General features: G+C 33.0%; 41 protein-coding genes, 1 tRNA gene and 1 pseudogene. 8 read left to right on the forward strand and 35 right to left on the reverse strand.

Annotation, left to right across the window (positions count from 1 at the left end; all coding sequences use genetic code 11):
* Positions 1–446 precede the first annotated feature (446 nt).
* From dnaG to VW161_RS04045, 3 genes are all read left to right on the forward strand, one after another.
* Entirely contained in the window at positions 447–1,814 is a 1,368-nt protein-coding gene (dnaG, locus tag VW161_RS04035; RefSeq protein ID WP_304085706.1) for a DNA primase DnaG, read from the forward strand.
* A 305-nt stretch (positions 1,815–2,119) separates the two neighbouring features.
* Positions 2,120–3,118, forward strand: a complete 999-nt coding sequence (gene xerA, locus VW161_RS04040; protein ID WP_304105000.1) for a site-specific tyrosine recombinase/integron integrase — start codon at positions 2,120–2,122, stop codon at positions 3,116–3,118.
* Positions 3,119–3,129: 11 nt separating this feature from the next.
* Entirely contained in the window at positions 3,130–4,365 is a 1,236-nt protein-coding gene (locus tag VW161_RS04045) for an ATP-grasp domain-containing protein (RefSeq protein WP_325192735.1), read from the forward strand.
* 33 nt (positions 4,366–4,398) lie between these two features.
* Here VW161_RS04045 and VW161_RS04050 read toward each other — a convergent pair whose 3' ends face one another.
* From VW161_RS04050 to VW161_RS04150, 20 genes and pseudogenes are all read right to left on the reverse strand, one after another.
* Entirely contained in the window at positions 4,399–4,548 is a 150-nt protein-coding gene (locus VW161_RS04050) for a hypothetical protein (protein WP_304085700.1), read from the reverse strand.
* Between the two features lie 158 nt (positions 4,549–4,706).
* Positions 4,707–4,778 (reverse strand) — tRNA-Gln (locus VW161_RS04055).
* Positions 4,779–5,050: 272 nt separating this feature from the next.
* Positions 5,051–5,740: a V-type ATP synthase subunit D gene (locus VW161_RS04060; RefSeq protein WP_304085698.1), complete on the reverse strand. Its 690-nt coding sequence runs from the start codon at positions 5,738–5,740 to the stop codon at positions 5,051–5,053.
* 93 nt (positions 5,741–5,833) lie between these two features.
* Entirely contained in the window at positions 5,834–7,219 is a 1,386-nt protein-coding gene (locus VW161_RS04065; RefSeq protein WP_295606577.1) for an ATP synthase subunit B, read from the reverse strand.
* A 2-nt stretch (positions 7,220–7,221) separates the two neighbouring features.
* Positions 7,222–8,976, reverse strand: coding sequence for an ATP synthase subunit A (locus VW161_RS04070; protein WP_298534360.1), 1,755 nt, complete (start codon positions 8,974–8,976; stop codon positions 7,222–7,224).
* A complete protein-coding gene (locus VW161_RS04075) occupies positions 8,973–9,290 on the reverse strand; it encodes a V-type ATP synthase subunit F (RefSeq protein ID WP_292786807.1) in 318 nt (105 codons plus the stop codon). The genes VW161_RS04070 and VW161_RS04075 overlap by 4 nt, the downstream gene beginning before the upstream one ends.
* Complete coding sequence (locus VW161_RS04080; protein ID WP_304104994.1) at positions 9,287–10,441, reverse strand: V-type ATP synthase subunit C; 1,155 nt, start codon at positions 10,439–10,441, stop codon at positions 9,287–9,289. The genes VW161_RS04075 and VW161_RS04080 overlap by 4 nt, the downstream gene beginning before the upstream one ends.
* A 12-nt stretch (positions 10,442–10,453) precedes the next feature.
* Positions 10,454–11,134 carry a V-type proton ATPase subunit E gene (locus VW161_RS04085; protein WP_325192736.1) on the reverse strand — a complete coding sequence of 227 codons (681 nt, stop codon included), beginning with the start codon at positions 11,132–11,134 and terminating at the stop codon, positions 10,454–10,456.
* Positions 11,135–11,147: 13 nt separating this feature from the next.
* Positions 11,148–11,633 carry a V-type ATP synthase subunit K gene (locus VW161_RS04090; protein ID WP_292778590.1) on the reverse strand — a complete coding sequence of 162 codons (486 nt, stop codon included), beginning with the start codon at positions 11,631–11,633 and terminating at the stop codon, positions 11,148–11,150.
* Between the two features lie 251 nt (positions 11,634–11,884).
* Positions 11,885–13,891: a V-type ATP synthase subunit I gene (locus tag VW161_RS04095; RefSeq protein ID WP_304085688.1), complete on the reverse strand. Its 2,007-nt coding sequence runs from the start codon at positions 13,889–13,891 to the stop codon at positions 11,885–11,887.
* Positions 13,892–13,900: 9 nt separating this feature from the next.
* Positions 13,901–14,215, reverse strand: coding sequence for an ATP synthase archaeal subunit H (gene ahaH, locus VW161_RS04100; protein ID WP_292786818.1), 315 nt, complete (start codon positions 14,213–14,215; stop codon positions 13,901–13,903).
* Positions 14,216–14,648: 433 nt separating this feature from the next.
* A complete protein-coding gene (locus tag VW161_RS04105; RefSeq protein WP_304085685.1) occupies positions 14,649–14,996 on the reverse strand; it encodes a hypothetical protein in 348 nt (115 codons plus the stop codon).
* A 44-nt stretch (positions 14,997–15,040) separates the two neighbouring features.
* Positions 15,041–15,547, reverse strand: coding sequence for a nitroreductase family protein (locus tag VW161_RS04110; RefSeq protein ID WP_304134837.1), 507 nt, complete (start codon positions 15,545–15,547; stop codon positions 15,041–15,043).
* A gap of 29 nt (positions 15,548–15,576) precedes the next feature.
* Entirely contained in the window at positions 15,577–16,416 is an 840-nt protein-coding gene (locus VW161_RS04115) for a citryl-CoA lyase (RefSeq protein WP_325192737.1), read from the reverse strand.
* Between the two features lie 81 nt (positions 16,417–16,497).
* Positions 16,498–17,382: a fumarate hydratase gene (locus VW161_RS04120; protein ID WP_304092895.1), complete on the reverse strand. Its 885-nt coding sequence runs from the start codon at positions 17,380–17,382 to the stop codon at positions 16,498–16,500.
* 72 nt (positions 17,383–17,454) lie between these two features.
* Positions 17,455–18,330, reverse strand: coding sequence for a peptidase (locus VW161_RS04125; RefSeq protein ID WP_304092948.1), 876 nt, complete (start codon positions 18,328–18,330; stop codon positions 17,455–17,457).
* A 77-nt stretch (positions 18,331–18,407) separates the two neighbouring features.
* Positions 18,408–19,853 carry an MmgE/PrpD family protein gene (locus VW161_RS04130; protein ID WP_304092898.1) on the reverse strand — a complete coding sequence of 482 codons (1,446 nt, stop codon included), beginning with the start codon at positions 19,851–19,853 and terminating at the stop codon, positions 18,408–18,410.
* Positions 19,854–20,009: 156 nt separating this feature from the next.
* Positions 20,010–21,262 (reverse strand): annotated as a pseudogene (locus tag VW161_RS08915) (DUF3100 domain-containing protein).
* A 451-nt stretch (positions 21,263–21,713) separates the two neighbouring features.
* Positions 21,714–22,988, reverse strand: coding sequence for a DUF3100 domain-containing protein (locus VW161_RS04145; RefSeq protein WP_325192738.1), 1,275 nt, complete (start codon positions 22,986–22,988; stop codon positions 21,714–21,716).
* A gap of 413 nt (positions 22,989–23,401) precedes the next feature.
* Positions 23,402–24,664 carry a tRNA(Ile)(2)-agmatinylcytidine synthase gene (locus VW161_RS04150; RefSeq protein ID WP_304085669.1) on the reverse strand — a complete coding sequence of 421 codons (1,263 nt, stop codon included), beginning with the start codon at positions 24,662–24,664 and terminating at the stop codon, positions 23,402–23,404.
* Between the two features lie 220 nt (positions 24,665–24,884).
* Between VW161_RS04150 and VW161_RS04155 the strand changes: the two genes are divergently transcribed.
* Together VW161_RS04155 and VW161_RS04160 are read left to right on the forward strand one after the other, a co-directional pair.
* Positions 24,885–25,862, forward strand: coding sequence for a transcriptional regulator (locus VW161_RS04155; RefSeq protein ID WP_304092951.1), 978 nt, complete (start codon positions 24,885–24,887; stop codon positions 25,860–25,862).
* Positions 25,863–25,904: 42 nt separating this feature from the next.
* A complete protein-coding gene (locus tag VW161_RS04160) occupies positions 25,905–26,072 on the forward strand; it encodes a hypothetical protein (protein ID WP_296855421.1) in 168 nt (55 codons plus the stop codon).
* A gap of 32 nt (positions 26,073–26,104) precedes the next feature.
* Here VW161_RS04160 and VW161_RS04165 read toward each other — a convergent pair whose 3' ends face one another.
* From VW161_RS04165 to VW161_RS04190, 6 genes are all read right to left on the reverse strand, one after another.
* Positions 26,105–26,533: a nuclease gene (locus tag VW161_RS04165; RefSeq protein WP_304085666.1), complete on the reverse strand. Its 429-nt coding sequence runs from the start codon at positions 26,531–26,533 to the stop codon at positions 26,105–26,107.
* Positions 26,534–26,657: 124 nt separating this feature from the next.
* Entirely contained in the window at positions 26,658–27,488 is an 831-nt protein-coding gene (gene fdhD / locus VW161_RS04170) for a formate dehydrogenase accessory sulfurtransferase FdhD (RefSeq protein WP_304085664.1), read from the reverse strand.
* Positions 27,489–27,590: 102 nt separating this feature from the next.
* Positions 27,591–28,406, reverse strand: a complete 816-nt coding sequence (locus tag VW161_RS04175; protein ID WP_304092907.1) for a hypothetical protein — start codon at positions 28,404–28,406, stop codon at positions 27,591–27,593.
* Between the two features lie 178 nt (positions 28,407–28,584).
* A complete protein-coding gene (locus VW161_RS04180; protein WP_304102350.1) occupies positions 28,585–29,679 on the reverse strand; it encodes a radical SAM protein in 1,095 nt (364 codons plus the stop codon).
* A complete protein-coding gene (locus tag VW161_RS04185; protein WP_304085658.1) occupies positions 29,679–30,305 on the reverse strand; it encodes a TetR/AcrR family transcriptional regulator in 627 nt (208 codons plus the stop codon). Before VW161_RS04185 ends, VW161_RS04180 begins: the two co-directional genes overlap by 1 nt.
* Positions 30,306–30,497: 192 nt before the next feature.
* Positions 30,498–30,839 carry a heavy metal-binding domain-containing protein gene (locus tag VW161_RS04190; RefSeq protein WP_292786854.1) on the reverse strand — a complete coding sequence of 114 codons (342 nt, stop codon included), beginning with the start codon at positions 30,837–30,839 and terminating at the stop codon, positions 30,498–30,500.
* 367 nt (positions 30,840–31,206) lie between these two features.
* On the opposite strand from VW161_RS04190, the gene serA reads away from it, so the two are divergent.
* A complete protein-coding gene (gene serA, locus VW161_RS04195; protein WP_304085654.1) occupies positions 31,207–32,781 on the forward strand; it encodes a phosphoglycerate dehydrogenase in 1,575 nt (524 codons plus the stop codon).
* 160 nt (positions 32,782–32,941) lie between these two features.
* On the opposite strand, the gene VW161_RS04200 is transcribed toward serA, so the two are convergent.
* The 9 genes from VW161_RS04200 to VW161_RS04240 form a co-directional block, all read right to left on the reverse strand.
* Positions 32,942–33,727 carry a Mov34/MPN/PAD-1 family protein gene (locus tag VW161_RS04200; protein WP_304085651.1) on the reverse strand — a complete coding sequence of 262 codons (786 nt, stop codon included), beginning with the start codon at positions 33,725–33,727 and terminating at the stop codon, positions 32,942–32,944.
* Between the two features lie 46 nt (positions 33,728–33,773).
* Positions 33,774–34,532, reverse strand: a complete 759-nt coding sequence (locus VW161_RS04205) for a tRNA(His) guanylyltransferase Thg1 family protein (RefSeq protein ID WP_304085649.1) — start codon at positions 34,530–34,532, stop codon at positions 33,774–33,776.
* A gap of 88 nt (positions 34,533–34,620) precedes the next feature.
* A complete protein-coding gene (locus tag VW161_RS04210) occupies positions 34,621–35,382 on the reverse strand; it encodes an aspartate dehydrogenase (RefSeq protein ID WP_304085647.1) in 762 nt (253 codons plus the stop codon).
* A gap of 368 nt (positions 35,383–35,750) precedes the next feature.
* Positions 35,751–36,161, reverse strand: a complete 411-nt coding sequence (locus tag VW161_RS04215) for a PRC-barrel domain-containing protein (protein ID WP_304085646.1) — start codon at positions 36,159–36,161, stop codon at positions 35,751–35,753.
* A gap of 659 nt (positions 36,162–36,820) precedes the next feature.
* The gene (locus VW161_RS04220) at positions 36,821–37,546 is read right to left on the reverse strand and encodes a tRNA-binding protein (protein ID WP_325192739.1); all 726 of its coding nucleotides are present in this window, start codon (positions 37,544–37,546) and stop codon (positions 36,821–36,823) included.
* A 109-nt stretch (positions 37,547–37,655) separates the two neighbouring features.
* Entirely contained in the window at positions 37,656–39,071 is a 1,416-nt protein-coding gene (locus VW161_RS04225) for a lactaldehyde dehydrogenase (protein ID WP_304092921.1), read from the reverse strand.
* Positions 39,072–39,185: 114 nt separating this feature from the next.
* A complete protein-coding gene (locus tag VW161_RS04230; RefSeq protein ID WP_304085639.1) occupies positions 39,186–39,407 on the reverse strand; it encodes a class III signal peptide-containing protein in 222 nt (73 codons plus the stop codon).
* 12 nt (positions 39,408–39,419) lie between these two features.
* A complete protein-coding gene (locus VW161_RS04235; protein ID WP_304102347.1) occupies positions 39,420–40,265 on the reverse strand; it encodes a type II secretion system F family protein in 846 nt (281 codons plus the stop codon).
* A 776-nt stretch (positions 40,266–41,041) separates the two neighbouring features.
* Positions 41,042–42,085: a M24 family metallopeptidase gene (locus VW161_RS04240; RefSeq protein WP_325192740.1), complete on the reverse strand. Its 1,044-nt coding sequence runs from the start codon at positions 42,083–42,085 to the stop codon at positions 41,042–41,044.
* A 194-nt stretch (positions 42,086–42,279) separates the two neighbouring features.
* Here VW161_RS04240 and VW161_RS04245 point away from each other — a divergent pair, with 194 nt between their 5' ends.
* Positions 42,280–43,533, forward strand: coding sequence for a YcaO-related McrA-glycine thioamidation protein (locus VW161_RS04245; RefSeq protein ID WP_304085634.1), 1,254 nt, complete (start codon positions 42,280–42,282; stop codon positions 43,531–43,533).
* Positions 43,534–43,574: 41 nt separating this feature from the next.
* Positions 43,575–44,177 (forward strand): TfuA-related McrA-glycine thioamidation protein (locus VW161_RS04250; protein WP_325192741.1); only part of this gene is annotated, 603 nt, incomplete at its 3' end.

Raw genomic sequence — 44,177 nt, forward strand, 5'->3', positions numbered from 1 at the left:
AAATAGCTGATGTCTATTTAATTCAAGAATTCTATTAATATTAGTATCTGCTTTTATCAATTAATTTATAAAATTAATTAATCAATTTATTACAAATTACAGTATAATTTAAAAAATTATAATCAATTATAAATTAACAAATTATATATCAAGAATTTATTAATTAAAATTAATTATAATTAAGCTAGTAGTAAAATTGTTATTAGCTAAATCTTAATTAGGATAATTAATTTTAAATCATTACTCAAAACGAGTTTAAATAAGAAAAAATGAGGTATTATTAATTATAAATGTTTAAAACTGATTAGAAAAAACAATATTATTCATAGGATTTATGGATAAGAATCAAAGGTTTTAAATTATCATGATAGATATTGGTTATGATAACAATTCTACGAATAACTAGCCTTAAATTATCCTATTACAAAGCTCAAAGGAGGCTTATTATGGGAAAAGGTGTAGAATTAACTACAACTAAATATCTTATTCACGCTCAAATCAATGCAAACGGAATCGTAGAAAAACCTGATGTAGTAGGTGCGGTTTTCGGACAGACTGAAGGTCTTTTAAGTAACGATTTAGACTTAAGAGAACTCCAAAGAACTGGAAGAATCGGAAGGATTCAAGTTATCATTCACTCAAATGGTGGACGTGCAAAAGGTGAAATCGTAATTCCATCTAGCTTAGATAGAATTGAAACTGCCATCCTTGCAGCATCCTTAGAAACCATTAACCGCGTAGGTCCTTGTGAAGCTTCTATTGAAGTTCTTAGAGTTGAAGACGTAAGAGCTGTGAAAAGACAACAAGTTATTAATCGTGCAAAAGAAATTTATATGGGCATGATGGAAACTGTCTCTCCTGAAAGCATGAAAATGATTGAAGAAATCAGAGAATCAATGAGAGTTCATGAAATTTCTGAATTCGGAGCAGAAAGACTTCCTGCAGGTCCAAACGTACACACTTCCGATGCAATTATCGTTGTGGAAGGAAGAAATGATGTTTTAAATTTATTAAAATACGGAATTAAAAACACTGTCGCAGTTGAAGGAGTTAATATCCCTACCAGTGTAGCTGAATTAACTAAAAAAAGAACTGTAACTGCATTTGTTGATGGTGACCGTGGCGGAGAATTAATCTTAAAAGAACTCTTGCAAGTTGGAGATGTAGACTACATCACTAGAGCTCCAAGAGGCAAAGAAGTTGAAGATTTAGAAAAAGAAGAAGTTTTAATTGCTTTAAGGGACAAAGCTCCTACTGAACAAGTAATAAACAACCTTGATTTCAATTTAGACACTCAAGGCAAAGTGAGAAAAAGCAAAATCAACAGAACTAGCAAAACTAGTGACAGAAGAGCAAAAAACTTAGACAAATCCGATAAATTTCACGGAAACAAAAACGGCAGAACCGATCGTAAAGACAAATTCGACAGAAAAGACAGAACAGATAGAAAAAACGGTAGAAACGATCGCAGAGGAAAAGACAGAAATTCCAGAGGCCGTAGAGACAGACAAAACGACAGGATTCAAGATAGTAGAATAAAATTATTAAAGAACATGTTAAGAGAGTTAGAAGGAACTGGAAACAGTGAAATCTACGATGATTCTTTAAACTTATTAAAAGAAACTAATGTTGAAACCCTTTACGAAGATTTAAAACAAGACAATCCTGATGCAGACACTGTTATTTTCGATGGTGTAATCAGCCAAAGATTAGTCGATATTGCATACTCCAAAGGAATCAAAACCTTAGTTGCTTTTAAATCAAGCAGAGTAATTAAAAGACCTGACAAGCTCAGATTAGTTACTTTAAACTAAATGGATTATTCGACTATTTAATTCTAAATTCAAATAGAAATAAATTATTTTATTTCTATATTTTTTTCTTTTTTCTTTTTTTTTACAAATTTTTATAATATTAATTTCTAAAATATTAATTTTTATAATATTAATTTTTACTGATTTTATGATTCAATGAGCCAATTTTAAAAATATTTAAATAAAACCATAAATATAATTAGGTATAACGAAGTAAATATTACTGAATAAATATAAAATAGAATTTTAAAATTATCCTAAATTTAGATTAATGGGTTTGGTAAAGATCTAAAGAAGGAATTAACATGAATCTTTTTACCGAGCAATTGAACTTATCAAATGAACCAATTCAAAAGTCTCCAATAAAACTGCCTGTTATCGAGGAAAATGGAGATAAGAAGCATTTGATGGAAGTGTTTGATTTTGAAAGCATGCTCGAGGACTACTTGATTGAACTGGAAATTAGAAACTATTCTGAAAATACTGTAAAGACATACAGCTCCATCATCCATAACCTAATCAATTATATGAAAAATGAGGAAAACCTATATGATGGAAAAAGATTTTTAGCTAGTTTCAGAAAGTATATCCGTGACTTGAAAAGAGACAAGTACCTTACCCAGAATTACATTTACTTAACTACAGTCGTTTCAAAAAAATTCTTAGAATTCAATGACATCTATTTTTTAGAGGATATCAAGAATCCAAAGAGAACAAAGTCATTGCCTAAATCCTTAAATGAAAAGGAAGTGAAGGATTTGATAGAAGCTGTGGATATTGATGAAAATGACACTCCTTTAAAACAGAAATCAAAAAGAAGAGACAAGGTTATTCTCACATTGCTTTACTCTACAGGACTTCGTATTTCAGAACTTGTAAAGCTATTGAAAAGAGACATCGATTTTGATGAAAGAACCATTAGAGTAAGAGGTAAAGGGGATAAGGACAGAATTGTCCTTTTTGATGAGCATACAAAGGAACTTCTTTTGGATTATCTTGAAGTGGATAAACAGAATTCAGAATTTATCTTTGTAAATAAAAATGGAAATAGCCTTACTCCAAGATATGTTCAGATGATGATAAAGAAATATGCAGATGAAGCAGGAATCAAAAAGAAAGTTACTCCACACGTCTTAAGACACTCATTTGCAACACATCTATTAAAGAATGGTGTGGACATTAGAGTTATTCAGCAACTTCTTGGACATTCAAGCCTTTCTACAACTCAGATTTACACCAGTGTAGACATGGATACAATAAAAACAGTATATGATCAAGCAAGGGAACAGGAAAATAACATTTAGGGATGAAAAATATGGAAAATTTGCTTATTATGGGAATTGACACAAGACCAATGGTCAATTCAGCATTGAAATTGGATTACAAAACATTTTCTATAAGCTATTTTAAAACTGTAGACTTTAAAGCACCTTATGCTGAGAAACATGTTCTAGACCAGGAAAGTGCCATATCCTGTGGAAGGTTTGAAGAGAATTATTCACCTGACAAACTTCTTGAATTATCAAAAGATTTTCTTTTTCAAAATAATGATGAAGATGAAATTGATAAGATTGTACTCACCACTGGAATAAATTCAAAAAATTTTTCTGGAGAATATAAAAAATTTAGAAAAATTGTTCATGGCAATAAGAACACTGAATCTGTTGAGAATAAATTCAAGTTTTACAAGAAACTGAAAAACAAATTTAACGTTCCACTTACATTTCAACCATCTGATGTAGGGGAATTGAATGAAATTTTACAACAATACAGCAACAACCAATTTATTTTAAAACCCCTTCAAGGAAGGGGAGGGTTAGGAATTTTCTTGATAAATAATGAAAGTTGTGATGAATTAAAACAAGACAATGAAATTTATCAAAATATTTCACTTGAAAACTATATACTTCAGGAATATATTGAAGGAACTAATATATCATCATCAGTATTGTCAAGTCACAATGAGAGAAAAAATTTGATCAATTCAAGATTGATAACTGAACATGACTTGGGAAATGATTCATATGAATATTCTGGAAACATTTTGCCATTGAATGAAAATAGCTTTAGAATGTTTAACGGTAATCAAACAGAAATTAATGCAAATGAAATTAATGATGAGATGAAAAATACATCTGAAGATTTGATCAAGCAGTTCAACCTAATTGGATCAAATGGTGTTGACTACATTTTAGATAATAATGGGGAATTGAAAATCATTGAAATCAATCCAAGGTTCCAAGGAACTTATGAACTTGTTGAAAATGTGCTTGGCATAAATCTCTTGGATGCGCACATCAAGGCTTGTGAAGGAGAAATCATCGACATTCCAAATCCAAGCCAATATTCAATCAAGAGAATCATTTATGCAAGAAAACAAGTTAGCATAGGAAATTTGAATATTCCTAATGTATATGACATTCCATATGAAGGAGTTAAAATAGAAAAAGATCAACCCTTAGTCACCATCATCAGTTCAAGTAAGGATTTGAAAACTGCAACTAATAATGCAAAAATAGCTGAAGAAAAAGTCTATGAGAATATTAAGTAAATAAAAAAGCTATAAAAAAAGTAAATATTGGAATTAGATTACTCCTACCAATATTAAGATAAGCATGATAGTACCAATAACCACCAAGAAAGTGGTAATTATCATAGCACCAGTAATACCCATGAATAATCTTGCCTTATTGTCAGGATCTCTTAAAAATTGATGAATTGGGTCTCTTCTCATAATTTCACCATTTTAAAACATTATTGTACAATATAATATATCATAAAAGGACTTATTAAATTTTACTTAAAAAATTCCTTTTAAAAAAAAATAATTTATAATAAAAAAATAGCAATTAAAAATATAACAATGTTATAATAATCCTCTAAAAAAATTGATAGTCCCGAGCGGAGTCGAACCGCCGTCTCCGGGTCCAAAGCCTAGAAGGATTACCACTACCCCACGGGACTATACAACATATTATAATATGTTAAACATAATATATAAAGTTAACTGAAATTAGGATTTTTTAAGTTAAATTATTTGTAAAAATAAATTCAAAAAATTTTTAAAAATATGAAAATCGATAGAAAAACAATGCCAAAAAATAGTGAAAATGTAAAATAGTGAAAAATAGTTAAAAATTTATAAAATAAAAAAATTGAAAATAATAAAATTAAGATATAAACACAAATTCCATTTCAACAAGTGAAATATGAATTGCATTTATTCTAAATTTTAATTATTCACTTTGAGCTGCTTTTAATTGAGCTTTTGCTAAAGCTTCTGCTTCGTTTTTCTCGATAGTAGCTCTAATCATCTTCATTCTTACGAAGTTTTCCCTTTCCATCTCTTCAAGTTTCATATTAATGGACTTAATAGTAGCTTGGAATCTAGGAATCATAATGTGTTCAAGTGAGTTTACTCTACGTTTAGTAGCTTCAATCTCATCAGCTAAAAGATAAATGGTCTTTTCGATTTCTCCCAATTCAATAATGTATCTTAAAGCAGTTTCGAATTTCTTTGCTGCTTCGTCTAATTGAATGGAAGTGTCGGATAAACCGTATCCTCTGTCAACTAAAGTTCTTGATTCCATTTCCATATCAGCTATAGGTACGTTAACACCCATAATACTTCTTGAAGAAATATCTACTTTAACAGATTCTTTAACAGATAAAGCTGCTTTTTGAACAGCTAAGTCCCCCATTGTAATTTGAGCTTCAGTAAGTGCTGCATAAGCTTCAGATAAATTCTTTTCAGCGTTTTCTCTAGCACCTTTAACTCTGTCCAAGATGTCGAAGAACTCTTTAATTAAAGCATCCCTTTTTTGTTTTAACAAACTGTGACCTTTAACTGCAAGTTTTTCTCTATCTTTAAGAGCCAATAACTCCATACGAGTAGGGTTAATACCATCAAGTATTTCTTCTGCCATACTATCCTCCTAAAGATAATATTCCTAATTAAAACTTAAATTCGTGATGAATTTAATTAAAATATTAGAATTAAATCTAATAAAGAATTAGACTTATTCTGGGTAATATTTTTCAATAAATTCATCTTTTACTCTTTTAAGTTCAGTCTTAGGTAATATGGTTAATAATTTCCAACCAAGATCTAAAGTTTCAACAATACTTCTGTCTTCATCTTTAGCTTGAGTAATGAACTCATCTTCGAAAGCTTGAGCAAATGCTAAGAAACTTTGGTCCCTTTCAGTAAGAGCGTCTTCCCCTACTACTGCAACTAAGTCTCTTAAGTTACGTCCTTCTGCGTAAGCAGAATAAAGTTGGTCAGATACACCACTGTGGTCATCACGAGTCTTATCGTCACCGATACCACCACTCATCAAACGAGATAAGGATGGAAGTACATCTACAGGTGGGTAAATACCTTTCCTGTGGATATCCCTACTGAGTACTATTTGTCCTTCAGTAATATATCCGGTTAAGTCAGGAATTGGGTGGGTAATATCGTCTTGAGGCATAACTAAGATAGGCATCTGAGTAATAGAACCTTCTTTACCTGCAATACGTCCTGCACGTTCGTAAATACCAGCTAAGTCAGTGTACATGTATCCAGGGTAACCTCTACGACCAGGCACTTCATCCCTAGCTGCGGAAATTTCCCTTAATGCTTCACAGTAGTTGGATAAGTCAGTAAGAATAACCAATACGTGCATACCAAGTTCGAATGCCATGTATTCAGCAGTGGTTAATGCCATTTTAGGAGTAAGAATCCTTTCAATAGCAGGGTCGTCTGCCAAGTTCATGAATACAGTTACTTTTTCTAATGCTCCAGTTCTTTCGAAATCTCTCATAAAGAAGTTTGCTTCTTCGTGAGTAATACCCATAGCAGCGAAAATTACTGCGAAGTCATCGTCTGAACCTACTACTTTAGCTTGTCTTGCAATTTGAGCAGCTAAATCGTTGTGTGGTAAACCAGATCCTGAAAAGATAGGTAATTTTTGTCCTCTTACGAGGGTGTTCATTCCATCAATAGTGGAAATACCAGTTTGGATAAACTCTGCAGGGAATTCTCTTGATGCAGGGTTCATTGGGTTACCGTTAATATCTAATTCTTTTTCTGGGATGATTTCTGGACCACCATCAATAGGTTTACCAGTACCGTCGAAGATACGACCCATCATATCTTTTGAAACACCGATTTTAGCAGTTTCACCAGTAAATCTTACTTTAGTGTTTAAGGTGTTTAAGTCAGTAGTACCTTCGAATACTTGAACAACAGCAACATCGTCTTTTACTTCTAATACTTGTCCTCTTCTGTGTTCACCGGTAGGAGCTTCGATTTCTACGATTTCGTTATAAGCTACACCTTCAACACCTTCTACTACCATCAAAGGACCAGAAACTTCAGAAACTGTTGTATATTCTCTTGTTTTAATATCAGCATTCATTTTTATACCTCAGCACATTGTGTTACAACTTTTTCTTGAATTTCTTTTACTCTTGCTTCAAATTCATCTTCTGGGACGTATTTCATTCTAGCAATGTCCTCTTTAACAGTTAAAGCTGCAATTTCTTTTACATCTGCACCACGTTCTACAGCTGCACTAGCTGCTTCGTGGAATTTAAGAATAGTTGCTAACATACCTGCTTGTTTAGCTGGAGAACAGTAAGTGTCTACATCGTCGTATGCATTTTGTTGCAAGAAGTCTTCTCTTAACATACGGGTAGTTTCCAATACAACTTGTTCAGAATCAGGTAATGCATCAGGACCTACTAATTGTACAATTTCTTCAAGTTCTGATTCTTTTTGTAAAAGAACCATAGCTTGATCCCTGTTTGCTCTCCATTCTTCTGAAGCGTTTTCTTGCCACCAGTTGGTAATACTTTCTACATATAAGGAGTAACTTTGTAACCAGTTGATGGAAGGGAAGTGACGTTTATCTGCAAGAGATGCATCCAATGCCCAAAATACTTTACAAATACGTAAGGTGTTTTGAGTAACAGGTTCGGATAAGTCCCCACCAGGAGGTGATACTGCTCCTACTACAGTTACGGAAGATTCTTTAGGATCTTGACCAAGAGTGATTACTCTTCCAGCTCTTTCGTAGAACTGTGCAAGTCTGGATGCTAAGTATGCTGGGTAACCTTCTTCCCCAGGCATTTCTTCTAATCTTCCTGAAATCTCCCTCATAGCTTCTGCCCATCTTGAAGTTGAGTCTGCCATGAGCGCTACGTCGTAACCTTGGTCACGGAAGTATTCTGCAATAGTAATACCAGTGTATACACATGCTTCACGAGCTGCTACTGGCATGTTGGAAGTGTTTGCAATAAGAACAGTCCGATCCATAATTGGATTTCCAGTTTTTGGGTCAGTAAGGAATGGGAACTCGGTAAGTACTTCAGTCATTTCGTTTCCACGTTCTCCACATCCAATATATACCACAATATCTGCATCTGCCCATTTAGCTAATTGTTGTTGTGTAACAGTTTTACCTGAACCGAAAGGACCAGGAATAGCTGCTGCCCCTCCTTTAGCTAAACAGAAGAAAGTGTCTTGTGCTCTTTGACCAGTAATAAGTGGAATATCTGGGTCCAATTTTTCTTTGTATGGACGACCTTTACGTACAGGCCATTTTTGAAGCATTTGAACTTCTTTAATTCCTTCATCAGTCTCAATTTCAGCAATAGTTTCAAGTACTGTGTATTCTGCTTTTGCAGCAATAGACTTAATGGTACCTTCAATCATTGGTGGAACCATAATTTTTTGTAAAACAGCAGATGTTTCTTGTACTTGACCAAGTACATCTCCACCAACAACTTTGTCTCCTACTTTAGCAATAGGTTCGAAAGTCCATTTTTTCTCTTTGTCAATAGAATCTACATCAATACCTCTAGCGATGTAATCACCAGAAATACCTTTAATAACTTCTAAAGGTCTTTGAATTCCATCAAAAATGGAACCCATTACACCAGGTCCAAGTTCTACAGACAATGGACCTCCAGTACTTTCCACTTTCTCACCAGGTTTTACCCCAGCAGTTTCTTCGTAAACTTGAATGGTAGCGGTGTCACCTTCTAGCTCAATAATCTCACCGATAAGCTTAGCTTCACCTACTCTTACCACTTCATACATTTGAGTTCCTCTCATCCCATCTGCGACGATAACAGGACCTGCAATTTTAATAATATTTCCTTCATTAATCATTTAACCATCTCTACCCCGATAACTCTCTTAATAAGAGCTGCCATTTGATCGGCACCGCCTTCAGATGAACCAGATTTATCTGGTATCTCAATAACCATTGGTAACACATCAGAACCAAGACGTTTATGAATATGTTCTCTTATGTTATCAGCTATCTTTTGTGTAATTATAATAATTGAAATTTCATCGTTTAATAACTCATCAAGAGCATTTTTAGCTTCTTCATCATTATTTACAATAATACCTTTTTTAACTCCACCAAGTTTAAAACCAGTGACAGTATCGATATCTCCTATAATAGCGACATCACTCATACTAACATCTCCCTAATTTTAGATATTGGGAAGTCTTCTTCTCTTTTAGCTCTTGCAATAACTTTTAAGTTTTTAACTTCAACTTCTTTTTGGGACAAGAATCCTATTATAGGTCCAATACCTAAAGGTTTTCTCATGGAATAGGATTTTGCAGAGTCGACTAAAAACTTGTCTAAAGCTTGTTCAAAGAGAGCCACAGATCCAGTTTCATTGTATTCTGGAAGTACATCAGTAAGTACATCAGAGTATTTTGTTCCTTCTAAAGAGGAGATTACTCCTGTGACATCTTCTGCTTCCATAAGATCTTTAAGCTTCCATTCTCTTAATTGATATCCACTATCAATCATATATGGACTGATAGCATCATAATCTAATCCATCAACTTTTGCTCTCAATATTAATTTAATGTTAGCTACATCAACTTGATTTCCAACGTATGAATAGAGAATTTGTTTGTTTTCATCAGATGGTGTTTCTGAGGAAGCGAGTAACTTGTCTAAATAGTATTTATCCAATGCAGATTCCAAAGGAAGGACCATACCTGTTTTTTCATATTCAGGAAGCACTTCTTCTAAAATCGGTGCATACTCAGTTCCATCTAATCCTGCAACAACATCTGTTACAGAGTCAACATCACTTAAACGTTGTAAATCTTCATATAAAGAACCTGTAGGAACTAAAAGTTCTTCAGTAGCTTCTTGGCTTAATCCTGCTTCTTTAGCAGTGAGTAAGCTTTTAATATTAGCAATGTCAGATTTCTTTGCCATTACTTTAAATGAAGATTGAATTTCTTTAGGAGCCATTCTTGAAACTAAATCGTAAGTTTCACCAAGTTGAATATCTAATGCCTTTTCAAGTGTATAATTATCTAAGTATTCAGCATAGTCAGGAGATCCTCTGAGATAGTTGGTAATTTCTTCAACGTTGTTTGCTTCAACAAGTTCAGAAATTTGTTTGTCATCAAATAATCTTCCTTTTCTTGCTCTTACTCTCGCATTAGGATGAAGATATGGATAAACATCTAGAATTGGTCTAGTTGCAACAATTACAATAATTGCACCAATAACTACAAATGCTAAAAGAACTATTGCTAAAAATGCCTCATTAGAAAGTCCTAAGGAACTTATGATTGTAGCAATTTCATCAGCCATAATTCATCTCTCCTAATCAAATAAAGTTTTTGCAACTTCTGAACGTAATGATTTCTTAAATCTTAACATTCTAGATTCAATAGTGTTATTAACTTGAATTTCACCATTTCTTGTTCTTAATATAGCTCCACCAATAGTGTCGATAGGTTCGCCAATTTCTAAAGTAGTTTCAACATCAGTTTCAAGGGAAACTTCTGTAGCGATTGCACTAAGATCAGAAGGTTTTTCACGTTTAATTAAAGATTTGATTAAACCGACAATAGTTTCCAATTTGTCTTGGACTTTAGGAATGTCTTCTTGTTTTAATAAAACGATTAAATCTCCACCACCAATTTCTACAGCTGCTTCTTTAATCATTTCAACTAAAGCATCCACATATTCTGAATCATTGGTATTTGCCATATTTGTTAAATCTTCAGTAGCTTTACTGAAAGCTTCTTCGATTACTTCTTCTTTTGCCCCTAATTCTGCCCTACGAGCATTCATTTTAGCTTCAGAAATAATTTGTTGATATCTCATTTCAGCTTGTTTTGCAGCATCTTCTGAGATCTTAACTTTGGTAACTTCAGCTCTTTTTTCACCATCAGCTAAAATAGCATCAGCTTTTACTTGAGCTTCACTTTTATTTACATCAGCTTTTGCTTGAGCATCAGACATTATGTTAGAGACAATTTTGTCTGCTCCAGAGCTCATACAACTGACCTCCTTAACCTAATATTCCACCGAATACCATAAGTAAGATAGCAATCAAGAAACCGTAAATAGCTTGAGTTTCTGGTAATGCAGAGAAGATAATACCTCTAGCAAACATGTCAGTATCTTCAACGATAGCACCAACAGAGGAAGCTGCTGCCATACCTTGTCCCATACCGGAACCTAAACCTGCAAATCCGATAGATGCACCTACACCAATAGCTACAATACCTGCAGTAGTGGAAAGACCTTCTCCTCCACCTAATAATCCTGAGAATACAAGTAATAAAATAGCAATCAAGAATCCGTAAATAGCCTGAGTTTCTGGTAATGCAGAGAAAATAATACCTCTAGCAAACATGTCGTTATCTTCTGCTACAGCTCCAACAGATCCAGCTGCTGCCATACCTTGTCCTAAACCGGAACCTAAACCAGCAAAACCAATTGCTACACCAGCACCAATTGCTGCTAAAGCAGTACCTAAAGCAATTTCTACCATATAATATATCTCCTTAAATTAAATTGTTTAAATAAATCGTTTAAATATAATTTTCATTACATTTCAATAGAACATAAAGTTCTTGATAAAAGAACATCATTTTTATAAGAATTGTCCTAATTGACATTTCCATAAGCATAAGTTCTTGATTTTTAATTATGAATTTTCATAATTGCCTTAAATATAAAATCACATTTCCAATAATTTCATCTTTAAGCGTTGAATTATAAAACTATAAATTTAAATTTTGTCTATTTTTTGATTTTAGTAAATTGTCTTTTAGCTTTAAAAGCTTCAAATGAATGTTTTCCACCCATATAGAATTGAGAGAAGAACTCTACATAGTTAAGACGCAAAGCGTTAACACCAGCACCTAATACTTGGAAAAGGAAGTTAGCAATATGTCCACCAATAAAGATGATAATAGCTAAAACAATACCTACAACTGGAATCATGTCATTTACCATATTGGTCAAGATGTTTACAGTCATTGCAATACCACCAGTAGCTAAACAAAGAGCTAAAAGACGAGCATATGAAAGGACATCTCCCATGAATCCAAATACATCCATAAGTCCGTAAGCACCGTTACCCCAGATAAGCATACCAAGAGCAGCAACAATAAATACTGCACCTAATGCCATACCAATCATTCCAATTGCTGGGAACAAGAATCCTAAAACCAATAAAATGATACCAAGTTCAAATACAAACCATACGATTTGAGAACCAATAGCTTCTTTTTTCTCGCCGTATCTTAAATTGTCAATTGCACCTAAGATGAAACCAAGGTTGGTGTAAATAATACCAATTACAATAGCAATAACTAAGATAGTAGCCGGATATTTGAACGCATTAATGGAATCAATAACTGTAGGGAGAGCAGGGCCCCAACCTAATATTCTAGTCCATAGGTCCCCAAGTAAACCATTGGTAACCAGACCTAAAATAATAGCCCATACACCACTTGCGATGATGATTAAACCACCATCATGCATGGTTCTATTGATTTTACCCATTCCTCTGTATAAAATGAATCCTATAATTGCAACTAAAAGACCATAACCTGCATCGGTTAAACAGAAACCGAAGAAGAAAGGATATGTAAGAGCTACAAATAAAGTAGGGTCAATTTCATTGTATTTCAATGGGGAATACATTTCAACTAACAATTCATAAGGTTTTGCATACGCATTGTTTTGTTGCAATACAGGAACGTCTTCTGCATTGTCTGGAACTTCCTCAACTTCCATGATTGCATGGCCTTCAGTTGCGGTCTCAATAATAGCTTGAGCTTTTTCCACATCTTTTTCAGGTACCCATGCCTCAAAGACATAAGTCTTGTCAGTTTCAGCAAAACCAGCGAAAACCTCATTCTTATCTTTCTCATTTTCTAATTGTTCTTTTAAAGCAAGAACTTCATCATCCCATTTTTCCGCTACAACTTTCAATTCAGCTTTAGCTTGGGATCTTTCACTTTCGATAGCTTGGAGTCTGGATTCAGAAGAGGAAATAAGACTATCCGGTCTTCCTTCTAAACCTTCAGTTTCAAACTTCTCGAATTCATTTTTCCTAAGTAAGGTATAGATATCATCCTTATACTCATTAGCAACGACGACAACCATGATATAACTTTCTTTTTCTTCGTCTGGTACTAATTCATAGAAGAGATCATCTGTAATCTTACTGTATTCATCTTTGAATTTCTGAGCTGACTCAGCAGTGATCCTACCAACAATGGTAGAAGTGTACTTGGAATCGCTTAATAGACCTAAGTCCATATCTAAAGGTTTTAGCTTTTCAGCCAACTCTTTATTTGATTCAAGTTTACTCTCTTCACTGTCTAGTGCGGCTAACTTATTTTCAATACCTTTTGTTTCACCTTCGACCTGGCTTAATGTTGATTCTGCATAAGCTATCAAGCTTTCAGTATCAACATCCTCGACTTCTTTTGGAACTGGAAGGTCAGGACTGATAAATGACATTATCAGTTCCTTCATGCTTCTATCCTCAGACAAGGCATCTCCAAGCAAGTCGGAAATACCGCTTGTCTTCATGAGAAGTGAAGATAGCTTACCGGTGTGGGGTGTAACTTTTGAAGGTTTCAAAAGTTCTGCTAGCTTAGGATCTTGCTGAATACGTTCAGAAATATCATTTATTTGAACAATACCCTCGTCGTGAAGTGCACTGACCGTAGGACTAGCGTATTTGTCCAAAGTTATAACATTAAGCTTACGCATTCTCGCAGTTCTAAACATTATCTCACACTATAAAATATTTTTAACAATAATTGAAGCAGCTTCGTCTATATTTTTTCTTGCGTCATTTTTGATGCTTTCAACATCTTTTTCTGCTTGAGAAGTAATAGATTCAGCTTCTTTCTTTGCATTTTCTTCTGCATTAAAAACAGTAGATTGAGCTTCTTCGCTAGCTTCATTCTTAGCAAGTTCAATCATTTCATTAGCTTTAACAGTAGCCTCATCAATCATTGCTTTCGCATCGACTGTTGATTGTTCTACTAAGGAATCAGCATCGCTTTCAGCTTTTTTTATTTGGGTAATAGCTTCTGATATCCCTGCCATAATAAATCACCATGGTAATCTTATTTTTATTTTTGTTAATATATATATTTTATTAAAATATTGTAATATTATTATATAATAAAGAAATTATAACGACATTATAAAATTTAATTTTCTTAAAAAATTAGACTGAAATTTCAATAAATATTTTGATAAAAACTAAAAAAATCCAAAAAAATCCAATAAAAAATTAAATTGATTAGAATTAATAAAATCCCAAATAAAAGTATTAAAATGAAGATATGAAAAATAAAAAAATAGCTTTCATGAAAAAAACTTGAAATTTCATGAAAGGAAAAAAATAGTGAAATTTGAAAACAGAATAAAAACAGTTTACAGATCATTGAAAAAAATTATAAAAAGATAATAAAAAATTAATAAAAAAATAATGAAAAATAAAGAAAAAAGTTAAAAAATTAAAATAAAAATTGAATTATTTGTGGAATAATCTTAAGAAAGATTTAGGTAATTTTCCAAGATATGCTGCAATTGCAATTACAAGCAAAACAATACCAAATATAATGAAAATGAGATTATATGGCATCAAGAGGAAAGTAATACCTACCAAAACAAAAATTAACCCATCAATGAGAATAGCTGCCTTAGTCCAGCTAGGTTCAAAAACAGACATCGCAAGTGTCCATCCAACTACAATAAGCACAACACTTGAAGCAATGACATCGTAAGTTACTGGGTTTGCATCAACATAATTCCATAATCCTAAAACCATTAGGATAACTGAAAAAGCAAGTAGAATAATTGATTTTTTTGTAATTCTCATAGTATCAACTTAAATTTTTTTATCATCAGATATGTCAATAATTATTATTTGTAAATGACTAACTCATCAATAGCTTTTCTAGGAGTGTCTCTTGGCTCTGCATTTCCATAACCTAAAGGAGTGAATAGTACAGGTTCCCATTCATCATCCAAATCAAGGAATTCTCTTGCCTTATCCGGCTTGAATGCTGCAATGAAACAAGTGTTTAAACCTACATCTTCAGCTGCAAGGATCATATGAGTCATTACAATGGTTGCATCAATGTCTGCAATGTTCTTATCATCATACTTTCTAGTCCAAGCCTTTTCCTTAGAGGCAACTACACAAAGGACAAGTGGTGCTTGTGTAAACCAATCAGGACTGTAAATTCCTTTCAATTCTTCTTTATACTTTTTAGTGTCAATTACAATTACCTTAAAAGGCTGGAAGTTTACTCCAGTTGGAGCAAGTTGAGCAGCTTTAAATATCATATCTAATTTTTCCTGCTCCACTTCCTTATCTTCAAAGCCTCGCATACTGTATCTTTGTTCAATTACATCAAAAAATTCCATTTTTATTTCTCCATCATATAATAAAAAGATTAATCATCAATATTCTTATTTTTAAAACCTTCATAAACAATATTTTCCAAATCACAGAAACGTCTGAATTTCTCTTCCTCTTCCATTTCCTCATGTGCATGAGCTACAAGTCCTGGAAGCCTTCCAATCATAAAAATGCCTAAACCTAAAGAGCTGTCAAAGCCCAAATCAGAAAGCAAACCCGCATTTGCACCATCAACGTTTAAGCAAATTCCTTTTCTTTCAGACAAAATACTTTCGATAACAAGTGCCAATTTAGTATGTGGACCAATAGATGATTCCAATATTCCCAAATCCAATAGCCTAACTGCACGAGGGTCCTTATTATGATACCTATGACCATAACCCGGGATTCTTTCAGACCTTGACTCATATTCTTCTACAATTTCAATGGCTTTTCTTGCTATTTTCTTATTTTTATCCTCATCATCAGTTTCATCTAAATTCAATGAACTTATGGATTTCTGGAACAATCCCATTGCCTTTTCAATGGCTCCTGCATGATTTTTGCCGAAAGACAATAAACCTCCTGCAACAGCATTGTTGATATTTGCACCAGAGGACGCTATCAATCTTGCAGACTGTGTGCTTGGAGGAGTGACTCCATGATCACAGAATGAAACCAATATATGATTGAAGATCTTGGATTCCCTCTCATCAGGTAACCTTTCCATAAGAATTAAAAATACCATTTCAGCAAAACTAAGATTTGTAATCAAATCTTCCTGATTATAACCTCTAGTAACCAATTCATTAGGCCTTACATCAGTAATCTTAGTTTTAATACTGTGTTCAGGAAATTTAAAACCATTTTTAGTAGGTTTTGGATTATCGTTCATAATATTCTCCTAATAATCAAATAATCTTAATATAATATCATTTTTTCTAATATATAATTCTATTTTAGTTAACTTGAATAACTAGAATTCAAAGCTTGAAACTCTTGGCTCAACTAAACATGCAGGCCTTGCTGCTACAATTCTCACTCCACTTGCCCTTTGAGATCCGATATTTACAAATGAGCCAAGTGCAGTTGTTTTTCCACCAAGTCCTAAAGGACCTATATTTGTATTATTCAACTCTTCTGCAATGTATTTTTCAATATCAGTTTGATTGCTTAAATCACCATGAGCCATTGCTCTAAGCATCAATGCATTTGCCTCAAAATGGGTTCTTCCAACTCCAATAGCAGGAATTGATGGGGTGCAACCTAACATAGCCAATGATTCCTTTAGCCAATCCAAAGCCTCGCCAAATACGATATTAGAATCTCTTTTATGGAAAATCCTATATGTTTTTGCCCTTATTTCAGGACCTCCTCCTTCCAATAGAATTGTGATTCTTATCTTATCATCATCCACACCAATCCTCCTTCCATAAGTGGATTCATCCTTCTCTTCTATTAAAAAGGATGCGGGCTTCATCATATGGGATTCATTGTATAAACCTTGTGATTGCTCAATACGTTCTGTATCATTTCCTTTTACTGCCATTGGCCTTCCAGGAAGCTTATCAAGTCCTTGAGCAATACCAATATTGATTTCATTGAAAAATCCTTTAGGGATTTCCCTTTCATGCCCTATTTCAATCAAAACATGTGGAATTCCTGTATCATCACATAATGGAAGCTTCTTTTCACTAGCGACCTTAAAGTTTTCAATCATCTGTTCCAAAGCCCAAACTGCATTTTCATTATTCAGCCCCTTTTCCAACTTTAGAGCATTTTCGTAAGCAGATAGCCTGTCTTCACTATATGAACTGCCTGCATTTACAACTGCATTTTGAACCTTTTCAATCAAATCCATAGTATCAACAATAATCTTAATTTAAAAAAAGGATTTAAATACTATTTTATATCCTATTTTCATACCATATTTTTATAATTTGCTCATTATAGCATCTGGATAATGCCTTTCAATCAAATCTCTGATTAAAGCCACTTGCTTAGCTCTTTGACGAGCTTCTTTTTCAGTTGTGTCCCAACTGTGATGTTTTGCAACAGACCCTCCTGTCTTTAAATAGACTGGACTTGTCACCTTAATCATTTCAGGAACTTCATAATGACGAATGAATCCTCCCGTGGACTTAGGATTTTCAGTATGGATGTCAATTGGAATATCTATTGCATCTCTAAGTGATGCCAACATTGGAATCTGAAGGTCTCTTACAGGATTAAGTGAGTTCAATCCGATTGATTCGAAGAGCTTTGCTGAAGCGGGATTGGAACAGCCTGCATGAGCAGACAATTTAAACAGCAAGTCTTTAGGAAGCTCACCAGCATCTCTCATTTTAGAAAGAGCAAAAAGCAAACCTTCATCATATAACAATATGCCCCTAACTCCCAAATCAACTGCCCTTTTAACGTCTTCAATAGCATAAACAAGGTTATTGTAACCTCTTAATCTATATCCTATACGTTTTCCCTCTTCAGTTTGAACAGTTGCACTTGTATCATATGGGGCTCTTGGACCAACTGCTAAAAACAATTGCATATTTGCATCTTGAGCCAAATCAACCATTTCGCTTATCTCCTCATCCAATAGGAACATGATCCCTTTGGTTTGGGTGGCTCGGTGAATTGTTAAGTCATAATCATTGGAAGCCTCTAAAAGAGATTCGAGCGCAGAAGGACCTTGTATTCCAGGAACTTCAAATCTATATTGTCCCCCATCTTCAAATCTCTTTTGGGATATGTAATCATCGTGTATTTCATTGATTCCTAACTTTTCCAATGATTTTTTAGTTTCATCCATCATAAAAATCACTTTTAATAAATAATTGATAAAATTTAATTCACTTCAATAATTTATTCAATCAATAAATTTTAACTTTAATCTAATAAATCCAATTCTTCAAAAACTTCATGAATAGAATACTCTTCCATATGTTTAATTATTTGTAACTTATTCATATTAAACTTAGGATTTAAAAGTTTGAATTTCTCTAAAATATCTTCCTCAGTTAAAGGATTTTCCGCTTCTCCCAACGGATAATAAGTGGTTTCCTCTAAGTTTTCATATGTATTAGCATTAAACCTAATTCCAACTTCAGATGGTCTTTTTTCAGGAACCATTTGATCCAATTCTTCATTATTATTGATATGAATCTTGCTTACAATTTCCCTTACCTTCAAGATGTCCTTATCAGAGGATTTTTCATCAAAAAGACCTTTATCAATCAATTCATCAATTGAATCCAAGCCCAAATCATCTAAAACCAATGCAATGGCTACAGCATAAGGTAATGATTGCTTTAAGTCCTGTGCATTTTTAGGATCATAATTGTCATGTTCACTAGAAATCCTGTAGGTTTCGATATCAATAGAAGAGATGTCTGAATAATCAATTTTCGAATTCTTCAAATCATTTAGTTCACCCAATTCATCCAATTCATCCAATTCCCCCTTTAAAGTTAAAGTAGAATCAATAGCGGAATGAATATGCCTGCAAAATGGATATTTCTTCAAATAGACATTGTTTATATGGAATTTTTTTAAGTTCATATCAATAAATTCTGATAATTTTGAATCATCCAAATTGCAATCATCATCACAATGCCTATCATATAAATCTGAAGCCATGGCTTTTATGAATCCTTCATTCCCATCAATCAATGATTCTCCGCCAGTGAATCCATTTTTAGCAAGATATGCTGACAAGATTCCATTGTAAACTGCATTTCCAACATGCAATGATTTTCCCATTGTACCAGCGTGATCTGCTTCAAGAAGTCCGGATGATTGGGTTGCACATAAGCCTAAACAATGTTCTGTTTTCTCCTTATTCAAGATTAAAAGCTTTGATGCAACTGCTCCAGCTGCAAATGTTCCTATTGTTCCGGTGCTATGAAATCCCTGATTTCTATGGTCCTGATTAACGAGCATTCCAAGAGAAATAGCTATTTCATATCCTCCAATGACTGCTTCAAGAAACTCTTCAGATGTGATATCCAAATCCAAATTCTTGTCTGATATCATTGCCAAAGCTGTAGAAAAGACAACAGATCCAGGATGCAATTGTGCCCACCTATGGCCATCATCCAAATCCAAGCTATGAGATGCGATTCCATATACAAATCCCTTATTTAATGAATTAAAATCATTTCCATACAATTCATAAATGGTTTTTATGGCTATCTGGGCATTTTCACTTTCCAAACCTCTTAGATAAACTGCCAAATAGTCAATGAAACATGATTTAGCCTTTTCAATAGCTTCTTTAGGAATATCCTCATATTTCAAATGAATCAAATATTGGGACAATTGATTGATAATCATAATCTTATCTTTATAATTACTATATAATAAATTGATACAATTTTAAAGAAAATAAAATGAAAATTATTAAAAATTTAAAGATTTAAAGATTTGAAAAATAGTGAAATGTTAAGAATTTTAAAAAATGAAAAAATAATAATAAAAAATAATAAGTAACTATACCATTCCTGTAGCAACTAAAGTGATATGAGCAATAGCTGCAGAACAAAGGTAAGTTCCTGAAATAACTATTAATGTAATGATGATTCCTTTCCAACCGATCTTCTTGAACTCTTCCCAATCGTTACCGATTGCAATACCTACATATGCTAAAAATGCAGTGCATATTGTAGTCAATTCAATTTGAGAAACATAATGAACCAGGAAGTCAGCTGTTGGAACACCGGGAATAGCTACAAAAATACCGATTAGGCTGATGTAAATGATTGCTTGAATGTTCCATGGAATAATCCTTTCAAGAGCCATGCCTATAATTGTAATAAGTGAAATCAAAAGCATTCCAATGAATGCATCAATGATTGAAGTATGGAATCCTATGAAATTTCCTACCGCCACAATGAATGAAAATATAACAAGGAATGTGGCCCATCTTTCAAGCTTACCTACAGTCAAGTCATCTGTAGTTGCATACTTATCATGCTTTACCTCTTCAATGGCATAATCATCATCAATGCTTATTTCCTCATTATGCCCTAATATATGAGGGGATAGCCAATCATACATCCTTTCTGCAATAGGCAATGATACGAATATGCACATATAAATACCGAAACAGAATGAAAGAAGATTTCTGCATCCTGCAAAAGCCTCTAGTTGAGTATCCATTGATGGGAACATATGCATCAATAGAGCAAGAGCTGCAGCATTCATACTTGCACTTCCTACACCTGATGCCATAGCGTAAGCATATGGATGCATAGGTATCACTGAAGCGCTGATGCTTGATAAAAAGCTGATGAAAGAGTGCCTAAAATGGATCTAATAACAAAAACAGCCAAAACTCCACGAGTCTCGGGGGATTTGAAACCATACTTATCGATAATGACCCCTAAGTTAGGTTCGTGACAAATGGAACTGGTCATACCGATAACTTCCCTTCTAAAACCTAAAAATAGAGCAATAGGCAATGCCAATAGGGTTCCTAAATTACCTATTTGCTGAAAAATCAAAGCAGGAGCCACTTGGAAAATACCGGATATTGCCTGACCACTTGAAATAGCCAATTTGGTGATTAGGACACCAATGAATAAAACCATTGCACCTTCAGTCACCTTAGATTGCTTAGGCCCAACAAACTTGATAGGCTTCGCGAGATAAAGAGCCAACCCTAAAACAAGTGCATAGATCAATGGCAATAATAAGACACTTATGGCATCTGTAATTTTAATCTCCTTAACTCCAATGAACATTGAAATAATAACCAATAGAAATACAACAATGTGTAAGTTATACTCCTTCCATGGAGGCCTCTTCTTAATTGCCCTATCAGTTTTTTCCCTAAATGGATGTTGTTGACTATCAGTGATAAAATCACACCTTGATACAATACATTAAAAACTTCACATAGTAAACTAAATTTTACAAATATTAATCTTTAATTTATTATTTATAAACTAATCTATCTAATCCTTAAAAATTATAAAACCTGGTAAAAAATAGACTGATTATTAAAATTTTAAAAAATAACGATTAATTATTATTAAAAAATAATTAATTAAAATTAAAAAAGAAGATAATCAATGAGAAAAATTAAAAAATAATTAATTAAAATTAAAAAAGAAGATAATCAATGAGAAAAATTAAAAAATAATTAATTAAAATTAAAAAAGAAAACAAATAGATGATTTTAAGATGAACTTCTTAAATCATACCTGTTAATAATAAAACTACATCTGCAATGCTTGCAGAGCCAAGGTAAGTTCCAGTGATTACAATCATGGCAACAATGATTCCTTTCCAACCGATCTTCTTGAACTCTTCCCAATCGTTACCGATTGCAATACCTACATATGCTAAAAATGCAGTGCATATTGTAGTCAATTCAATTTGAGAAACATAATGAACTATAAAATCAGCAGTTGGAACACCAGGAATAGCCACTATAATACCAATTAAACTTATGTAAATAATTGATTGGATATTCCATGGAATAACTCTCTCAAGAGCCATACCTATAATTGTAATGAGTGAAATCAAGAGCATTCCAATGAATACATCACTTATTGGGGTTTTATAACCTACAAAATTTCCAATAGCCACAATAAATGAAAATATAACAAGGAATGTAGCCCATCTTTTAAGCTTACCTGAACTTAAATCCTCTGAAGCAGCATACTTATCATCCTTTACCCCTTCAATGGCATATTCATCATCAATAGTAATCTCATCGTCTTTACCTATAATTGGAGAAAGCCATTTATACAATCTTTCTGCAATAGGCAATGAAATGAAAATACACATGTAAATTCCTAAACAGAATGAAAGAATATTACTGCATCCTGCAAATGCCTCAAGTTGAGTGGCCATAGCTGGGTACGAATGCACTAATGGAACCAATGCTGCAGCATTCATACTTGCACTACCTATACCAGATGCCATTGCAAATGCATATGGATGGAATGGTATGAGGGAAACACATATGCTTGAGAGGAAACTGATATAAGGAGTACCTATAATTGATCCAATTACGAAAATAGCCAAAACTCCACGAGTCTCGGGGGATTTGAAACCGTATTTGTCAATGATAACACCTAAGTTAGGTTCACGGCAAATGGAACTTGCCATACCAATAACTTCCCTTCTAAAACCTAAAAGCAAAGCAACAGGCAACGCTATAAGAGTACCTAAATCACCTAAAAGCTGTAAAATCAAAGCAGGACCTACCTTAAAAATAATATTAATAGATTGTCCACTTGAAATAGCCAATTTAGCAATCAGAACACCAATGAATAAAACCATAGCCCCTTCAGCCACCTTAGATTGCTTAGACCCAACAAATTTGATAGGTTTGGCCAAATAAAGACATAATCCCATAACCAAAGCATAGATTAAAGGTAATAGCAAAATACTGATAGTATCGGTTATCTTAATCTCTTTCACTCCAATGAACATTGAGATAATAACTAAAATAAACACTACAATATGTAAATTATATTCCTTCCATGGAGGTCTCTTCTTAATTGCCCTATCAGTTTTTTCCCTAAATGGGTGTGACGATTGATCAGTAATAAAACCACTCCTAATTGTAATATGAAAAATTTTTTCAAAAATAAAAATACATTCTTAAATTTAAGTTTTTAGTTTATTACTTATAAACTAATCTATTTTATCCTCAAAAATGATAAATAATGAATAATAGTGACAAATAATGATAAATGTCATGCAACTAGGTTAAACAATTACTTGATAAATATCATGCAACTAGATTAAATAATGACAAATATTATGTAACTAAATTAAATGAAACTTAAGAATAAGTATTTAAAAATGAAGAAAATGATATTTAAATAAAAAAATTGTTTAAAAAAAAAGAAACTTAAAAAAAATGATTATTCCAAATTCATGCGAATCAAAGGCTTGGCCAAATGACGTCTAGCTGAGACTGGAGTTTCATAGAATTTGCCATTGATTAAGGATCTTTCAACCTTTTCAGCTATTTTTTCATCTGAATCTACTCTTTTGCCACAGCTTTTGCACTTGAATCCTTTTCCTTTTCCTGCAGAAGTCATTCTTTTTCCACATTCACAAATAGGATTCCTATAGATGAATTCATTTAGATTTATGACTTGGAACTTTTCAATGTTGAAAGTGTTCTGTTCCCCTATTCCACCGTAAAGCTCTATCTCATCTCCAGCTCTCAATTTTGCTACAGTTTTTCTAAAGTTCTTGGTTGGTTCATATGCACCACATTCAATTTCTCCTGATCCATCATATAAAGTGAAGAACATGTGTCCTCCTTCAATTATATGTGGCTTGTCCTTGACAAAACCTTTTATCTTATAGCAGGAATACTGTTTAAGCTCACTAATTGAATTTGCATTTTGAATGTGCATGTCAGTATGCTGATTTGTCTTGAAAATGCATGAATCCACAATCTCTTCATTTGGTATTACAATATCCCTTGCAGTCTCTAGAACTTCAGGACTGTTGGATCTGATACCATAAAGAACAGGGCATGGAGTTTTAGGTTCAATAGCCAAATACTTGCCATCTATGTTTTCAAAGGTTTCCGGATAAGTTTCCTTGTCCATTTCAACAACAGAATCATAATCAATATTTCTTTTTGTACCATATCTTGATGGATGCCTATATGCCAATAGTTCATATGTATAGTCTTCAAGAGGACATGAAATAGCTGCAATGGAACCGATTATCCCTCTTCCTTTCTTGAACTTATGGATTTCAGCGCCAATATGATTTGCAAATTCCTCTGCCTCTTCAATAGTTATGATGGAATAGATTGCCTTAAAGGCGTAGTCAATCATCTCTTCAGTGATTTGACCTTGGTAGAATACAACTCCAGGATTAGTATTGTCACAATCAAACATTGAAAGCTCTGATACATACTTAAGGACAATTTCCTTTGCCAAAGCAATGTTTTGATCCATACTCAATTTGAATGACACTCCTCCATTTCCCCTTGTCTTGAATCTTGCAAAAGGGTTTAGACGAATCAATCTTGGATGGCCAATAATCTTTATACCATTGTCCCTGAATTCGTTTAGGATAGTGGATGCGAGAAATGTTGTGCACATTCCATCTGGAGAGTCTGTATCATCAATTCCAATATAAAAATAATCCATATAAATCACTGAAATTCCACTATGATTAATTAAAAAATTTAGTTAAGCAATTAAAGATTAACTATTAATAATCAAAAATCTAGAAAATTAAATAGTCAATTTTATATTAATCTTAAAAGATAATAATATTATTAAGGTTTATTGAAACTAATTAATAAATTCTATCTAAAAATACTATCAAAAAATTATCAGAAATCAAACTGAATTTATACGAGGCAATCCTATGGCAATAACAAATAGGAATCAATTAATACGAGAAGTTTATCAACTGCTAAACAAAGAGGGCTTTGAAACATCAAACATTTATGAACAAAGCTGCTTTGATATAGTGGCTCGTAAGAAATTGCTAATTCTACTTTTAAAAGTCCTCGTGAATATCGATAGTATAAATGAATCTCATGTAGAAGAGATTAGGCAGATCTCCAATGTTTTCTTAGCCAGTCCAATCATTGTAGGAGTGAAATCCAAAAACCATATTTTGGAAGAGGATGTTGTCTATGAAAGACATGGGCTTCCTGCAATTGGCCTTGAAACCTTAAAGAACATGATTGTCTATGACGAATATCCTGAAATTCTTGCAGACCGTGGCGGATATTATGTTCAAATCAATGGGAATGTTCTAAAGGAATACAGAGAAGAATACAACTTATCTTTGAAGGATTTGGCTGATTTGGCACATGTTTCAAGAGCTACAATGTACAAGTATGAAAATGGAATGGTGAGAGCAAACACTGAAACTGCAATGCTCCTTGAAGAAATCTTGAATACCAAAATTACCCTTGACATCGACCTTTTTGAACCGTATCAGGAAGACATTAAGCTAAAGGCAGATACAAGCAGTCTAAATCAGACCCAAGGAACAAATGCTCAAAACTTGGCAAAATTAGGTTTTGGTGTGGTTTCAACCAATAAGAGTCCATTTGATGCACTTGCTAAAGCTGAAATAGCTACCAGAAAGAAAGAACAAACTCCACTTATAGCAAATCTTAATGTTCAGGATGAGCAGAATACAAAAACATTGAAGAAGATGGCAATCAGCTTAAATGACCTTTCTCTTGTAACCTCTTCAGATTCATTCTTTGTGCTTAAAGATGATAAGATCAAGGATTCAATTGATGGAATTCCAGTTATCAAGTCATGGGAAATGAAAGAGGTCGAGAATTCTAAAGAGTTCTTAAGGTTGATTAGAGAAAGAAGAAACAATTAATAAAATTTTTTATTTGAATTAAAATTATTATTAGGTGAAAATATGGATTTTCAAAAAAATAGAGGAATGATCATTCTTATTATTGCATTGATATTAGCTATTATATTGACTTTTTATGTTGGAATTGTCAATCCAATCATTTTAGGATTGGGAATTCTTGCAATCATCGTAATTCTAATCAATATCTATGTTGAAAAGATTAGAAAATAAATATTTAAGAAAAGAAGAAGCAAATGAGGAATTTAAGATTCCTCTTCAATGTCACATGGCTTGATCCACTCTTCTTCACCTTTTACCAAGGTTTGAATTGCATCTATAATGCAATGTGGATTCCAGCCAACTACAGCATCGGCCTTTTCAACTATTTCTTCCACAACATATTCCACACCAAATGAGCGAACAAAAAGCAATGGAATATCATATTCCTGTGATTTATCAATCAATTCATCACATATTTCCTTATTTTGATGATAAAGGCCATAAAGCAACACAATTATATCTATTTTTTCAAATAATTCATCATTCAACTCATCATCTTGAGTATTGTATTCATCCCATTTGAACTCCTTTTGACTGTTTATCCTTTCCTTGTAGAATTCATATTCATTGTAGGAATCAATCCCTTTGCTTATAAGAAGATTATAAACCTTATTTTGACTTTCATTTGACATAAAAATCACTTTTTAATTGAGTAATTAAAAATTAAAAATTAAAAATTAATATTTGGAAATAATTTTTATAAATAATAAAATTATAACAATAGTTATATTATTGATTAAAAAAATATAAAAAGAATCATTTATCCAAATTGATTCTTTCTGTTGCAGTGTAAAGGTTAAATCTGTCACCACGTACAAAACCAACCATAGTGATGTTTCCCTTTTCTGCAATGTCATAACCTGATCCTGCAGGAGCTGCATTTGAAACCAATATAGGAATACCTACCCTAACGACTTTTATTAGCATATCTGCAGGCATTCTTCCACTATAGCACACATAACATTTGGATAAGTCAAATCCTGCTTTAGCTGCTGCACCGATTACCTTATCAACTGCCACATGCCGGCTTACATCTTCACGGGTAATGAACTGGTCCCCATAAACCAATTGTGCAACATGAACACTACCCGTCTCTTGCCAAATTTCCGCCTTAGCTGTGAGCCTTTTCATGTTTTCAATTATTTCAGTTGCATTTACTACCAAGTCAGATTCTATCGGTTCAATTGATTTAAGTTCAGTTCTCCATCCTCCCGCACTATCTGACATTACCCCCTGATATTCCAAAAGTCTGCAGGCACAGGCATGTTTAGCTCCGCCTTCCTTTTCCTGAACCAAATCATCACTTTCAAGGTCCATTTCCGGAGTGTGCATATGGACAGTTTTGATGATTACCTTCTTGTCATCAACTTCAATGCTCTCAATCTCATCAACAGATTTTACCAATCCATCACCTAAGCAATATCCGACGGCGAAATCATCCAAATCTGCAGGATATGTGGAAAATTTACGTGGCTGGAGGAAGTCTATATAGAAATATATGTTTTCATCCTCAACAGTTTCTTCCTCAACATGCTCATACTTTCCATTTTCCCATCTGATTGCAGGGATTTTCTTAATGAACTCCATATTCCTCACCTTAAACAAATAAAATATAAATAATTATCTTAATTTCAGTTATTTTTTATTCCCAATATAATTTATAACAATAGTTATATTTATAAATTTATATTAAATCTTATTTAAAATGTCGAATGTTTCCTCTGCCTCTCTTTCACTTGCAATTCCAACAGTGACCATATCGGCAAAATCCAATGTATTCAGGAAATTGAAAGCCTCCTTCGGTCTTTGGATTCCGACAGCAAGAATCTTATTGATGATAATCTTCTTATCAATTTTATCAAGCATTCCTTTCAATTCATCCTGCTTATCAGACCTGAAATCTGGAATGTCCATCATGTATCCAAGCTTGTTTACTGGAATCATATAGAAGTCAAAAAGGCTTTTATCTTCAAGAATAGGGGAATCAATTAGTTCTCCACTTGTTTTGAATGGGAAAGATGTGATTATTCCTGCTGGAACACCTGCACCATTGATCTCATCCAATATCTCAGTTATGAAATCCCAATCATAGGTATCAACCAAGAACTCATCAACAAGCATCACAGAGTTATCAAACTGTGCCAAATTTTCAATGTCTTCCTTCCAAGTAGCTTCCATCTTTGCCTGTTCATAATTAGGGAATACATAATCCATTTCTGTCTTTCCGATTGTGGAAACAGATTGCATTTCAACTCCATTGTCACAAGCTATTTTGAATGCCTTCAAGAGATTTTCCTTGTTTGCCAAGTTGATGGACTTTACACCACATTCATATGACTTTTCGATTATCTTGCTAACATTGTTTGGGTTTCTAAGCAAATCTAAATTATATAAGCGAGTCCTATGGCCAAAATAGGCATCAGCTAAAAATGGAGCATTTCCCAAAACTACACGAGGGATTGATTTTCCTTTAAATTCTAAATCTTCATTAAAAATAATAAACACGACCTAAATTGAAATTGAATAAAAATTTTTATAAATATATGATTTCATTAATTCTAAAATAATTTTAAATCTAAATAAAAATTTAATTTAAATAATTATTATATTTATCGAAAAATAGTTAAAAATAGAGAAAAAATAGATTAAAAAAAGAAAAGGATAATAAGTTAAAAAGTTGAAATCATTCATTTAAAATTCTTTCCACTTCATCCTTGTGTTCAAACAATACACAGCCTCCTTCATGGTCATCCAAAAGGATACCACCATCACGAAGAGACTTGAACAATTTGGAATCCAATGCTTCAAGAAGAGAGGAATCTCTAACATTAATATCAGAATACGGTGAAGCAGGACACGGTTCAGCACCACCATGGGAATTTATATGGAAAAATCCTCTTCCTGCTGCTAAACAGCCTCCAGAGGTCTTTTCATCGCCAGGAAATGATAAGAACAACATATCATCATACTCTTTTCTAAGAAGTTCAAGCTCATCCAATAGCAAATCTCTCTCATCATCACCAGGAGCAAGTTCTATTGTTTCCTCATTTACTGGAACATATTCAATGAAAAATATCACTTTGCATCCAAAATCCCTTAGCTGATTGATATAATCCCTTGAGAGCAAATTGGATAGATTGCCTTTTGTAAAGGTAAGAGAAGACCCAAATATAAGATTGTTCTTTCTCATCAATTCCATTGAATTCAATAGCTGATTGTAAACTCCTTCTCCTCTTCTTAGATCAGTTATCTCTTCGTCTCCTTCAATGGAAAATATAGGAACAAGATTTCTGTTTCCATCAAATAATCTTAAATAATCATTATTCAACAATGTCCCATTTGTAAATATTGGGAATAGAATCTCTGGAAAATTGCTTGCTTTTATGATAACATCCTCTCTTATCATTGGCTCTCCGCCAGCAAGAACAATAAAGCTAATTCCAAGGTCTTTTGCTTGAGCGAAGATATCTTCCCATTCATCACCACTTAATTGGTTTAAAGGTTCATCATCATTGCATGCATCATTCGCTCTTGAATAGCATCCAGTGCAATGCAAATTGCAACTGCTTGTAATGCTTGCAATTAAGAAAATAGGAATATGCTTACCATCCTTGCTATAGCTATCTCTAATTGCAGTAGCCTTTCTTGTATGCTTTGCAAACTTAGCAAGAAACAAGCTTTCCTTAGGATTCCTGAAAGTAGCTTTAATCGCGTCCTTAACAATTATTTCTGCTCCTTCAGCAAGATATTCCTCTAAATTAAAATTATCCTCAACCATCATTTCACCTTCACACAATCCAATAGGAAGTTTGCATGCTCTTCCGCTTCCTCAAAGAAATTTTCTAATGTACTTTCTGGAATGTCATCATATTTTGCACATATTTCAAGAAGCAAATAAATTGGAAAACTATAATATTCCTTAGCCAAAAGTTCAGGATTGCAATCTTCTCTAATAATACCATTTTCCTTTAAGATACTGAAGAATCCTTTCCAAAATATCAATGGCTTGACAAGAATCTCATTCTGGAAAAAGAGCCTTATCTTATCATTATGATTCATCTGTATAAAGATCAATTTCCAAATCTTTAGATTTCTCTCCTCACTGAACATTACCTTGATGGCTTCAGAACCCCTATGATAGAACAGTTCCGGGTTTTTGATTAAAATTTCATTGTCTGCAGTCAAGTTCAAGTCTCCATTATTCAGCAATTCATCATATTCAAAAAGGTTTCTTAAGTAATTAAATATATCCATTAATATCGCTTCTTTAGATGAATAGTGACTGTATATTGAACTTTTCCTAATACCCACTTCATCTGCAATCTCTCTAAGTGAAACAGAATCATACCCTTTTTTTGAAAACAGATCTAAAGACACATCAAATATCTTTTCTTTAGTGTTCATATTACCTACCTACCGTTCGGTAGTTATATATTATGAAGTGATTACTTATAAAGTTAATGATTTAAAAAAAGCTTTAAGAAAAGATGAAAAAAGTTAAAGAATTATAAAAAATAGTTAAATAATTATAGAAAATAGTTAAATAATTATAGAAAATAGTTAAAGAATTTTAAAAAATAAAAAGATAAAAGAGAATTAATCCTCTTTTTCAATTACAACAGCAGTACCATATGCTAAAACTTCTTGCATGTTTTGGGAAATGCTGTCTGAATCCATCCTCATGGTGATGATTGCATTTGCACCTAATTCCTTAGCGTGTTGAATGCAACGATTAATTGATTCATCTCTGGACTCTTCCATCATTGAAACGTATTGCTTGATTTCTCCACCTAACAATCCTTTTAATCCTGCACCAATGTCTCCACCAATACCACGTGCACGTACGGTCAAGCCGTATACGAATCCTTTTTCTTCTACAATTTTGTATCCAGGAATATGATCTGAACTTGCAATTGGAAATTCTTCAATACTTACCATTTTTAACCTCACATTTTTTTCTAGAATTAACCTAAGTTAACTATAATAATATAGAGTCATTAAATATATAAATCTTATTAAATGAAATTTGAATGCTGAGATTTGAAGTAAATTAAAATGAATGAAAAAACACATGAATAATTGGAAAAAATACAAATGAAAATGAACCTAGTTTACAAATGTTTTAAATATTATGTAAACAATACATAATATATTATAAGGTACTTCGTATGAATTCCCATAAAATAAATTATCCAAAAACTAGATTTACTATATATACGAAGTACCTTTATAATTATCATTAATTTTAATCTCAATCAATATATTAAAATTACATAATTTATTTCAAATAAAAAACGGTGAAATAATGAAGGCATTAGTCGCAGATGCAATAAATGAAAAAGGTATTGAAAACTTAAAAGAAGTTTGTGAAGTTGTAGTGGATACTAGCATCACACCTGAAGAGTTACTTGAAACCATTGGTGAATATGATGCTATCCTTATAAGAAGCAGAACCAAATTGCCTGCTGAAGTCATTGAAAAGGCAGACAATCTTAAGATCATTGCAAGAGCAGGTGTAGGTGTAGACAACGTTGATGTGAATGCAGCTACCCAAAAAGGTATTATGGTAGTAAATGCGCCTGAATCTACTTCTATCACTGTAGCAGAACACACAATGGGGCTCATCTTAAGCACCATCCGTAAAATAGCTATTGCTGATAAATCAACCAAAGCTGGAAAATGGGAGAAAAAAGCATTTATGGGTATGGAACTTAGAAACAAGACCCTTGGTGTAATCGGTATGGGAAGAATCGGATCCCAAGTTGTAAACAGATGTAAGGCATTTGAAATGGATGCCATTGCATACGACCCATATTTACCTCCTGAAGTAGCTAAAAACATGGGCGTTGAATTATACGAAAACATTGAAGATGTATTAACCAGAGCAGATGTAATTACCATTCACGTTCCACTCACTCCTGAAACTGAACACTCAATTTCAACTGAACAATTCAAGATGATGAAAGACACTGCACTTATCTTTAACTGTGCACGTGGAGGAATCATTGACGAAGATGCATTATATGATGCATTGGTAAATGGAGAAATCCTCGGAGCAGGTCTTGACGTATATGAAGAGGAACCTGCAAAAGAAAACAAATTGTTCGAATTGGACAATATCGTATGTACTCCTCACATTGCAGCATCCACTAAAGAGGCTCAAAGGGATGCAGCTATCATCGTAGCAAATGAAGTAATTACCTTATTCAAGGGGGGCATGCCTAAAAACGTAATCAACATGCCTCGTATGAACAACAGCGAATTTGAAGAAACCAACAATTACCTAGAGCTTTGTGAAAAATTAGGAAGCTTCATTTCACAATCTGCAAGCAGCCCTATCAAAAAATTGGAAATCACTTACAAAGGTGAAATCGCTAAAGTTCCAAATAGGGAATTGTTCACAAGAACCATCTTGCAAGGTATCTTAAACCCAATTACTGAAACTGCAGTTAATGCTGTAAACGCAACCTCTGTTGCAAAAGCAAGAGGAATCAGCATCACTGAAGCTGTAAGCGATGACAGCGAAGGATACGAAACCATGATTAAGGTTACTGCAAAAACCAAAGCAGGCCAAATGTCTGCAGACGGTACCTACTTGCACGAACCTAAGATCATTAAGGTCAATGGCTACTGGGTAGATGTAAAACCTGAAGGAAACATGTTTATTGCAAAATACAAAGACATTCCTGGAAGTATCGGTGCAATCGGTACTAAGTTTGGTGAACAGAACATCAACATTGGTATCATGCAAGTTGGAAGAGACTCCTCTGGCGGAGAAGCTATTATGATTCTCACTTTAGATGAGCCTGCTACCAAAGAAGCTGTTGAAGAGATTAAACAATTAGAAAACGTTTATGATGCAACCAGCTTAATTCTTTAAGTGGAATGTTAAAAAACAGTTTAATTAGAATTCATTGAATTCTAATCTTTTTTTCTTTTTTTCTTTTTTTAAATTTTAGAAATAGCAAATATAATCTTATTCTCTTTTTAAAAAAAAAACTAATGAATTGGAGACAAAATATTCTTTTTTTAACTTGGATTTACTCATCCTCATCTTCGAGGAATTTATTTGAAACTCCTTTTAAAATAGGCTTTCCATCTCTAAATTCAATGACAAGACCTAATTTAGGACTTTGACCATTGATTCTCTCTCCACCTATTTCAACAACAGTTGGATTCAAGTCAATAGCTCCCAAATCCTCATCGGATATGTTATATGGATCATAAGATTCGTCAAATTCATGAGAATACTTATTGGTCTTTTCCTTATCATCATCAAAATATGACAAGTCCTTATCCAAATCAAAGAATGAAGGACTTAGATCCTCACCATCCATTTCATCAATTTCCTCTTTGATTTGCTTTAAGTCCTCAAGCATCAAATCCTTATTCTCATCCCTAAAGTTTCCAACTTCAAATCCAACTGGCTCTCCATAAGCATTATAAGCTTTCATAGTCTCTAAGCTGTACGGTTCACAGACAATAATATGGAATGGCCCATGCTTTGAAAATGTCATTAAATCTGCATGTGACGGATTTGCATTGTTTCCTGGATGGGAATGTACAGAACCCCATTTTTTCTGATTAGGTGGAATCATCCAATCGTTAAAGCTTGCGCTTGTATGGGACCTTTCACCAGGCAGGAACAAAAGTCCAGTGATATATAGAACATTATCCTTAACGTGTCCATCAAGCATGGCTAAAAATTCATTGGGATATGATTTTTTAGAATAGAACACTACAGAATCGATCACTCCCTGGTCTACACAGACCTTCTTGAATTGATTTCTCCGGTTCATTTTTGAGACTAAATCTTCAAATCCCATAATATCACTTTTAAAAATAAAAAATAGTTAGCATAATAATTGAAAGTTATAATTTTTCAAAGAACTCTTGATTAAAGATATCCAAATCATAATCAACAAAGACTTCAGACCTTGTTGAGACTGTTTTTTCCTGTTTTTTAGGATTGAATCCTTCAATTTCCCAAGATCTCTTATAAACTCCTATTCCTCTTTTCTTCCAGGTTTCCACATCATTGAGATTTATTCCTCTCTCAAATAGCATGTCATGGATTTCATTAGATTTCAATCCATTAATTTTCTCATTTGCTTCTTCACTATCGTATTCCTTTTTCAGTGCCCAGATGCCATATCCATTGATGCAATTTCTCCAACATTCATCTTGTCTCCATTTGAAGTAGTCAGATATAGATGCATCATCGATTGGAATGATTCTTGAATCAAATGAAATAGGAAATACAATATTCCTTTCATTATCTGATAGGTTATCTAAATCAAATTCATTAGAATAATCGTTTAATAAATTATATGTAAAGGAACTTGAAGCCAGTGAAGCGAATACAGAATTGATCTTCTCAACTCTGCCTGAAAATGGAATCTCATCCAAAAGTATGCTGATTTCATCTGAAAATGCATAAATGAATTTAGGTGCAAACTGATTGAATATGTCGAGGCAAACATTTGTGATTATCTTATAGAAGTTTTCATCATAAGGCTTTACAAGATCTAATGCCTTTGATAAACTATGAAACTTGCGACCATCTAAACGTATGATGATATTGGAGTTCTTTGGAACCTTCATAGTTGAATAAATCTCATAATCCTTCATCTAATCACCTAAATTCTAGTTATTTCATTATACAATACATGATTTTGAAAAAATTAAATTGATTTTAATTAAATATATTAAATTTAAATTATGTTCCTACAGAGAAACATTCACCAAAACTCTTTAAGAGCTTAATAGCTGAAAATGCAGCTAACATGCTTGTTTTTGGGTTTGCAGCAAATGGATAGTTTTCAGAGCTTGTTCTGAATTCGCCGAAGTCACCTTTAACTACAACCTCATGAACATTCCTCTCCACTTTTGGATCCACTATTATCTTTACATCAATATCCATATTGCATGCAATGCTTAAGGATGCTGCAACATTGATATTCACTGGGAATTTCTCAACAGCTTCTGAAGCTTTTCCTTCAAATAGAACCTCTTCCTCTTCAACTTCCCTTCCTAAAGATTTAGGCGCTTTTCTTGTAGTCAATGAAGCTTCTGTAATCTTGCCTATGGATGCCGCCTTGATACCATCCAAGCCAACTATAGCACCTGAAGGAGCATACACTTTAGCATTATTGTCTTCTGCAGTTTTTCTAACCTTGTTTCTGAATTCATTATCCATCAATGCACCTACACTCATTACCATAAGATCAACACCTCTTTCAAGGATATCCAATGCAATGATCTTTAATGCAATTGGAGAAGCTGATTCCAAAATCAAATCAACGTCATCCAACATATCTTCCAATCTTAAAACAGCAACACCATTTGCAATCTGTGCAAGATTTTCTGCCCGTTCTATGTCTGTATCATAGAAATATTTAATTTGTATTCCACTATCAGACATGAATTCATTTACTATAGTATTGGCTATAGCCCCACATCCTACAATACCTACAATCATCAGTTCACCTCAAATATGAAAAATTGAAAATTTTTTGAATGTATAAAATTAATTTAAATTAATTTAAATAAATTTTCCTTAATTATAATTATTCTTTATTAAATAAAAAACTATCCTATTGAATATAGTTAAGTGTTTAAATTTTGATTAAAAATGAAAAATTAAAAAATTTAACCATTTATTATAAATTGTTAATAACATTGATAATAACAAGAAAATGATGAAAATTGCTTCATGAAAAAAATTGAAAAAAAGAGAAAATAAATTAAATATGTTAATTAATCTGAAATTACATTTAGAAAAAATAGGCTAGTAATCAAAGGATATGGTAAAAATCTCAAAGATTAAAAACATATTTAGTTAAAGAACTATTGTGCTTTTGGTATAGGAGATTCTACAGGAGCTTCTGCCGGAGCTGCTCTAACAGGCTCTGGTCTTGGGCGAATAGACATTTCTTCTCCAGCTACTGGAGGTTTTGGTCTTTTTAAGTCTTGAGGATCAATTAACATAATGTCGCCAATAGCAGTTACTCTGTCAAACTCAATGTTAAGTAAGCCTTCTTGGAAGGTTCTGCCTACTTCTTCTTCAGGTACGAACTGGAATCCACCTCTAAAGATATCTCTGAACCCTGCACTTTTTCTTTCAGGTTCTAAAGCTTTTACTTGAAGTCTAGAGATAGTTCCATATCTGATATTTAAAACTACATCGTGTACTCGACCTACATACTGTCCTGCTAATGTATATATATCCAAATCGTAAAGAGTTGAAACTTCTACCATTTTTTCACCATTATAACTCAATAAATCAAATAAAAATGTTTGTTGTCAATGCACTTAAAACATTGCAAAATCCTTTAATTTTTAAAAATTTTAGCCTATGGATAATGAATTAATAATTAAAGATATGAATTTTTTAATTTTGAGTTTTATTAAGAAATTCATATGAAATTTAACAATTTAAACATCAAATAAGCTTATTATATAATATATGTCTATTTGCTTATATAAATACTTTATGTTTTTTAAGTCAAAAATAACTATTAAAATTTAAAAAAATTGCTAAAATTGAAATAAAAATTAAAAATAATTGTAAAAATTATCTAAAAATTAAAAAATAGAAAAATTTCAATATCAAAACGAAAAAATAAGTAAAATTTTAGAGAAAAAATTCAAAAATTTCCAAAAAATGATAATATCATGATAATATCATTGAAAATTTCATGAAATTTGAAAAAAATGTTAATGTCATGTTAATATCATAAGTAATTTAGTTAGGATAATACTAGAATTTAAGAAAATATTATCGAAGAAATGGAAAAGCTGGTAGAAAATATTATAAAAAAATAGAAAAATGAAAAAATGAAAAGATTAATGAAAAATAAAAAAAAGTGAAAAAGTTTTGATCAAACTTTTTCTAAAAGTTTGTCTAAAAGTTTGGGTTAATTGTCCAAGAAGTTTGTAATCATGTTTTTGGTTTCATTCAATGATTCCATAGGTATTCCATTAGGCATTTGGCCCAATTCACCTTGAACATCCTTCAAGATGCTACCGTTCATTCCTAAAAACATACCTTCAGAAACAATTTCCATAAATGTAGCAGGAGGAAGCAATGAAACGCCTACTCTATTTCCTTCCTTAACAGTCAAGTCATTGGTAACAACTTTCAAAGCCCTTTTTCCAAGATTTACATTACAAATCATTAGGGAATCAGCATTAGGGTGCTTGCTGACACTCATGATTTCTCCAACCTTCACATCAATTGCAATGATTGGATCATCAATTGGTCCGAATTTGAATCTGTTTCTAAGACCTAAAATGGTGTCAAGGAAGAATCTGACCTTAGCAATGTTTTCTTCAGTCTTTTCCCTTTCATCCTTTGGAGCTCCATTCATAAACTTATGAGCCCAATCTTCACCGCCAAGGAAATCAATGATCCTATTGGCTTTTTCTTCAAGCTTATCAACATCTTCACAATTAGCTAATGTATCTCCTTCAAGATAGCAGTAAAGCAATGACTTTAAGTCCGGCTCCATCCTTTTGGTTTCTTCAATAGCTCCTTTCTTATTCCAATTCCCCCTAAAACTTCCTGTTTGAACAGTTCTTAGGAATAATTCACGAGAATGCATAGCTATTAAAATTCTATAATCTTTAGCAGTATCCCACATAATATCACTTGATAATCATAAAAATTTTAAAAATTAATTTAAACTTTAATTTTTTCTTGAATAATAATTTATTCCTCTTTAAATTAATACTTTATCAAAATATTGGAAATTATCTGCAATTGAATGCAATCAATTTGGTCTTGCACATATCCTCAACTGCATACTTGATTCCTTCCTTGCCCATACCGCTTGACTTGAATCCTCCAAATGGCATTGCATCGGTTCTGAATGTGGATTCCTTATTGATTAAAACTGAACCTGCATCAATTTCATTTGCACATCTTAAGGCACTATGGATACTTTCTGTAAAGACTCCTGCCTGAAGGCCATATTGTGTATTGTTTGCCTCTTTGATTGCTTCATCAAGGCCATCCACTCTGATTATAGGTGCAATTGGACCAAAGGTCTCATTAGCTACAATATCCATATCCATAGTTACATTGTCTAAGATGGTTGGTTCATAGAAGCACTCTTTTCTGTTTCCACCAAGCAAGAGTTCTGCACCATCCTCAATTGCCCTATTGACAGAGGTTTCAATATTAAGGGCGGAGCTTTCATTGATTACAGGACCTATATCAGTTGATTCATCCATAGGATTACCCATTTTTAACTTGCTTGCCTCCTTTACAAACATGTCTATGAATTCATCTGCAATCCTATTGTCAAGAATCAATCTCTTTACACCAATGCAGACTTGACCAGAGAATAGGAATGCACCGGATACTGCAGCACTTACTGCCTTTTCAATGTCTGCATCTTCAAGTATGACTAAAGGATCGTTTCCACCAAGTTCCATTGTCAATTTCTTCATTCCTGCCCTTGATGAGATGAACAATCCAGTTGCTACACTTCCTGTAAATGATATCTTGTCCACTCCAGTTGAAACCACCATTGCATCTCCAACTTCGCTTCCATAACCAGTTACAGAGTTTATTACACCATCTGGAAAATGGTTATTGATTATTTCAGCCAATCTTAAAGCGGAAAGCGGTGCTTCCATAGATGGTTTCATAACAACAGTGTTTTTAGCTGCAATAGCTGGAGCTATCTTATGTAGAGCTAAATTCACTGGATAATTGAATGGAGTAATCGCTCCAACAACACCAAGAGGAACCTTCTTAGTGAATGCCAAGAATCTTGTCTCAGTTGAGCCAGTTGCATCAATAGGTACTGACTCACCATAGATTCTCTTTGCCTCTTCAGCTGCAAATTGAAGTGTTTCCACAGATCTTTGAAGTTCAACAATAGCTTGCTTATATGGCTTTCCAGCTTCTGCAACAATCAGTTTTGCAATGTTCTTGCTTTCCTTTTCAAGCTCTTCGCAAGCATTTTGAAGGTTTATTGAAACTTCCTTTGCAGATAATTCATTCAATGCTTTCTTTGCATTATTTGCAGCTTCAACAGCATTATCAACATCACTTCTATATGCTATTGGAACAGTATCCACAATTTCTCCATTGTATGGATTGATGACATCATAATGGTCTGATTTGTCTATAAATTCACCATTAATTAAGAATTTCATGATTTTGACTCCTAAATTATTTTTTAATTTTAATTATTTCTTTAATCTTTGAATTTTCAAATAATTAATAAACTATTTGTTTTATTCAATAATAAGTTTTGGTAAAATAATTAACTATTCAAATTTAGAAGCAATATCACCAAATGAACTGTTTAAAGTGTTTATTTCATTTGAATCAATTTCAGTCCCCAAGTCAACGATATATGATTTATACATTGAAACAACCAAAAGAATGATTACGATTATTCCTCCAATTATCAATATCAATTCAACAGCCCCTTGACCCTTATTGTCATGAATTAAAATGCTTGGAAAATTTAAATCTATATTTCTCATAATATCACATAATTACACTAATCCAAAGAATCCTGCTCCAAAGTTGTTGATTATATAGAATACCGCAAAGGCAGAACATGTGATTGGAATTGAATACCTAAGCCCTTTCTTCAAGTCCCCATACATTATCAAAGCTATTAGAAAGCCTGCCAAAATTGAATGAATGAGGAGATAAATCTCTGCAGCAAGCGGTGCGACTTCGCAAATTGATCCACCTTTTCCAAGTTCAATCATGAAGGATGAATAGACTCCAACCATCCCAAGGGCAAAGGGAGCGGCTATTGTTGAAGCGATTATTAGAAACATTATTGACATCATAACGCTTGCCTTTCTCTCCCTCTTCAATATCAGCATAGCCCTTAAGTCATCACTTACATCAAGAATGATCTCAGACAAGGATCCTCCGCTTTTATGGGCATTCAATATGATTTTAAAGCTTCTCTCAAGGTCCTTTGAGTTGAGTCTCATTGCCATATTGCTAAATGATTCATCAAGAGATTTTCCCATCCTTATCTCAACAACAACTCTTCTTAATTCATCATACAATGGCCCTTTTCTATGGTCAGACATGTCCACCAAAGCATTTTCCAAACTTAATCCAACCTTTAGCATAGATGACAATTGCCTTAAGAAGTCTGGAATTGAGTTTTCTATCTCACTTGCCCTTTTTTCTATTTTCAAAAACAAGATCAAAATGAATGCAATTGTTGGAATGAAAACAGCTAAAGATAAAGCAAATATCAAATTAAATGACAACACTATTGAAACTAGTGAAAATAGAATGATGAATGCAATATAAACCATTAGAATAATTGCCAATATTTGGGATGCCAATGTAAATATTCCTGCCTTAAGCAAGTACTCTTGAAAGGCAATTAAAAAAGATTGGTTTATTTTATTTTCTATTATATTCGATAATTTGATTATTAAATCTTCAATAAACATTGATAATAGATTTGTATAAGTAATTAATAAATTTAACTTATTTATAAACTTAAAAAAACAATTTAATTAGAATATAATAAAAAATAAGTAAAATTATAATGCTGTGATAAAATTAAAGTGATTTAATAAAATTAAAATTAGATTGGAAAATTAAATTAGATAAAAAAGTCAATGAATGTTAAATGAATTCTAAAAGAATTCAAATAACACAACGTTCTTAAAAAATTTTGGATCTGTCAATAAATCCATAAATATAATTTAATAAAAATGATATTTAAAAATTTTTATTAGCATTCAAAAATAGGAAAAGCCCATCAAGGAAAAAATCTAACCTAACTTTTTTCATGGCATTATAGACAGAGAGGATTATTCAATAAAAATTAGAAATAATTTTATTAGAACTTCAAGAAACAATAAAATTGTTCTAAGATTTATTTCCAAACCAACACATCCTAAAAATTTTTTAAGAACGTTTGATTTTTTTAGATGGTGAAACTCAAAAATAGATTTTTAAAGATTAATACTTAAATATAACGATTTTAAACCCGTTAAATTTCAAAATAAAATCATTATCATATTTATATGAAAAAATAACTAAAAATAAGAAAAATTAAGCGATTTGTAAAATTATAATGAGATTAAAAAATTAAAATTTGACTGAAAAAATTAGGGAAAATTAAAAAGAAAAATTATAATATTTGAGGCAAATTACCAATCAGTTTACCCGTTTTGTCAACTAAAACCATATCCTCTATCCTTACTCCAAACTCTCCTTCAAGATAGATTCCTGGCTCAATTGTTATAATCATATTGTTCTCCAAAACAGTTTGATCCTTTAGGGAAACTGAAGGATTTTCATGAATGTCCAATCCTAAGCTATGGCCAGTGCTGTGAATGAAATTATCCCCATAACCATATTCAGTTATGATGTCTCTTGCCACCTTATCCACTTCACAAGCTTTTACACCTGCCTTAACAGCATCAATGGCCTTGTCATGAGCTTCAAGAACTATATTGGATATTTCCTCCTGCCTTTCTGTGTAGATGAAAGTTCTTGTTGTGTCAGAGCAATAACCCTCAAACTTACAGCCGTAATCAACTAAAACTGGTGTGTCAAGGACATGTTGCCTTGGAGTTGAATGAGGCAATGATGATACAGGGCCAGTTGCAAATATTGTATCAAATGATTCAACGGTTGCCCCATTCTTTCTCATCAGATAGCCTAATTCATATGCACATTCCCATTCTTCTGCCCCCTTCTCCTGCTTGGAGCGGACATCCAATTCAAGGAGTGACTTATGTGCAATATCAGTTGCCTTAATCATCTTTTGGATTTCATCATCAGACTTTATCATCCTTTCAGTTGAAATTGCATTGGAGATAGTGAGATTGAAGTCCTTGAACTTTTCATAAACGTTTGCAGTCAAGTCTGATTCAATGGCTAAGCTCTTGATTCCTTCATCTTTTAGATATTCAATCATCTTATCAAATGATTCATACTTCACAATATCGATGGAAGATGTGTTTTCTGCATTTTCCATATCCATTCCAGAAACAAATATGATTGGATTTTCCTTAATGATCATGAATGCAAAGCTTGTTGACAAGTATCCTGACAAGTAATGGATATTATTGAAATTAGCCACCAACATGGCATCCAAGTCTTTCTCTTCCAATTTTTTCAAGATGTTTTTTATGTGAAAATTATGAATCTCATTATCCTTAATTTGCATTTGAAAGCCTCAATTGAATTATTAGTTTTCTCCTATACTTTCTTATATCACTTATTATTTAAAAATTAAACGAATGATTGAAATAAACCTATAACAATTATTATAAATAATCAATTACATAATATAAATATTATAAAATTTAAAATTTTAAAACAATTTCAAAATTATTTTGAAAATAGCTAAGGATAAAAAACATGTTTGAAGATATTCCAATAAAATTCTTTAAGGGAACTCATAGAGTAAGAGACCCGAAGGAAACAATTGAGATAAATGAGAAAAAGCTTAGAACCGCTGGAATAACCAGATTGACTGACATTACAGACTTGGATAGAGTCAAGATTCCAGTATTTTCAGCTATCCGCCCAACTGCACAATCCGGTAGTGTAAGTGTCTATGCAGGAAAAGGCGCTACCAGAGAGCAGGCAAAGGCATCTGCAATGATGGAAGGATTTGAAAGGTATTCTGCAGAAAGGCAGGATATCGATGGAGAAAGAACATTTGTAGACACATACAATAACATAAAGAATGAAAAAAATGTGCTTGACCCAAAAGAACTCCTCTTGCCAAAGAATTATGGCAATGAGAATGTTGAAAATTCAAGGCTTGAATGGATTGAAGCTGAAGATATCATAAGCGAAGAGACAATCTATGTCCCATCAAATGCAGTTTTCCATCCTTACATTCCTACAAGGGAAGTGAGCCCAAGTCCAATAGCTATTTTTAAAGGAAACACAAATGGTCTTGCATCCGGAAACATCATAGAGGAATCTGTCTTGCATGGTATTTTTGAAGTTGTTGAAAGGGATGCATGGAGCATATTTGAACTTACAAAAAGAAACAAGAAGGAAATAAGTCAAGACAGCATTGACAATGAAATTATCAATGAGCTTTTAGGCAAGTTCAATAGCCAAGGAATTGATATTAAGCTTATGGACATCACAGCAGACTTGAAGATAACCACAATAGCTGCAAGCGCTGATGATACTGTCCTCAAGGATCCAGCACTCCTAACTTTAGGTGTTGGAACCCACTTGAACCCTGAAGTTGCAGTGATTAGAGCACTTACTGAAGTTGCACAGAGCAGAGCAACCCAGATCCATGGTACCCGTGAAGACACAATCAGAGCAGACTTCATGAGAAAATCAGGTTATGAACACATGAAGAGAATGAATAAGCATTACTTCCAAAGGGAAGATGAAACCATAAATCTTGGCGATATTGAAGACAAAAGCTCACATTCAATCAAAAAGGATATTGAAACAAGCATTGAAGAGGTTCAGAAAGTTGGATTCAATCAAATATTATACACTGACCTTACAAGAGATGAAATCGGAATCAATGTTGCAAGAGTGATCATTCCAAAGGCTGAGCTCTATTCATTGGATGAGGAAAGATTAGGTAATCGCGCTTTGGAATATGATAGAAAAGCACGTAGAGGATTAATTTAAAAATAAATTTATAATTATCATTAATTTTAAGAGATTTTAACATGACTAAAAAAATCATCGTTTATTTAGGATTATCCATATTGGAGGATGAAGCAAAAACAATACTTGATGCAGACTATAGACCTCCAGTTAAAAGAGGAGACATCCTAAAGGCAATATCTGAAAAGCCAGACATAATCGGAATCATTGATGGTGCTTTCCACCATACACCTGCAGTGGCCCATAAGGAAATCATGAAGGCATTGGATAAGGGAATAACTGTAGTTGGAGGAAGCAGTATGGGAGCTTTAAGAGCATCAGAACTTGATGATTTAGGCATGATTGGAATCGGTTACGTTTACAAGGCGTACAGATCTGGAGCAATTACTTCAGATGACTATGTGGCTTTAAGTTTTGACCCTGTCAATCAAGTTCCGTTCTCAGAAGCTCTTGTAAATGTTGACTACAAATTGGACTTGGCGGTTAATGAAGGAATAATCACTGAAGAGGAAAAGGATTACATCCACAATATTGCCAAAGAGATCTATTACCCTAAACGTTCCTATCAAAACATATTCTCAAAAGTGGAAATGGAAGATAAAAAGAAAACCAAGCTTATCGATTTCATATTGAAGGAGAAGGACATCAAATACTTGGATGCAATT

The sequence above is a fragment of the Methanobrevibacter ruminantium genome (genome assembly GCF_016294135.1).
Lineage (GTDB): Archaea > Methanobacteriota > Methanobacteria > Methanobacteriales > Methanobacteriaceae > Methanobrevibacter > Methanobrevibacter ruminantium_A.

Bases quoted from the DNA above. Each gene is read 5' to 3' on its own strand.
- VW161_RS04245 (WP_304085634.1), top strand. From the start codon at position 42,280: ATGTTTGAAGATATTCCAATAAAATTCTTTAAGGGAACTCATAGAGTA.
- VW161_RS04130 (WP_304092898.1), bottom strand. From the start codon at position 19,853: ATGATTATCAATCAATTGTCCCAATATTTGATTCATTTGAAATATGAG.
- VW161_RS04215 (WP_304085646.1), bottom strand. From the start codon at position 36,161: ATGGTAGAAGTTTCAACTCTTTACGATTTGGATATATATACATTAGCA.
- VW161_RS04110 (WP_304134837.1), bottom strand. From the start codon at position 15,547: ATGGAATTTTTTGATGTAATTGAACAAAGATACAGTATGCGAGGCTTT.
- dnaG (WP_304085706.1), top strand. From the start codon at position 447: ATGGGAAAAGGTGTAGAATTAACTACAACTAAATATCTTATTCACGCT.
- VW161_RS04115 (WP_325192737.1), bottom strand. From the start codon at position 16,416: ATGAACGATAATCCAAAACCTACTAAAAATGGTTTTAAATTTCCTGAA.
- serA (WP_304085654.1), top strand. From the start codon at position 31,207: ATGAAGGCATTAGTCGCAGATGCAATAAATGAAAAAGGTATTGAAAAC.
- VW161_RS04060 (WP_304085698.1), bottom strand. From the start codon at position 5,740: ATGGCAGAAGAAATACTTGATGGTATTAACCCTACTCGTATGGAGTTA.
- VW161_RS04090 (WP_292778590.1), bottom strand. From the start codon at position 11,633: ATGGTAGAAATTGCTTTAGGTACTGCTTTAGCAGCAATTGGTGCTGGT.
- VW161_RS04220 (WP_325192739.1), bottom strand. From the start codon at position 37,546: ATGTGGGATACTGCTAAAGATTATAGAATTTTAATAGCTATGCATTCT.
- VW161_RS04080 (WP_304104994.1), bottom strand. From the start codon at position 10,441: ATGGCTGATGAAATTGCTACAATCATAAGTTCCTTAGGACTTTCTAAT.
- VW161_RS04210 (WP_304085647.1), bottom strand. From the start codon at position 35,382: ATGATTGTAGGTATTGTAGGATGTGGGGCTATAGCCAATACTATAGTA.
- VW161_RS04180 (WP_304102350.1), bottom strand. From the start codon at position 29,679: ATGGTTGAGGATAATTTTAATTTAGAGGAATATCTTGCTGAAGGAGCA.
- VW161_RS04240 (WP_325192740.1), bottom strand. From the start codon at position 42,085: ATGCAAATTAAGGATAATGAGATTCATAATTTTCACATAAAAAACATC.
- VW161_RS04065 (WP_295606577.1), bottom strand. From the start codon at position 7,219: ATGAATGCTGATATTAAAACAAGAGAATATACAACAGTTTCTGAAGTT.
- VW161_RS04190 (WP_292786854.1), bottom strand. From the start codon at position 30,839: ATGGTAAGTATTGAAGAATTTCCAATTGCAAGTTCAGATCATATTCCT.
- VW161_RS04160 (WP_296855421.1), top strand. From the start codon at position 25,905: ATGGATTTTCAAAAAAATAGAGGAATGATCATTCTTATTATTGCATTG.
- ahaH (WP_292786818.1), bottom strand. From the start codon at position 14,215: ATGGCAGGGATATCAGAAGCTATTACCCAAATAAAAAAAGCTGAAAGC.
- VW161_RS04105 (WP_304085685.1), bottom strand. From the start codon at position 14,996: ATGAGAATTACAAAAAAATCAATTATTCTACTTGCTTTTTCAGTTATC.
- VW161_RS04045 (WP_325192735.1), top strand. From the start codon at position 3,130: ATGGAAAATTTGCTTATTATGGGAATTGACACAAGACCAATGGTCAAT.
- VW161_RS04185 (WP_304085658.1), bottom strand. From the start codon at position 30,305: ATGAACACTAAAGAAAAGATATTTGATGTGTCTTTAGATCTGTTTTCA.
- VW161_RS04230 (WP_304085639.1), bottom strand. From the start codon at position 39,407: ATGAGAAATATAGATTTAAATTTTCCAAGCATTTTAATTCATGACAAT.
- VW161_RS04070 (WP_298534360.1), bottom strand. From the start codon at position 8,976: ATGATTAATGAAGGAAATATTATTAAAATTGCAGGTCCTGTTATCGTC.
- VW161_RS04125 (WP_304092948.1), bottom strand. From the start codon at position 18,330: ATGGATGAAACTAAAAAATCATTGGAAAAGTTAGGAATCAATGAAATA.
- VW161_RS04225 (WP_304092921.1), bottom strand. From the start codon at position 39,071: ATGAAATTCTTAATTAATGGTGAATTTATAGACAAATCAGACCATTAT.
- VW161_RS04120 (WP_304092895.1), bottom strand. From the start codon at position 17,382: ATGGATTTGATTGAAAAGGTTCAAAATGCAGTTGTAAATGCAGGCAGT.
- VW161_RS04095 (WP_304085688.1), bottom strand. From the start codon at position 13,891: ATGTTTAGAACTGCGAGAATGCGTAAGCTTAATGTTATAACTTTGGAC.
- VW161_RS04205 (WP_304085649.1), bottom strand. From the start codon at position 34,532: ATGAAGGATTATGAGATTTATTCAACTATGAAGGTTCCAAAGAACTCC.
- VW161_RS04200 (WP_304085651.1), bottom strand. From the start codon at position 33,727: ATGGGATTTGAAGATTTAGTCTCAAAAATGAACCGGAGAAATCAATTC.
- fdhD (WP_304085664.1), bottom strand. From the start codon at position 27,488: ATGGAGTTCATTAAGAAAATCCCTGCAATCAGATGGGAAAATGGAAAG.
- VW161_RS04050 (WP_304085700.1), bottom strand. From the start codon at position 4,548: ATGAGAAGAGACCCAATTCATCAATTTTTAAGAGATCCTGACAATAAG.
- VW161_RS04165 (WP_304085666.1), bottom strand. From the start codon at position 26,533: ATGTCAAATGAAAGTCAAAATAAGGTTTATAATCTTCTTATAAGCAAA.
- VW161_RS04075 (WP_292786807.1), bottom strand. From the start codon at position 9,290: ATGAGTGATGTCGCTATTATAGGAGATATCGATACTGTCACTGGTTTT.
- xerA (WP_304105000.1), top strand. From the start codon at position 2,120: ATGAATCTTTTTACCGAGCAATTGAACTTATCAAATGAACCAATTCAA.
- VW161_RS04085 (WP_325192736.1), bottom strand. From the start codon at position 11,134: ATGAGCTCTGGAGCAGACAAAATTGTCTCTAACATAATGTCTGATGCT.